General features: G+C 61.5%; 54 protein-coding genes, 1 tRNA gene and 2 pseudogenes (2 of these 57 cut by a window edge). 28 read left to right on the top strand and 29 right to left on the bottom strand.

The annotated features are described in order from the left end of the window. The 4 genes from thrC to ACVWZP_RS16605 form a co-directional block, all read left to right on the top strand. On the top strand, positions 1-959 hold the 3' portion of the coding sequence (gene thrC / locus ACVWZP_RS16620; protein WP_046384764.1) for a threonine synthase. 421 nt of this gene lie to the left of the window's left edge; only the last 959 of its 1,380 coding nucleotides appear in the window; its start codon lies beyond the left edge, outside the window; it ends in the stop codon at positions 957-959. Between the two features lie 22 nt (positions 960-981). Next, positions 982-1,419, top strand: coding sequence for an Lrp/AsnC family transcriptional regulator (locus ACVWZP_RS16615; protein ID WP_046384763.1), 438 nt, complete (start codon positions 982-984; stop codon positions 1,417-1,419). Positions 1,420-1,594: 175 nt separating this feature from the next. Next, on the top strand, positions 1,595-2,638 hold the full coding sequence (locus tag ACVWZP_RS16610) for a homoserine dehydrogenase (RefSeq protein ID WP_046384762.1): 1,044 nt from the start codon (positions 1,595-1,597) through the stop codon (positions 2,636-2,638). A 10-nt stretch (positions 2,639-2,648) separates the two neighbouring features. Continuing rightward, entirely contained in the window at positions 2,649-4,061 is a 1,413-nt protein-coding gene (locus ACVWZP_RS16605; protein ID WP_177031542.1) for an aldehyde dehydrogenase family protein, read from the top strand. 183 nt (positions 4,062-4,244) lie between these two features. Here the strand turns inward: ACVWZP_RS16605 and ychF are convergent, their stop codons facing one another. The 8 genes and pseudogenes from ychF to ACVWZP_RS16565 all read right to left on the bottom strand — a co-directional run bounded on the left by ychF (position 4,245) and on the right by ACVWZP_RS16565 (position 11,157). Continuing rightward, positions 4,245-5,345 carry a redox-regulated ATPase YchF gene (gene ychF, locus ACVWZP_RS16600; RefSeq protein ID WP_046384760.1) on the bottom strand — a complete coding sequence of 367 codons (1,101 nt, stop codon included), beginning with the start codon at positions 5,343-5,345 and terminating at the stop codon, positions 4,245-4,247. A gap of 22 nt (positions 5,346-5,367) precedes the next feature. After that, the gene (gene pth / locus ACVWZP_RS16595; protein ID WP_017844407.1) at positions 5,368-5,952 is read right to left on the bottom strand and encodes an aminoacyl-tRNA hydrolase; all 585 of its coding nucleotides are present in this window, start codon (positions 5,950-5,952) and stop codon (positions 5,368-5,370) included. A 166-nt stretch (positions 5,953-6,118) separates the two neighbouring features. Then, the gene (locus ACVWZP_RS16590; protein WP_017844406.1) at positions 6,119-6,718 is read right to left on the bottom strand and encodes a 50S ribosomal protein L25/general stress protein Ctc; all 600 of its coding nucleotides are present in this window, start codon (positions 6,716-6,718) and stop codon (positions 6,119-6,121) included. Between the two features lie 138 nt (positions 6,719-6,856). After that, positions 6,857-7,798, bottom strand: coding sequence for a ribose-phosphate pyrophosphokinase (locus ACVWZP_RS16585; RefSeq protein ID WP_017844405.1), 942 nt, complete (start codon positions 7,796-7,798; stop codon positions 6,857-6,859). A 46-nt stretch (positions 7,799-7,844) separates the two neighbouring features. Beyond that, positions 7,845-7,919 (bottom strand) — tRNA-Gln (locus tag ACVWZP_RS16580). A gap of 37 nt (positions 7,920-7,956) precedes the next feature. Then, a complete protein-coding gene (ispE, locus tag ACVWZP_RS16575; protein ID WP_186354582.1) occupies positions 7,957-8,760 on the bottom strand; it encodes a 4-(cytidine 5'-diphospho)-2-C-methyl-D-erythritol kinase in 804 nt (267 codons plus the stop codon). A 49-nt stretch (positions 8,761-8,809) separates the two neighbouring features. Next, positions 8,810-9,428, bottom strand: a pseudogene (gene lolB / locus ACVWZP_RS16570) (lipoprotein insertase outer membrane protein LolB). Positions 9,429-9,432: 4 nt separating this feature from the next. Next, a complete protein-coding gene (locus tag ACVWZP_RS16565) occupies positions 9,433-11,157 on the bottom strand; it encodes a tetratricopeptide repeat protein (RefSeq protein ID WP_046384758.1) in 1,725 nt (574 codons plus the stop codon). A gap of 182 nt (positions 11,158-11,339) precedes the next feature. Between ACVWZP_RS16565 and hemA the strand changes: the two genes are divergently transcribed. The 6 genes from hemA (at position 11,340) to ACVWZP_RS16535 (ending at position 16,707) form a co-directional block, all read left to right on the top strand. After that, positions 11,340-12,626 (top strand): glutamyl-tRNA reductase, encoded by a 1,287-nt coding sequence (hemA, locus tag ACVWZP_RS16560; protein WP_017844401.1) that lies wholly within the window; start codon positions 11,340-11,342, stop codon positions 12,624-12,626. Then, on the top strand, positions 12,626-13,708 hold the full coding sequence (gene prfA, locus ACVWZP_RS16555) for a peptide chain release factor 1 (protein ID WP_017844400.1): 1,083 nt from the start codon (positions 12,626-12,628) through the stop codon (positions 13,706-13,708). Before hemA ends, prfA begins: the two co-directional genes overlap by 1 nt. Continuing rightward, complete coding sequence (gene prmC, locus ACVWZP_RS16550) at positions 13,709-14,539, top strand: peptide chain release factor N(5)-glutamine methyltransferase (RefSeq protein WP_017844399.1); 831 nt, start codon at positions 13,709-13,711, stop codon at positions 14,537-14,539. After that, positions 14,533-15,288 carry a molybdopterin-synthase adenylyltransferase MoeB gene (locus tag ACVWZP_RS16545; RefSeq protein ID WP_017844398.1) on the top strand — a complete coding sequence of 252 codons (756 nt, stop codon included), beginning with the start codon at positions 14,533-14,535 and terminating at the stop codon, positions 15,286-15,288. Before prmC ends, ACVWZP_RS16545 begins: the two co-directional genes overlap by 7 nt. Further along, positions 15,281-16,075: a glutamate racemase gene (murI, locus tag ACVWZP_RS16540; RefSeq protein ID WP_046384756.1), complete on the top strand. Its 795-nt coding sequence runs from the start codon at positions 15,281-15,283 to the stop codon at positions 16,073-16,075. The genes ACVWZP_RS16545 and murI overlap by 8 nt, the downstream gene beginning before the upstream one ends. A gap of 113 nt (positions 16,076-16,188) precedes the next feature. Further along, complete coding sequence (locus ACVWZP_RS16535) at positions 16,189-16,707, top strand: acyloxyacyl hydrolase (RefSeq protein ID WP_046384755.1); 519 nt, start codon at positions 16,189-16,191, stop codon at positions 16,705-16,707. A gap of 936 nt (positions 16,708-17,643) precedes the next feature. Here the strand turns inward: ACVWZP_RS16535 and ACVWZP_RS16530 are convergent. The 11 genes from ACVWZP_RS16530 to ACVWZP_RS16480 form a co-directional block, all read right to left on the bottom strand. Then, positions 17,644-17,949, bottom strand: a complete 306-nt coding sequence (locus ACVWZP_RS16530; protein WP_026139835.1) for a YkgJ family cysteine cluster protein — start codon at positions 17,947-17,949, stop codon at positions 17,644-17,646. Between the two features lie 75 nt (positions 17,950-18,024). Then, positions 18,025-19,296: an SAM-dependent methyltransferase gene (locus ACVWZP_RS16525; RefSeq protein ID WP_017845512.1), complete on the bottom strand. Its 1,272-nt coding sequence runs from the start codon at positions 19,294-19,296 to the stop codon at positions 18,025-18,027. Next, positions 19,283-20,092 carry a DUF1365 domain-containing protein gene (locus tag ACVWZP_RS16520; protein ID WP_457369942.1) on the bottom strand — a complete coding sequence of 270 codons (810 nt, stop codon included), beginning with the start codon at positions 20,090-20,092 and terminating at the stop codon, positions 19,283-19,285. Before ACVWZP_RS16520 ends, ACVWZP_RS16525 begins: the two co-directional genes overlap by 14 nt. Further along, complete coding sequence (locus tag ACVWZP_RS16515; protein ID WP_046384753.1) at positions 20,089-21,336, bottom strand: NAD(P)/FAD-dependent oxidoreductase; 1,248 nt, start codon at positions 21,334-21,336, stop codon at positions 20,089-20,091. The genes ACVWZP_RS16520 and ACVWZP_RS16515 overlap by 4 nt, the downstream gene beginning before the upstream one ends. Next, a complete protein-coding gene (locus ACVWZP_RS16510; RefSeq protein ID WP_046384752.1) occupies positions 21,333-22,115 on the bottom strand; it encodes an SDR family NAD(P)-dependent oxidoreductase in 783 nt (260 codons plus the stop codon). Before ACVWZP_RS16510 ends, ACVWZP_RS16515 begins: the two co-directional genes overlap by 4 nt. Beyond that, complete coding sequence (locus ACVWZP_RS16505) at positions 22,112-22,534, bottom strand: nuclear transport factor 2 family protein (protein WP_017845508.1); 423 nt, start codon at positions 22,532-22,534, stop codon at positions 22,112-22,114. The genes ACVWZP_RS16510 and ACVWZP_RS16505 overlap by 4 nt, the downstream gene beginning before the upstream one ends. Further along, complete coding sequence (gene phrB, locus ACVWZP_RS16500) at positions 22,527-23,972, bottom strand: deoxyribodipyrimidine photo-lyase (protein WP_057005762.1); 1,446 nt, start codon at positions 23,970-23,972, stop codon at positions 22,527-22,529. The genes ACVWZP_RS16505 and phrB overlap by 8 nt, the downstream gene beginning before the upstream one ends. Further along, a complete protein-coding gene (locus ACVWZP_RS16495; RefSeq protein ID WP_301555775.1) occupies positions 23,973-24,902 on the bottom strand; it encodes a MerR family transcriptional regulator in 930 nt (309 codons plus the stop codon). It lies immediately after the preceding gene. Positions 24,903-24,917: 15 nt separating this feature from the next. Beyond that, entirely contained in the window at positions 24,918-25,883 is a 966-nt protein-coding gene (locus ACVWZP_RS16490; protein ID WP_017845505.1) for a YbgA family protein, read from the bottom strand. Positions 25,884-25,995: 112 nt separating this feature from the next. Further along, positions 25,996-26,211, bottom strand: a complete 216-nt coding sequence (locus ACVWZP_RS16485; RefSeq protein WP_017845504.1) for a TIGR02450 family Trp-rich protein — start codon at positions 26,209-26,211, stop codon at positions 25,996-25,998. Next, the gene (locus ACVWZP_RS16480) at positions 26,211-27,194 is read right to left on the bottom strand and encodes an NAD(P)/FAD-dependent oxidoreductase (RefSeq protein WP_057005761.1); all 984 of its coding nucleotides are present in this window, start codon (positions 27,192-27,194) and stop codon (positions 26,211-26,213) included. Before ACVWZP_RS16480 ends, ACVWZP_RS16485 begins: the two co-directional genes overlap by 1 nt. A gap of 211 nt (positions 27,195-27,405) precedes the next feature. On the opposite strand from ACVWZP_RS16480, the gene ACVWZP_RS16475 reads away from it, so the two are divergent. Both ACVWZP_RS16475 and hemH read left to right on the top strand, forming a co-directional pair. Next, positions 27,406-28,305, top strand: coding sequence for a TIGR01777 family oxidoreductase (locus tag ACVWZP_RS16475; protein ID WP_046384748.1), 900 nt, complete (start codon positions 27,406-27,408; stop codon positions 28,303-28,305). A gap of 14 nt (positions 28,306-28,319) precedes the next feature. After that, entirely contained in the window at positions 28,320-29,345 is a 1,026-nt protein-coding gene (hemH, locus tag ACVWZP_RS16470; RefSeq protein WP_457369941.1) for a ferrochelatase, read from the top strand. Positions 29,346-29,447: 102 nt separating this feature from the next. Here the strand turns inward: hemH and ACVWZP_RS16465 are convergent, their stop codons facing one another. Together ACVWZP_RS16465 and algW are read right to left on the bottom strand one after the other, a co-directional pair. Then, positions 29,448-31,544: a TonB-dependent siderophore receptor gene (locus ACVWZP_RS16465; RefSeq protein ID WP_108525307.1), complete on the bottom strand. Its 2,097-nt coding sequence runs from the start codon at positions 31,542-31,544 to the stop codon at positions 29,448-29,450. A 114-nt stretch (positions 31,545-31,658) separates the two neighbouring features. Beyond that, positions 31,659-32,813: a Do family serine endopeptidase AlgW gene (algW, locus tag ACVWZP_RS16460; RefSeq protein ID WP_017845499.1), complete on the bottom strand. Its 1,155-nt coding sequence runs from the start codon at positions 32,811-32,813 to the stop codon at positions 31,659-31,661. A 102-nt stretch (positions 32,814-32,915) separates the two neighbouring features. On the opposite strand from algW, the gene ACVWZP_RS16455 reads away from it, so the two are divergent. From ACVWZP_RS16455 to cysN, 3 genes are all read left to right on the top strand, one after another. After that, positions 32,916-33,674, top strand: coding sequence for a Nif3-like dinuclear metal center hexameric protein (locus tag ACVWZP_RS16455; protein WP_017845498.1), 759 nt, complete (start codon positions 32,916-32,918; stop codon positions 33,672-33,674). Between the two features lie 180 nt (positions 33,675-33,854). After that, complete coding sequence (cysD, locus tag ACVWZP_RS16450; RefSeq protein ID WP_010565604.1) at positions 33,855-34,772, top strand: sulfate adenylyltransferase subunit CysD; 918 nt, start codon at positions 33,855-33,857, stop codon at positions 34,770-34,772. Positions 34,773-34,781: 9 nt separating this feature from the next. Continuing rightward, positions 34,782-36,680, top strand: coding sequence for a sulfate adenylyltransferase subunit CysN (cysN, locus tag ACVWZP_RS16445; RefSeq protein ID WP_046488067.1), 1,899 nt, complete (start codon positions 34,782-34,784; stop codon positions 36,678-36,680). An 84-nt stretch (positions 36,681-36,764) separates the two neighbouring features. On the opposite strand, the gene ACVWZP_RS16440 is transcribed toward cysN, so the two are convergent. The 4 genes from ACVWZP_RS16440 to ACVWZP_RS16425 all read right to left on the bottom strand — a co-directional run bounded on the left by ACVWZP_RS16440 (position 36,765) and on the right by ACVWZP_RS16425 (position 41,320). Continuing rightward, the gene (locus ACVWZP_RS16440) at positions 36,765-37,607 is read right to left on the bottom strand and encodes a hypothetical protein (RefSeq protein WP_079442828.1); all 843 of its coding nucleotides are present in this window, start codon (positions 37,605-37,607) and stop codon (positions 36,765-36,767) included. Between the two features lie 343 nt (positions 37,608-37,950). Then, complete coding sequence (locus ACVWZP_RS16435; RefSeq protein ID WP_046384745.1) at positions 37,951-38,850, bottom strand: acyltransferase; 900 nt, start codon at positions 38,848-38,850, stop codon at positions 37,951-37,953. Further along, a complete protein-coding gene (gene pta / locus ACVWZP_RS16430; protein WP_046384744.1) occupies positions 38,851-40,950 on the bottom strand; it encodes a phosphate acetyltransferase in 2,100 nt (699 codons plus the stop codon). A gap of 79 nt (positions 40,951-41,029) precedes the next feature. Next, complete coding sequence (locus ACVWZP_RS16425) at positions 41,030-41,320, bottom strand: DUF3565 domain-containing protein (protein ID WP_046384743.1); 291 nt, start codon at positions 41,318-41,320, stop codon at positions 41,030-41,032. Here ACVWZP_RS16425 and ACVWZP_RS16420 point away from each other — a divergent pair. After that, entirely contained in the window at positions 41,319-41,804 is a 486-nt protein-coding gene (locus ACVWZP_RS16420; RefSeq protein ID WP_046384742.1) for an FKBP-type peptidyl-prolyl cis-trans isomerase, read from the top strand. The genes ACVWZP_RS16425 and ACVWZP_RS16420 overlap by 2 nt on opposite strands. A 164-nt stretch (positions 41,805-41,968) precedes the next feature. On the opposite strand, the gene rpsT is transcribed toward ACVWZP_RS16420, so the two are convergent. Next, complete coding sequence (gene rpsT / locus ACVWZP_RS16415; protein ID WP_003215870.1) at positions 41,969-42,247, bottom strand: 30S ribosomal protein S20; 279 nt, start codon at positions 42,245-42,247, stop codon at positions 41,969-41,971. A gap of 253 nt (positions 42,248-42,500) precedes the next feature. On the opposite strand from rpsT, the gene murJ reads away from it, so the two are divergent. The 6 genes and pseudogenes from murJ to ispH all read left to right on the top strand — a co-directional run bounded on the left by murJ (position 42,501) and on the right by ispH (position 49,977). Next, entirely contained in the window at positions 42,501-44,039 is a 1,539-nt protein-coding gene (gene murJ / locus ACVWZP_RS16410; protein WP_457369940.1) for a murein biosynthesis integral membrane protein MurJ, read from the top strand. Positions 44,040-44,159: 120 nt separating this feature from the next. Further along, on the top strand, positions 44,160-45,098 hold the full coding sequence (gene ribF / locus ACVWZP_RS16405; protein ID WP_017845491.1) for a bifunctional riboflavin kinase/FAD synthetase: 939 nt from the start codon (positions 44,160-44,162) through the stop codon (positions 45,096-45,098). Between the two features lie 14 nt (positions 45,099-45,112). Further along, a pseudogene (ileS, locus tag ACVWZP_RS16400) lies at positions 45,113-47,945 on the top strand (isoleucine--tRNA ligase). Beyond that, positions 47,938-48,447: a signal peptidase II gene (gene lspA, locus ACVWZP_RS16395; protein WP_017845489.1), complete on the top strand. Its 510-nt coding sequence runs from the start codon at positions 47,938-47,940 to the stop codon at positions 48,445-48,447. The pseudogene ileS and the gene lspA overlap by 8 nt, the downstream one beginning before the upstream one ends. 7 nt (positions 48,448-48,454) lie before the next feature. Then, the gene (gene fkpB, locus ACVWZP_RS16390; protein ID WP_169850802.1) at positions 48,455-48,892 is read left to right on the top strand and encodes an FKBP-type peptidyl-prolyl cis-trans isomerase; all 438 of its coding nucleotides are present in this window, start codon (positions 48,455-48,457) and stop codon (positions 48,890-48,892) included. 137 nt (positions 48,893-49,029) lie between these two features. Further along, a complete protein-coding gene (ispH, locus tag ACVWZP_RS16385; RefSeq protein ID WP_017845487.1) occupies positions 49,030-49,977 on the top strand; it encodes a 4-hydroxy-3-methylbut-2-enyl diphosphate reductase in 948 nt (315 codons plus the stop codon). On the opposite strand, the gene ACVWZP_RS16380 is transcribed toward ispH, so the two are convergent. Continuing rightward, a complete protein-coding gene (locus ACVWZP_RS16380; protein ID WP_046384738.1) occupies positions 49,931-50,512 on the bottom strand; it encodes a GspH/FimT family pseudopilin in 582 nt (193 codons plus the stop codon). The two genes, ispH and ACVWZP_RS16380, sit on opposite strands and share 47 nt — an antisense overlap. A 204-nt stretch (positions 50,513-50,716) precedes the next feature. Between ACVWZP_RS16380 and pilV the strand changes: the two genes are divergently transcribed. From pilV to thiO, 5 genes are all read left to right on the top strand, one after another. Next, on the top strand, positions 50,717-51,202 hold the full coding sequence (gene pilV, locus ACVWZP_RS16375) for a type IV pilus modification protein PilV (RefSeq protein WP_032804232.1): 486 nt from the start codon (positions 50,717-50,719) through the stop codon (positions 51,200-51,202). Beyond that, positions 51,199-51,906, top strand: a complete 708-nt coding sequence (locus ACVWZP_RS16370; protein ID WP_057005754.1) for a PilW family protein — start codon at positions 51,199-51,201, stop codon at positions 51,904-51,906. Before pilV ends, ACVWZP_RS16370 begins: the two co-directional genes overlap by 4 nt. A gap of 46 nt (positions 51,907-51,952) precedes the next feature. Beyond that, positions 51,953-52,444 carry a pilus assembly PilX family protein gene (locus tag ACVWZP_RS16365; protein WP_233098929.1) on the top strand — a complete coding sequence of 164 codons (492 nt, stop codon included), beginning with the start codon at positions 51,953-51,955 and terminating at the stop codon, positions 52,442-52,444. A gap of 11 nt (positions 52,445-52,455) precedes the next feature. Further along, positions 52,456-52,857, top strand: a complete 402-nt coding sequence (locus ACVWZP_RS16360) for a type IV pilin protein (RefSeq protein ID WP_017845482.1) — start codon at positions 52,456-52,458, stop codon at positions 52,855-52,857. A gap of 62 nt (positions 52,858-52,919) precedes the next feature. Next, positions 52,920-54,029, top strand: a complete 1,110-nt coding sequence (gene thiO / locus ACVWZP_RS16355; RefSeq protein WP_457369939.1) for a glycine oxidase ThiO — start codon at positions 52,920-52,922, stop codon at positions 54,027-54,029. Here the strand turns inward: thiO and ACVWZP_RS16350 are convergent. Beyond that, positions 54,016-54,249, bottom strand: coding sequence for a PP0621 family protein (locus tag ACVWZP_RS16350; protein WP_026139830.1), 234 nt, complete (start codon positions 54,247-54,249; stop codon positions 54,016-54,018). The genes thiO and ACVWZP_RS16350 overlap by 14 nt on opposite strands. Before the next feature lie 125 nt (positions 54,250-54,374). Continuing rightward, positions 54,375-55,400 (bottom strand): outer membrane protein assembly factor BamD, encoded by a 1,026-nt coding sequence (locus ACVWZP_RS16345; protein WP_017845480.1) that lies wholly within the window; start codon positions 55,398-55,400, stop codon positions 54,375-54,377. Between the two features lie 149 nt (positions 55,401-55,549). Here ACVWZP_RS16345 and rluD point away from each other — a divergent pair, with 149 nt between their 5' ends. Continuing rightward, positions 55,550-56,017: the 5' portion of a 23S rRNA pseudouridine(1911/1915/1917) synthase RluD gene (gene rluD, locus ACVWZP_RS16340; protein ID WP_017845479.1), read on the top strand. The gene runs 495 nt beyond the window's last position; only the first 468 of its 963 coding nucleotides appear in the window; the start codon lies at positions 55,550-55,552; the stop codon falls past the right edge of the window.

Below are 56,017 nucleotides of genomic sequence, written 5' to 3'. Positions count from 1 at the left end.
ACGGTGATACCGGGCTGGCGGCCATCGAGGCGTTCAAGCACTGTAACGACACCGTCGTGGTGGTGCTCTATCCGGCATCCGGCGTACCACAGAATCAGTTGCAGCATCTGCAGGCGGTGGCTCACCCGAATGTCCACACGTTCGCGGTCAACGGTAGCTTCGATGAGTGCCAGACCATCGTGAACCGGCTGTTCCGGCAGTGGCCATGCACGCAGCACGAGGCAGTCAGTTTCAACTCCAGCAATTGGGTCAGTGTGTTGGCGCAACTGGTGTTTTATTTCCACGCCGTGCTGCAACTGGGAGGCGCTCAGCGTCTGATTGGTTTCAGCGTGCCCGCCGCGAGTTTTGCCGAGGTATATGCCGGTTACATTGCGCAGAAAATGGGCCTGCCGATCACCCAGATGATCGTTGCGACCAATCAGAACGACGCATTGCATCAGTTGTTTCTGAAGAACCACTACTCCAGGTTGCGAACCAACAAGACGTTGTCGCCGGCCATGGACCTGTCGATTTTTTCCAACCTTGAACGTTTCCTCTGGGAGCTCTACGGGCATGACGATCAGGCGGTGAGCGCGCTGATGGCAGCGTTCGAATCCAGCGGCGAGATGACCATCGCCAACGAGTTCTGGTTGCAGGCGCGGATGATCATCGACTCCTACGCGGTCAGCGATGACGAAACCCTGCAGGAAATGACCTCGCTGTACCGTGACACCGGTTACGTCATTGATCCTCACACCGCCACCGGCGTCCTGGCAGCTCGACTGTACCGCCGCAGCCTGGTCGCGCCGATGGTCACCCTGGGGGAAATCTCACCGGCCAAATCTACCGTGCTGCTCGGCGAGCTGGGGATCGGTGCGCCGGCGCAACACAGCCCGCTCGCGGAGCAGGGATCGGCACAGCATTACCGGATTCAACCGGACGACCTCGACACCATCCATCAGTTGCTCGGCGCGCTGTGACGGCGTTGCCGCAGGAGGTCAAGTGAAGCGCATTCTGGACCCGCTCGATGAACGTATCATCGCTGAGCTGCGGCTCAATGCCCGGGCGGCCCACGCCGAGCTGGCGACCAAGGTCAATCTGTCGCGCAATGCCGTGCGCCAACGGATCGAACGGCTCGAGCGCGACGGTGCGATACAGGGGTATACGGTGCGAACGGGGGAGGGGCGACAAGCCTCTTCGAGCATCAATGCGGTGATTTTTGTCTATCGCTACGACCGCATGCGCGGCGCGGATGTGCTGCAGGCTTTGCGGGCAATACCGGAAGTCATCGAGTGCGATGTCATGAGCGGCGAGTTCGACCTGATGCTGCGCGTCGGCGCTGCGAGCCCGGAGCGGGTGCATAAGGTCTGGAATGAAATCTCCGCGCTGCCGGGCGTGGAAAACACGGTGACTTCATTCGTTTTATCGTCTGTTGTCTAGCCGGTTTTTTGTTGTGAAAAAGTCAACTTCGGTTGGCTTTTTTTATGCCCGGACGCTTTGCCCAGGCACTGGTCAAAACGCCCATGAAATAGAGCAAATTGGCATATTTCACTGCCCAGGACGTGTCCCTAATCTAGTGCCCAACAACCCATCACCCAGATCTAGGACAATAAAAATGACTGAATACAAACTGGCGCTGGTCGGCTTCGGTGGTGTCAACCGGGCGCTGGCTCAGCTGATTGCCGAGCGTAACGACAGTTGGAAAAACGAACTGGGTTTTACCCTAAAAATCGTCGGCGTCACTGATCTGTTCCTCGGTTCGGTGATCGGTCGCGACGGGTTGGATGCCGCGTTGCTGGCCAATCTTCCAGCGGTCAAGGGCGCTTTCGCGCAACTGCCGGGGGGCGAAGCCGTAGCTCTCAACGAAGCGGTGATCAAGGCGTCCGGTGCGGACATCATTGCCGAAGCGACCTTTACCAACCCGGTGGATGGTGAGCCGGCTACTTCGTTCTGCCGCTGGGCGCTGGAGAACGGCAAACATGTGGTCACCACCAACAAGGGACCGATTGCCCTGCACGGTGGCGAGCTGAAAGACCTGGCCCAGCGCAATAACGTCGTCTTTGAATACGAAGGTTCGGTGATGAGCGGTACACCGGTGATCCGCCTGGCCAGGCAGTTGCTGGCGGGCAGTTCGGTTGTCGGTTTCGAGGGGATTCTCAACGGCACGTCCAACTTCGTCCTGACCCGCATGGAAGGCGGCCTGGGTTTCGCCGAGGCGGTCAGTGAGGCACAGGCATTGGGGTATGCCGAAGCCGACCCAACGGCGGACGTCGAGGGGCATGATGTACGTCTGAAGGTGGTGATTCTGGCCAACGAGTTGCTGGACGCCAAGCTGAACGTCAACGATGTCAGTTGCAGCGGTATTTCCTCACTTGGCCTTGGCGACATCGAAAAAGCCCGGCAGGACGGAGCACGCTGGAGGCTTATCGGCGCGGCCACGCGTCATGCCGATGGTTCGGTCAGTGCCAGTGTCGAGCCGCGCCTGTTGAACCATGATCATCCGCTGGCCGGTATTTGCGGCGCCACCAATGCCGTGTCGTTCGCCACCGATCTGCTCGGCGCTGTGACGGTTTCGGGGCCGGGAGCTGGGCGCACGGAAACAGCGTTTGCGTTGCTGTCGGACATCATCAGCATCCATCAGTCTGTTGCGCACAACTAGGAGAACGCCTGTGAAACTATCGAGTCTTGCGCTGGCTGCCGTGGCGCCGCACATCGAAGTCTTCAACCCCTTTGACGGGACTGTTATCGGGACCGTAGCGGATGTTTGTGCATCGCAGGTGCCGCAGTTGCTGGTGCAGGGTCGCAGCGGTGCGCAAGCCTGCGCCGAACTGCCGCGTCATCGTCGGGCACGCATTCTCGAACAGGCCGCCTTGCACATCGAACGCGATGCCCCGGCATTTGCCCGGCTGATTGTCGACGAGGCCGGCAAGACCCTCAAACAGGCGGAAAAAGAGGTCAAACGCTGCGTCAACACCCTCAAGCTTTCTGCCGAAGAGGCCAGGCGCAATGCCGGGGAAGTGGTGCCTTTCGATGCCTATGAGGGCTCCGAGTCGCGCCAGGGCTGGTTCTCCCGCGAGCCGCTGGGCCTGATCGTCGCGATCACCCCGTACAACGATCCATTGAATCTGGTGGCGCACAAGCTCGGTCCGGCCATTGCCGGCGGCAACGCGGTGATTCTCAAACCGTCTGAGCTGGCGCCGTTGTCGGCCATCAAATTGGTCTCGTGTCTGGTTAAGGCCGGGTTGCCCGAGTCGGTGGTCACCGTCGCCACCGGCGGCGCGGAACTGGGCAAGGCCTTGGTCGCCTCCCGTGAGGTGCGGATGATTTCCTTTACTGGCGGCTTCGTCACCGGCGAGCAGATTGCCCGCACGGCCGGCCTGAAGAAGCTCGCGATGGACTTGGGCGGCAATGCGCCGGTGATCGTCATGGCGGACTGCAACCTTGCGGCCGCCGTCGACAGTTGCCTGTCCGGGGCCTTCTGGGCGGCGGGACAGAACTGCATCGGCACTCAGCGCCTGCTGATCCAGGCGTCGATCTACGCGCGTTTTCGCGAGCACTTCGTCAGCCTGGCGCAGAAACTGGTGACCGGAGACCCATTGCTTGCCAGCACCGACATCGGCCCGATGATTACCCCCCAAGCGGCGCAGAAGGCCGAGCAGGTGGTCAACGAAGCGTTGGAGGAGGGCGCCAGGTTACTTTGCGGCCACCGGCGCGACGGCTCGTGCTACGCCGCGACCGTGCTGGAAAACGTCGATCATGCCAGTCGCCTGTGGCGCAACGAAGTGTTTGCCCCAGTGGTCGTGTTGCAGCCTTTCGAAACCTTCGATGAGGCCATCTCGTTGGCCAATGAACCCGATTACAGCCTGCACGCGGGGATCTTCACCAATGATCTGGCGACGGCGATGAGTGCGGCGCGGCGGATCGAGGCGGGTGGCGTGATGATCAACGATTCGTCCGACTATCGTTTCGATGCCATGCCGTTTGGCGGCTCCAAGTACGGCAGCCTCGGCCGGGAAGGGGTGCGCTTTGCCTATGAGGAAATGACCCAGCCCAAGGTGGTGTGTCTGAACACCCTGGGTTAAGCGATTCAAGGCAAATTAAATCAGGTCGTTTGGCATTGGGAAGGTCTGGTCACCCGCCCAATGCCTTTTTCTAGCGTTAGCTATGCATTTATTGCCGAGAGTTCAGATCGAATGGCTCGCATGCCTTCAAAGCGCCCACAAAAAAGCCGCGAATAAACGCGGCTTCTTTGATTCCGACAACGCTTACACGTTGAAACGGAAGTGCATCACATCGCCGTCCTTGACGATATATTCCTTACCTTCCAGGCGCCATTTACCGGCTTCCTTGGCACCGGCTTCACCCTTGTACTGGATGAAGTCGTTGTAGGCGATCACTTCGGCGCGGATAAAGCCTTTTTCGAAGTCGGTGTGGATCACGCCGGCGGCCTGTGGCGCGGTGGCGCCGACCTTGACGGTCCAGGCGCGGACTTCTTCGACACCGGCGGTGAAGTAGGTCTGCAGGTTGAGCATTTCGTAACCGGCGCGGATCACGCGATTCAGGCCGGGCTCTTCCAGGCCCAGAGCCTCGAGGAACATGTCTTTTTCTTCGCCGTCATCGAGCTCGGCGATTTCCGCTTCGATCTTGTTGCACACCGGAACCACGATCGCGCCTTCTTCGTCGGCGATGGCCTTGACCACGTCGAGCAGCGGGTTGTTCTCGAAGCCGTCTTCGGCGACGTTGGCGATGTACATCACCGGCTTGGTGGTCAGCAGGTGGAAGCCCTTGACCGCGGCCTTCTCGTCAGCACCCATGGTCTTCATCAGGCTGCGTGCCGGCTTGCCCAGGGTGAAGTGGGCGATCAGCTGCTCCAGCAGGCCTTTCTGGACCACGGCGTCCTTGTCGCCACCCTTGGCGTTACGCGCGACTTTCTGCAGTTGCTTCTCGCAGCTGTCGAGGTCGGCGAAGATCAGTTCCAGGTCGATGATCTCGATGTCGCGTTTCGGGTCGACGCTGTTGGAAACGTGAATCACGTTCTCGTCTTCAAAGCAGCGGACCACGTGGGCGATGGCATCGGTTTCGCGGATGTTGGCCAGGAACTTGTTGCCCAGGCCTTCACCTTTCGACGCACCGGCCACCAGGCCGGCGATGTCGACGAATTCCATGGTGGTCGGCAGGATGCGCTTGGGGTTGACGATCACGGCCAGGGCGTCCAGGCGTGGGTCCGGCATCGGCACGATACCGCTGTTGGGTTCGATGGTGCAGAAGGGGAAGTTCTCCGCCGCAATACCGGACTTGGTCAGCGCGTTGAACAGGGTGGATTTGCCGACGTTGGGCAGGCCGACGATGCCGCAATTGAATCCCATGGTGTTTCCCCTCGGAAAAGAGTCAGGCCTTCTGGCTGTGCAGGTTTTTCATCGCGCGGTTCCATTCCCCGGCGAGGATATCCGGCAGCACGCCGAGGGCAAAGTCGATGCAGGCATCGAGTTTTTCCTGTTCGGCGCGTGGCGCACGACCCAGGACGAAATTTGAAACCATACTGGCAACGCCTGGGTGGCCAATGCCGAGCCGCAGACGGTAAAAGGTATTCTGATTGCCCAACTGCGCGATGATGTCGCGCAGGCCATTGTGCCCGCCATGCCCGCCGCCTTGCTTGAGCTTGGCAACGCCGGGAGGCAGGTCCAGTTCGTCATGGGCCACCAGGATTTCTTCGGGTTTGATCCGGAAGAACCCCGCAAGCGCCGCGACAGCCTGGCCGCTGCGGTTCATGTAGGTGGTGGGAATCAACAGACGAACATCCTGACCCTGATGCGAAAAGCGTCCGGTCAGGCCGAAATACTTGCGATCGGCCACCAGGTTTACACCTTGGGCGTGGGCGATGCGCTCAACAAAAAGGGCCCCCGCGTTATGCCGGGTCTGTTCGTATTCTGCGCCTGGATTTCCCAGGCCAACGATCAGTTTAATGGCAGTCACGACAGGGGCCCTTCCTTTGGAGTTGTGGATAACAATGCCGACCTGAGTGCGGCGAAAGTGGACGACAAGGGATCATTTACTCAAGAGTAAACGTCGCGTTATCGCCCGCTTTCTCGCTACGTTTCGGTCCGCGATGTTTCCTCAAGCTCCGGCAATACAGAGTGAATTACTCTGCAGCGCCTTCTTCAGCTTCTGGAGCAACGCGTGGAGCGTGAACGTTGGCAACCGCTTTGTCATCACCGTGAACCAGTGCGACAAACTCAACGCCTTTAGGGGCTTTGAGGTCGGACAGGTGCAGGATTTCGCCGATTTCCAGAGCCGACAGGTCGACTTCGATGAACTCAGGCAGGTCTTTCGGCAGGCAGGTCACTTCGATCTCGGCAACAACGTGCGAAACTTCGCCGCCTTTTTTGATCGGAGCTTCTTCACCAACAAAGTGCACAGGCACGACGGCGGTCAGTTTCTGGCCGGCAACGACGCGAACGAAGTCAGCGTGCAGCACGTGGCCTTTAGCTGGGTGACGTTGCAGGGCCTTGATGATGACGTTCTGCTTGGTGCCGCCGACGTTCAGCGAAATGATGTGGCTGTAGGCCGCATCGTTTTCCAGCAGTTTGGCAACTTCTTTGGCCAGCATGCTGATGGATTCAGGGGCTTTGTCGCCACCGTAAACTACAGCTGGAACCAGGCTTGCGAGACGACGCAGGCGGCGGCTCGCACCTTTCCCCAGGTCGGAACGCACTTCAGCATTCAGAATAAATTCGTTCATGTTGTATCTCCAAAATAACCACATTCGCCCCAGCGTTTGCGACCAGCGCTAAAGGCGATATGGGCAAAAAAGCCCCGCCCCGACAATATGCCGGGGCGGGGCGCTTTTCGTCAGTGAGGTGATCCGAAGGTTTGACCCTTAACGGAACATCGCGCTGATCGATTCTTCGTTGCTGATGCGGCGAACCGCTTCGGCAACTACCGGTGCGATATCCAGTTGGCGGATACGCGGACAGGCTTGAGCTGCAGCGGACAACGGGATGGTGTTGGTCACCACCAGTTCGTCCAGCATTGAGTTCTCGATGTTCTCGATCGCTCGGCCCGACAGCACAGGGTGTGTGCAGTAGGCGAAGACTTTTGCCGCACCGTGCTCTTTCAAGGCTTTCGCCGCGTGGCACAGGGTGCCGGCGGTGTCGACCATGTCATCAACCAGAATACAGGTACGCCCTTCGACATCACCGATGATATGCATCACTTCAGAGTGATTGGCTTTCTCGCGGCGTTTGTCGATGATCCCGAGATCAACGCCCAGGGATTTGGCGACAGCCCGTGCACGCACGACGCCACCAATGTCCGGGGACACGATCATCAGGTTTTCAAAGCGCTGGTCTTCGATGTCATCCACCAATACGGGGGAGCCGTAGATGTTATCTACCGGAATATCGAAGAACCCCTGGATTTGGTCAGCGTGCAGGTCAACCGTGAGAACACGGTCGATGCCTACCACGGTGAGCATGTCAGCCACGACTTTCGCGCTGATAGCTACACGTGCGGAACGCGGACGGCGATCCTGACGGGCATAACCAAAGTAAGGGATTACAGCTGTGATTCGAGTCGCTGAGGAGCGGCGGAAGGCATCAGCCATCACGACGAGTTCCATCAGGTTATCGTTGGTCGGAGCGCAGGTCGGCTGGATAATGAAGACGTCTTTACCGCGGACGTTTTCATTGATCTCGGCGGTAATTTCGCCGTCGGAGAATTTACCGACAGAGATGTCACCGAGAGGGATATGCAGCTGACGAACAACACGTCGAGCCAGATCGGGGTTGGCGTTCCCCGTAAAGACCATCATCTTGGACACGCGCAGTACCTAGAGGCTGAGGGTAACCTGGATGAGTAAAGGAAAATGGCAGGGGCGGCTGGATTCGAACCAACGCATGGCAGGATCAAAACCTGCTGCCTTACCGCTTGGCGACGCCCCTGTATCTGTTGCAACGAGTACCCAGTACTCGGTTCCTTTTAGAGCAGACTTTGCAGCTTGCGATGCAACATCGAAACGTTGCTTCCTTTCGCTACAAACCCTGTAAGGGTCTCTGTAAGAAGGGCCGAGACTTTATCAGCTTCAGCTTTGTTTGGGAAGCCCCCAAACACACAACTTCCAGTGCCGGTTAATTTTGCTTCGGTAAATTTACCTAACAAATTCAAAGCGTTACGTACTTCTGGATAACGCCTTGCTACAACCGGTAAGCAGTCATTTCGACTGTTTCCCTTGGGAACGGGGCGCACTTTAATGGGAGGAGAGTTACGTGTCAACAGTGGATCTGAAAAAATTTCTGCTGTACTTACAGATACTTGCGGGACAAGCACGACATACCAAGGCTCTTCGGGGTTTTCCGGGGTGAGTTTTTCTCCCACGCCCTCGGCAAAAGCCGCGTGCCCACGCACGAAAACCGGGACGTCGGCGCCCAGTGTCAGGCCCAGTGCGGCCAGGCGATCGAGGTCCCAGCCGAGCTTCCACAAGTGGTTCAGGCCCAGCAGTGTGGTCGCGGCATTCGAGCTGCCGCCACCGATGCCGCCGCCCATGGGCAGGATTTTATCGATCCAGATGTCGATGCCCAGGGCGCAACCGGATTGTGCCTGAAGTTTTTTCGCGGCCTTCACGATCAGGTTGCTGTCGTGGGGCACCCCTTCGAATTCGGTGTGCAGTCGGATCACGCCATCGTCGCGCACGGCGAATGTCAGTTCATCGCCGTAGTCGAGAAATTGAAACAGCGTCTGCAACTCGTGGTAGCCGTCTTCGCGGCGTCCCAGGATGTGCAGCATCAGATTGAGTTTGGCCGGGGAGGGCAGGGTCAGTTTCTCTACGGTCACGTTATTGCCCCAGCTTGCGTGGTTGCCAGTCCTTGATCACCAGCGTGATATCAAGGTCGGTGCCGTGCAGTTTGATCCGCTCGGGCAGCCAATAACCGCTCTGTTGCACGTAGCTCAGGTATTCGACCTGCCAGCCGTCCTGCTCCAGGGAGGCCAGGCGGCTGTCGCCATTGAGGCTCAGGCGGCTTTTGCTGTCGGGGGCGGGCAAGCCGCGTACCCACCAGACCAGGTGCGACACCGGTAGTTTCCAGCCGATCTGCTCTTCCAGCAGCGCCTCCGGGGAGGACGGCTTCGTAGCGACCCTGGTTGGCCACTTCGAGGCTGACTTGCCCCGGTCGGCCGGTCAGGCGGGCGGCGCCGCGCCCCAATGGGCCGGACAGGCGGATATCGAAGTAGTCCTGGCGTTGCAGCCAGAACAAGGTGCCGCTGCCGGAATCTTTCGGCGCGCGTACCCCGACTTTTCCTTCGATCTGCCAGCCATCGATGCTGCTGAGCTGGGCCTTGTGCTGTTTCCATTGCGCCGGGTTGCCCTGGCCCTCAACGGACTCGCGGGCACCGAAGCCCGCGCAACCGGCGAGCAAGGCGATGAAGCTGAAAACGATAAAGTGGCGCAAGAACATAAACTTAAAGGGTCTCGGAACCGGTCAGGCGCTTGATGGTGCCGCGCAGGATGGGGCTTTCGGGTTGTTCCTTGAGGAACTTCTCCCAGATTTGTCGGGCTTCGCGCTGTTTGCCATTGGCCCAGAGCACTTCGCCCAGGTGGGCGGCGACTTCCTGGTCGGGGAAGCGCTCCAGCGCCTGGCGCAGCAGGCGCTCAGCCTCGTCCAGGTTGCCCAGGCGGTAGTTCACCCAGCCCAGGCTGTCGAGTACGGCCGGGTCTTCCGGGTTGAGCTTGTGGGCCTGTTCGATCAGCACCTTGGCTTCGGCGTAACGCGTGGTGCGGTCGGACAGGGTGTAGCCCAGGGCATTGAGCGCCATGGCGTTGTCCGGGTCGCGCTTGATGATCAGGCGCAGGTCTTTTTCCATCTGCGCCAGGTCATTGCGTTTTTCCGCCTGCATCGCACGGGTGTAGAGCAGGTTCAGGTCGTCGGGGTATTGCAGCAAGGCTTGTTGCAAGACTTTCCAGGCGCGCTCGGCCTGATTGTTGGCCGACAAGGTTTCGGCCTGGATCAGGTACAGCTGGATCGCGTAGTCCGGTTCCGCCTCGCGCGCCGCGACCAGGCGTTTTTCCGCCTCGTCGGTGCGCCCGTTGCTCATCAGGATGTCGGCCTGGCGCAACTGGGCGGGCAGGTAGTCGTTGCCGGGGCCGACCTTGGCGTATTCGAGCAGGGCGGCCTGGGGGTCGTTGTTTTCTTCGGCGATGCGGCCGAGGTTCAGGTGAGCCGAGTCCACATGGCTTTCGCGCTCGATCAACTCTTCCAGATAGCCCTTGGCCTCGTCCCAGGCCTTGGCTTCCAGGCACACCAGCGCCAGGGAGTAGCGCAATTCGTCATCGTCCGGGTATTGCTGGACCAGGTTGGCGAACTGCACTTTGGCGTCCTCCATGCGGTCCTGCTCCACCAGTGTGCGCGCGTAAGTCAGGCGCAGGCGCTTGTCGTCCGGGTACTTCTTGATGCTTTTTTCCAGCAGCGGAATCGCTTCCTTGCCGCGATTGAGGTTCTGCAACAGGCGTGCGCGCAGCAGGATCGGCGCGATCTCGCCTTCTTCCGGCGGGTTCTGTTCCAGCAGCTTCAGCGCGGCTTCGGCTTCGTCGTCCTGCTGCAGCAGCAAGGCCTTGCCGAACACGAGCTGGCTGTTCTTCGGGTGTTTTTGCAGCAGGCGGTCGAAACTCTTCATCAGCCCGTTGCGCGTGTCCTGGTCGGTATCGGCCGCCGACAGCGCAAGAAAGTCGAAATGCGTGTCGCCCTTGCCCTGCAGGACTTTCTCCATATAGGTCATGGAGTCGTCGTAGCGCCCCGAGCGCGCCAATTGAATGGCTGCCGCCCGTTGTGCTTCCAGGTCGTCCGGCGCGTTTTTCGCCCAGATCAGCGAGGTGTCCAGCGCAGCCTGGTCGGCCCCCAGGTACTCGGCGATGCGAAACGCCCGCTCCGAGATGCCCGGATCTTGCGTATTGATGGCCTGGGTCACGTAATTATCCAGCGCAATATCGAAACGATTGCGCTGGCCGGCCAGTTCTGCGGTCAGCAGGCTGTACACCGTATCTTCAGTGAACGAGGAGTAAACCTTGGGCTTTTCAGGGGCTGGGGTGCTCTCTTCCACCGGCGGTGTACCGTCGGTCGACACGGGGGCCATGGCCTGGCAGCCGTTGAGGAAGACAAAAGCGAGGAGCAACGCGGAGGATCTATTCATATAGGAAGAGGACGACTAACCTGCGGTCGGATCATCATGACACAAGCCTTCGGCCAAACATAACCGAGTCTCAGTGGATGCCTTTATAGGCACAACGTATAGGGACAATAGACGACGGTGGTTGTTCTGAATCTATCGAAGTAGGACAATTGTCGGCTTCCCGACATCATCAGCGATATTGAATGGCCTTCCTCGCACTCGGTATTAACCACAAGACTGCCTCCGTAGACGTGCGCGAGCGCGTGGCGTTTACGCCTGAGCAGTTGGTTGAGGCCTTGCAGCAGCTCTGCCGACTCACCGACAGCCGCGAAGCTGCGATCCTTTCCACCTGCAATCGCAGCGAGCTTTATATAGAGCAGGAGCATCTTTCAGCGGATGTCGTGCTGCGCTGGCTGGCCGATTACCACCATTTGGACTTCAATGACCTGCGCGCGAGCGCTTATGTGCATGAGGACGATGCGGCAGTTCGTCACATGATGCGTGTGGCGTCCGGTCTCGATTCGCTGGTCCTGGGCGAGCCGCAGATCCTCGGCCAGATGAAATCCGCCTACGCCGTGGCGCGTGAGGCTGGCACCGTGGGGCCGCTGCTGGGGCGCCTGTTCCAGGCCACGTTCAATTCCGCCAAGCAGGTACGCACCGACACCGCCATCGGGGAGAACCCGGTGTCCGTGGCGTTTGCCGCCGTCAGCCTGGCCAAACAGATTTTCAGCGACTTGCAGCGCAGCCAGGCCTTGCTGATCGGTGCCGGCGAGACCATCACCCTGGTCGCCCGTCACCTGCACGACCTCGGCGTGAAGCGTATCGTGGTGGCCAACCGCACCCTGGAGCGTGCCAGCATCCTCGCCGAACAGTTCGGCGCCCACGCCGTGCTGCTGGCCGATATCCCGGCCGAGTTGGTGCGCAGCGACATCGTCATCAGTTCCACCGCCAGCCAGTTGCCGATCCTGGGTAAAGGCGCGGTAGAAAGCGCGCTGAAGCTGCGCAAGCACAAGCCGATCTTCATGGTGGATATTGCCGTTCCCCGGGATATCGAGCCTGAAGTCGGCGAGTTGGACGACGTTTACCTGTATAGCGTCGACGATCTGCACGAAGTGGTCGCCGAAAACCTCAAGAGCCGTCAGGGCGCAGCCCAGGCCGCCGAGGAAATGGTCAGCGTCGGCGCCGAAGACTTCATGGTGCGCCTGCGCGAACTGGCGGCGGTGGACGTGCTCAAGGCGTATCGTCAGCAGGGCGAACGCCTGCGCGACGAGGAGTTGAGCAAGGCCCAGCGCTTATTGGCCAATGGCGGCAACGCCGAAGACGTGCTGATGCAACTGGCCCGCGGCTTGACCAACAAGTTGCTGCACGCTCCCAGCGTACAACTGAAAAAACTCACTGCCGAAGGCCGCCTCGATGCGCTGGCCATGGCGCAGGAACTCTTTGCCCTCGGTGAGGGCGCGTCAGATAGCTCTTCGGATAAAAAACCGTAATGAAAGCGTCACTGCTCAACAAACTGGACGTGCTCCAGGACCGTTTCGAAGAACTGACCGCGTTGCTCGGCGACGGCGAGGTCATCTCCGATCAGGCCAAGTTCCGCGCTTATTCCAAGGAATACGCCGAAGTTGAGCCTATTGTGCTCACCTATCAGAACCTGTTGAAAGTACAGGCCGACCTGGAGGGCGCCCAGGCCCTGCTCAAGGACAGCGACCCGGACATGCGTGAAATGGCCGTGGAAGAAGTCCGTGAAGCCAAAGACAAACTGGCCGAGCTCGAAGGCGACCTGCAACGCATGCTGCTGCCCAAGGACCCCAACGACGGGCGCAACGTGTTCCTCGAAATCCGCGCCGGCACCGGCGGCGACGAGGCGGCGATTTTCTCCGGCGACCTGTTCCGCATGTACTCGCGTTATGCCGAGCGGCGTGGCTGGCGCGTCGAGATCCTGTCCGAGAACGAAGGCGAACACGGCGGCTATAAAGAAGTCATCGCCCGCGTCGAAGGCGACAACGTGTACGGCAAGCTGAAATTCGAGTCCGGCGCGCACCGCGTGCAACGGGTGCCGGCCACCGAATCCCAAGGCCGTATCCACACCTCGGCGTGTACCGTGGCGGTGTTGCCCGAGCCAGACGAGCAGGAAGCCATCGAGATCAACCCGGCGGACCTGCGCGTCGACACCTACCGTTCATCCGGTGCCGGTGGTCAGCACATCAACAAGACCGACTCGGCGATCCGCATCACGCACTTGCCGTCGGGCATCGTGGTTGAATGCCAGGAAGAGCGTTCGCAGCACAAGAACCGGGCGCGGGCCATGTCCTGGCTGTCGGCCAAATTGAATGACCAGCAGACCAGCGCCGCCGCCAACGCGATTGCCAGTGAACGCAAACTGCTGGTGGGCTCGGGCGACCGTTCCGAGCGCATCCGCACCTACAACTTTGCCCAGGGCCGGGTCACCGACCACCGGGTCAACCTCACGCTCTACTCCCTGGACGAGATTCTCGCCGGTGGCATCGACGCGGTGATCGAGCCGTTGCTCGTCGAATACCAGGCCGACCAATTGGCGGCGATAGGTGAATAAATGACCATCATCGCCAGCCTGCTGCGCGCCGCCGACCTGCCCGACTCGCCCACCGCACGCCTGGACGTGGAGCTGTTGCTCGCGGCTGCCCTGGGCAAGTCCCGCAGCTACCTGCACACCTGGCCGGAAAAAATCGTCAGCAGCGAAGCCGCGCTGACCTTCGCCGATTACCTGCAACGCCGCCGCGCCGGTGAGCCGGTGGCCTACATCCTCGGCCAGCAAGGTTTCTGGAAGCTGGACCTGGAAGTCGCGCCCCACACGCTGATCCCGCGCCCGGACACCGAACTGCTGGTCGAGGCGGCCCTGGAATTGTTGCCCGCAACGCCGGCCAAGGTGCTCGACCTCGGCACCGGCAGCGGCGCCATCGCCCTGGCCCTGGCCAGCGAGCGCCCGGCCTGGCACGTCACCGCCGTCGACCGCGTACTCGAAGCCGTGGCCCTGGCCGAACGCAATCGCCAGCGCCTGAACCTGCACAATGCCACTGTGCTCAACAGTCATTGGTTCAGCGCGTTGCAAGGCCACACCTACGACCTGATCATCAGCAACCCGCCCTACATCGCCGCCAACGATCCGCACCTGGCGGCTGGCGACGTGCGTTTTGAGCCGGCCAGCGCGCTGGTGGCGGGCCATGATGGGTTGGACGACCTGCGGCTGATCATCGCCGAGGCGCCGGCCCACCTCAACGCGGGCGGTTGGTTGTTGCTGGAACACGGTTACGACCAGGCCGCGGCGGTGCGTGACCTGCTGCTGAGTCAGGGCTTTGAAGGCGTCCACAGCCGCATCGACCTCGGCGGCCACGAACGCATCAGCCTGGGGCGCCGGCCATGCTGAGCGACCAGGAGCTGTTGCGCTATAGCCGACAGATTCTGTTGAAACAGGTCGACATCGACGGCCAATTGCGCCTGAAAAACGGTCGCGCCTTGATCGTCGGCCTCGGCGGCCTGGGCGCGCCGGTGGCGCTGTACCTGGCGGCGGCCGGGGTCGGCGAGTTGCATCTGGCGGATTTCGACACCGTCGACCTGACCAATCTGCAACGCCAGATCATCCATGACACGGACAGTGTCGGCCTGAGCAAGGTCGATTCGGCCATCCGCCGTCTGACCGCGCTCAACCCCGAGGTCAAACTGCTCACCCATCGCACTGCGCTGGATGCCGACTCCCTGGCCGCGGCAGTGGCGGCGGTGGATGTGGTGCTCGACTGCAGCGACAATTTTTCCACCCGCGAAGCGGTCAACGCCGCCTGCGTGGCCGCCGGCAAGCCGTTGGTCAGCGGCGCGGCGATCCGCCTGGATGGGCAATTGTCGGTGTTTGACCCGCGTCGCGCCGACAGCCCGTGCTACCACTGTTTATACGGGCACGGCAGCGACACCGAACTGACCTGCAGCGAAGCCGGCGTGGTCGGCCCGCTGGTCGGTCTGGTCGGCAGCCTGCAGGCCCTGGAAGCATTGAAGTTGCTCGCCGGTTTCGGTGAGCCCCTGGTCGGACGCTTGTTGCTGATCGATGCCTTGACCACGCGTTTCCGTGAGTTGCGCGTCAAGCGCGATCCCGGTTGCAGTGTGTGTGGGACGCAGCATGGTTAAGGATGCACCGATCGGTGTGTTCGACTCCGGTATCGGCGGGTTGACGGTGCTCGAGGAAATCCAGCAACTGTTGCCCCATGAGTCGCTGCTGTACGTCGCCGATTGCGGGTACATCCCCTACGGCGAGAAAACGCCGGCCTTTATTTGTGAGCGTTTACACCGGGTTGCGGCGTTTTTCCGCGAGCGCGGCGCCAAAGCCTTGGTGATTGCCTGCAACACAGCGACCGTTGCTGCCGTGGCCGACTTGCGCAAGAGCTACCCCGACTGGCCGCTGGTGGGGATGGAACCCGCCGTCAAACCCGCTACCGCTGCGACCCGCAGTGGCGTGGTCGGCGTACTCGCCACCACCGGCACCCTGCAGAGCGCCAAGTTCGCCGCGTTGCTCGACCGTTTCGCCACCGATGTGCGGGTGATCACCCGGCCGTGCCCAGGCCTGGTGGAACTGATTGAAACCGGCGACCTGGGCAGCCCGGCCCTGCGCCAGTTGTTGCAAAGCTATGTCGAACCGTTGCTCAGCGCCGGCTGCGACACCATCATCCTCGGTTGCACCCACTACCCCTTCCTCAAGCCGCTCCTGGCGCAGATGCTGCCCCCCGGCATCAGCCTGATCGACACCGGCGCCGCCGTGGCCCGCCAACTCAAGCGCCTGCTCGGCGAACGCGATCTGCTGGCCGCCGGCACTCCGGGCCCTGCCCAGTTCTGGACCAGCGGCGATGTGTGTCATCTAAGAAATATCCTACCGACACTATGGAAACATCCCGGAGTTGTGAGAAGCTTCGGCTCGTGAAAATTTCGTCAAAATTCGCCGTTAGACGCTGAATTTCTGGCAGTAAGTCGGCTTCTATAAGCGAGATTTCCCTGTGTAAAAACCTATAACTTCGTTCGGAAAGGATGTTTCTTATGAAGCGCTTGTTCTGTTTGGCCGCGATTGCGGCCGTTGTGGTGGGACACTCTTTTTCGGCGCAGGCCGCCGGCCTTGAGTTTGGCCTGGGGGCCACCGGTGATTCGACGCTCACCTATCGATTGGGGCTGACGTCGGATTGGGATAAGAGCTGGATGCAGAGCGACGTCGGTCGCCTGACCGGCTATTGGAGTGGTGCATACACCTATTGGGAAGGTGATCACCGTGCAGGCGCGAGCAGCCTGTCGTTCTCCCCGGTATTTGTGTATGAGTTCGCCGGGGAATCGGTAAAGCCTTACATCGAGGCCGGGATCGGGGTGGCGGCATTCTCCCGCACGCGGTTGGAAGACAACAACCTCGGCCAGGCCTTCCAGTTCGAAGACCGCCTGGGCTTCGGTTTGCGCTTTAACGGCGGGCATGAAGTGGGCATTCGTGCCATGCACTACTCCAACGCCGGGCTCAGCGACCATAACGACGGCATCGAAAACTACTCGTTGCACTACACGATGCCGCTGTAACTTCAGAACCCTGCAAAACCCTGCAAAACCTGTGGGAGGGGGCTTGCCCCCGATAGCGGAGTGTCAGTCGCAGAATTTGCCAACTGACCCACTGCTATCGGGGGCAAGCCCCCTCCCACATTGAGATATTCGTCGGTCTGAGATCAGCGGTAAGCGGTCGCGAATCCGTTCGCGTTCGGTGGTATCGAAAACTACTCGTTGCCCTGCAAAACCCTGTGGGAGGGGGCTCGCCCCCGATAGCGGAGTGTCAGTCGCAGAATTTGCCAACTGACCCACCGCTATCGGGGGCAAGCCCCTCCCACATTGAGATATTCATCGGCCTGAGATCAGCGGTAAGCGGTCGCAATCCCTTCGCGTTCGGTGGCATCGAAAACTACTCGTTACCCTGCAAAACCCTGTGGGAGGGGGCTCGCCCCCGATAGCGGAGTGTCAGTCGCAGAATTTGCCAACTGACCCACTGCTATCGGGGGCAAGCCCCCTCCCACATTGAGATATTCGTCGGCCTGAGATCAGCGGTAAGCGGTCGCGAATCCGTTCGCGTTCGGTGGCATCGAAAACTACTCGTTACCCTGCAAAACCCTGTGGGAGGGGGCAAGCCCCCTCCCACATTGAGATATTTGTCGGCCTGAGATCAGCGGTAAGCGGTCGCAATCCGTTCGCGTTCGGTGGCATCGAAAACTACTCGTTACCCTGCAAAACCCTGTGGGAGGGGGCTTGCCCCCGATAGCGCAGTGTCAGTCGCAGAATTTGCCAACTGACCCACTGCTATCGGGGGCAAGCCCCCTCCCACATTGAGATATTTGTCGGCCTGAGATCAGCGGTAAGCGGTCGCGAATCCGTTCGCGTTCGGTGGTATCGAAAACTACTCGTTGCCCTGCAAAACCCTGTGGGAGGGGGCAAGCCCCCTCCCACATTGAGATATTCGTCGGCCTGAGATCAGCGGTAAGCGGTCGCAATCCCTTCGCGTTCGGTCAGGCATTCCGGCGCGCCCATCTCGAATTCCCGGCAGATCAGCGGCCGACGCGTATAAATCGTACACATCATCGTGTCCCGGTCCAGCGCCGCGCACCAGCCGTCGTCCAGGCGCAGCATGACTTCGCCGCCCCAATCGTCGGTGTCGATATAGCGCTCGGGCACGCCCGTGTCGGTAATCAGCATGACTTCCAGCTGGCAGCAGCAGGCCGCGCACGTCGAGCAGGTGACGGCGGGGGTGGTGATTTGGGTGTGGGGGATGTTGGTCATAGGCACGCAGTGTAAGGCAAGCGGGTGACACAGGTGTGAAAGGGCTGACAGACGTTAGCGTACCCGGCGCATTGGTTAAGCACTGAAACGCCCAAGCAACGGCGGGTTGATGGCTGCCGGCTTGGCCAGCAGCAACTGCGCGGTGCCGATGGTGCGCTCCATAAAGCCGCCTTCGCAGTAGCACAGGTAAAACTCCCACAACCGCAGGAAGTATTCGTCGTAGCCCAATTCCATGAGACGGCCGTGAGCGCGGCGAAAGTTCTCATGCCACAAGCGCAGGGTTCGCGCGTAATGCAGGCCGAAATCTTCCATGTGCAGCAGGTTCATGTCGGTGTCGCGGCTGATGATCTGCAGCATGTTCTGCACACAGGGCAAGGCGCCGCCGGGGAAGATATAGCGCTGGATGAAGTCGACGCTGTTCTTGGCCTGTTCAAAGCGTTGCTCACGGATGGTGATGGCTTGCAGCAGCATCAGCCCATCGCTCTTGAGCAGGCGCGCGCACTGTTTGAAGTAGGTCGGCAGGAAGCGATGGCCCACCGCTTCGATCATTTCGATGGACACCAGCTTGTCGTATTGGCCGCTCAGGTCGCGGTAGTCCTGCAACAGCAGCGTCACCTGGTCTTGCAGCCCCATGGCGGCGATGCGTTGCTGGGTGTAGACAAACTGTTCCCTGGACAAGGTCGTGGTGGTGACTTTGCAGCCATAGTGCCGCGCCGCGTACAACGCCATGCTGCCCCAGCCGGTGCCGATCTCCAGCAGATGGTCGGTAGGTTTAAGCGCGAGTTTCTGGCAGATGCGTTCCAGCTTGTTCAGTTGCGCCTGTTCCAGGGTGTCTTCGGCGCTCAGGAACTGCGCCGCCGAATACATCATGGTCGGGTCGAGAAATTCTTCGAACAGGTCGTTGCCCAGGTCATAGTGGGCGGCGATGTTCTTCTGCGAACCCTTGCGCGTATTGCGGTTGAGCCAATGCAAGCCTTGGGTGAACGGCCGCGCCAGCTTGGCCAGGCCGCCCTCCAGCGCATCGAGCACCTCCAGGTTGCTGACCATCACACGCACCACGGCGGTCAGGTCCGGGCTGCTCCAATAACCGTGGATAAACGCTTCGCCCGCACCGATCGAGCCGTTGGCCGCCACCAGGCCCCACACCGCCGAATCGAGGATCTGGATCTCGCCCAGCAGATGCGCTTCGCGGGCGCCGAACACTTGGCGTTCGCCGTCTTCGATCAGCACCAGTTGGCCGTGGCGCAATTGGCTGAGTTGCCGCAGCACGGCTTTGCGCAGCAGTGCGGTGGTCACGCCGTTGACGTTCAGGCGGTTGGCCTTGACCGATAAGCTAGGGGATTTCATGGCGGCGATCCTTGGTGTACCCGACGGCGGTGCGAGAGGCGCCATCGGCGGCCTGATGGGGAAAAATCGGTGTGCGTTTGAGCAACAGGCGCAGGGCTTGCCAATAAATCGCCAGGCAGGTCTTGGCGGTCATCCACGGAAAGCGCCACAGATAGCGGTGCAGGCTGGCGCGGCTGAGGGCTTCGCGCTGCAGGCTCAAGGTGGCGTCGAAGACTTTCCTATCGCCCTGCCAGTCGGCCATGTGGACCCCAAGCCTGGCGGCGGGCGGGCTGAAGCTCATGCGGTATTCCAGGTCGGGCGGCAGGAACGGCGATACATGAAACGCCTTGGCCACGGCGAAGTGCTGATGCTCGTCGACGCCCAGCGCCAGGGCCGGCAGCACGTAGTGATAGCGCTCGCGCCATGGGGTGTTGGTCACTTCACACAGGATCGCGGCCAATTGTCCGTCGGCCTCGAAGCAGTAGAAGAAACTCACCGGGTTAAACGCCAGGCCCCAACTGCGGGCCTGAGTCAGTAGGCAGATAGCGCCCTGGGGTGTACGCCCCAGCGTCTTGCCGACTTGCTGGCGCACGGCATCGCTCAGGCTCATGCCGTGACGGGTGAATTCACGCAGGTAATCCTGCTGGCGAAAGCCGAAGGCGGCCAGACGACCTGCGCCGGCCAGGGGCGACAGCCCGAGCACTGCGTCCTGTTCGCTCAAGTCCAGGTACAGCAAGCCGATGCGGTAGCGAAAGGCGTGGGCCTTGGGCGCAAACCGGCGATGGGCGATCCAGCCGCTGTACAAGGCGCTGTTCACAGGGCTTCTCCAAACGCCTGGGCCACGCGCAAGGCGCTGATCACGCCGTCTTCGTGGAAGCCGTTGGCCCAATAAGCGCCGCAATAATAGGTATGCTGCGCACCGTTCAACTCTTCCCAACGCGCTTGCGCGGCCACGGCCGCCAGGCTGTATTGCGGGTGGGCATAGGTGTAGCGGGCGAGGATCTTCAGCGGGTTGATCGTCGATGTCTGGTTGAGGCTGACGCAAAAGGTCGTGGCGCTGTCGATGCCTTGCAGGATGTTCATGTCATAGGTCACCGCCGCCTGGCTCTGCGCATTGCCGCTGAGCCGGTAGTTCCAGCTGGCCCAGGCCAGTTTGCGGTCTGGTAGCAGGCGCGTGTCGGTGTGCAGCACCACGTCATTGTCGGCGTAGGGCAGGGCGCCGAGGATCTGCTGCTCGGCACTGCTCGGCTCGCCCAGCAGGGCCAGCGCCTGGTCGCTGTGGCAGGCGAACACCACTTTGTCGAAGGTTTCGGTGCCCGCGGCGCTGTGGATCGTCACGCCCTGTGGATCGCGCTCGACCCGATGCACGGGGCAATCGAGGCGAATCCGTTCACGAAAGCCGCGGGTCAGCGGTTCGATGTAGCGGCTTGAGCCGCCCTCGATCACGCACCATTGCGGGCGGTTGCTCACCGACAGCAAGCCGTGGTTCTTGAAGAAGCGCACAAAGAACTGCAAGGGGAAACCGAGCATGTCCGCCAGGGACATCGACCAGATCGCAGCGCCCATCGGCACGATGTAATGCCGGATGAATCGCGGGCCGTAGCCGCCGGCGTCGAGGTAGTCACCCAGGGTCATGTCGGCACTGATGCGTTGCGCTTGCAGGTCCGCCGGCGCCTCGCGGTTGAAGCGCAGAATATCGCGCAACATGCCCCAGAACCCCGGCGACAACAGATTGCGCCGCTGCGCAAACAGGCTGTTGAGGTTATTGCCGTTGTACTCGAACCCGCTGCGGCGGTCGCACACCGAAAAGCTCATCTCGGTGGGTTTGAACTTCACGCCGACCTGACCCAGCAGGCGGATGAAGTTGGGGTAGGTCCAGTCGTTGAATACGATAAAACCGGTGTCCACCGCATAGCTTTTACCCTCGACGGTGACGTTGACCGTGTGGGTATGCCCGCCGATGCGATCGCCCGCTTCGAACAGGGTGATGTCGTGGCGACGGCTGAGCAGGTAGGCGCTGGTCAGCCCGGCAATGCCGCTGCCGATAATCGCGATCTTCACAGGTCGTCCTTTTTTGGCGGCGGGCTGCGCAGCATGCGTTTGCCGATGATCAGTTGCGCGCGATTCGGCAGTTTCGACAACGGCCACAGGGTGGCGATGAACATCGCCGGGAAGGCGATTTCCAGTGGGCGTTTGTCCAGCTTGGCGAAGATATGCCGGGCCGCCTTGTCGGCAGACCAGGCCAGGGGCATCGGGAAGTCATTGCGCTCGGTCAGCGGGGTGTCGACAAAGCCCGGGCTGATCACGGTGACGTCAATGTTTTCCGGCGACAGGCTGATGCGCAGGGATTCGAACAGGTAGCGCAAACCGGCCTTGGACGCGCCATAGGCTTCGGCGCGCGGCATCGGCAGGTAGGTCACGGCGCTGGCCACGCCCACCAGATGCGGTGCGCGCCCGGCGCGCAACAGTGGCAGTGCGGCTTCGATGCAATAACTGCTGGCGAGCAGGTTGGTGCGTACCACGTGTTCGACGATCGACGCGTCGAATTGCTTGGCATCGACATATTCACAGGTGCCGGCATTGAGGATCACGGTGTCCAGCGACCCCCAGACCTGGGCGATGTGTTCGCCGATTTCGCGCACGGTCTGGCTGTTGGTCAAGTCGCCCGCCACGACCAGCACTTGGCCGGGAAAGCGTTGGGCGAGCGCTTGCAGCGGGCCTTTGGAGCGCGAACTGAGGGCCACGTGGGCGCCGCTGTTGAGCAGCTCCACGGCGAGGGAGGCGCCGATGCCACTGCTGGCGCCGGTCAGCCAATAACGACGGGGCGGTGTGAGGTTCATCCGACTCTCCTTTTCAGCCAACTGATCACACGGCCGAACACCGGCAAGTGTTCGTAAAGCATTGCGCCGGCATCGAAATAATCCCGATGGCGGTACACCTTGTCGCGCCACATCAGGTGCGAGCAACCTTCCACTCGGATCACCTTGCCCTTGGCCAGGCGCGGGTGGCAAAAGCTCATTTTCCAGCGCAGGTAACCTTCGCCTTCGGCCACCTGGTCGAAGCCGTGGAAGTCGAAGCGCAACTGGCTGACATTACCGTACAACTGCGCGAAATAGTGGTGCAGCGGCGTGAGCCCGTGGACCTCGTGCAGCGGGTCGGTGAAGACGATGTCCTTGCTGTACAGGCTGTCGAGCAGGTGCAGGTTGTGCTTGTCCAGAGTGGCGAAGGCCTGGGCGAAGCGGCGCAGGAAGTCACTCATGTTCGGCTCCGACGGCCTGGCGCGACGGCAGGCTGCGGAATGCCGCCAATGCACGTTCGCGGGAGTGTTTCAGGTCGACGATCGAGCGCGGGTAGTCGGCCACGCCGAACAGGCCGCCAGCGGCCTGCGGGTCGTGTACGTCGTTTTTATTCAGCGTCGCCAGTTGCGGCAGCCAGTGCTTGATGAACACGCCGTCGCGGTCAAATTTCTGCGACTGGCTCAGCGGGCTGAAAATCCGGAAATACGGCGCCGAATCGGTGCCGGTGGAGGCGCTCCACTGCCAGCCGCCATTGTTGGCTGCCAGGTCGCCGTCGATCAGGTGGCGCATGAAAAAGCGCTCGCCTTCGCGCCAGTCGATCAGCAGGTTCTTGGTCAGGAACATCGCCACCACCATGCGCAGGCGGTTGTGCATCCAGCCGGTTTCCAGCAGTTGGCGCATGGCCGCGTCGATGATCGGCAAACCGGTGCGCGCCTGCTGCCAGGCTGCGAGGTCGTTGGGCGCGTCGCGCCAGGCCACCGCCTCGGTTTCGGGGCGGAAGGCGCGGTGACGGGACACCCGCGGGTAGCCCACCAGGATGTGCTTGTAGAACTCACGCCAGAGCAGTTCGTTGACCCAGGTGATCGTGCCGATATCGCCGCTTTCGAACTCGCCCTGGTTGCGCTGCAGCGCGGCATGCAGGCACTGGCGCGGCGAAACCACGCCCGCCGCGAGGTACGCCGACAGCTGGCTGGTGCCGGGCTTGGCCGGGAAGTCGCGCTCATCCTTGTAGTAGCTGATCTGCTGCGCGGCGAACGCGTCGAGGCGGCGGCGCGCTTCGTCTTCACCGGCGGGCCAGAGGGCGCGCAGCGTTTCGCTCGGCGTTTCGAAACCGTCGACCTGTTGCGGTACCGGGTCGCTGGTCAGCGCGAGGGCCGCTTGAGCCTTGGGCGTGGCCACCCGGCGCGGCAGGGCGCTGTGCAGGCGGGCGTAGCAGACTTTGCGGAACTGGCTGAACACCTGGAAGTAGGTGCCGGTCTTGGTCAGTACGCTGCCGGGCTGGAAAAACAATTGGTCGAGGTAACGGTGGAAGCTCACGCCGTCGGCTTCCAAAGCCTTGGCCACCGCCGCATCGCGACGGCTTTCGTGGATGCCGTATTCCTCGTTGACGTGGACCGACTCGACCGATAGCTCGCGGCACAGTTGGCCGAGTACGGCGGGCGCCTGGTCCCAGGTCGCGGCGCGGCGGATCAGCAAGGGAATATTCAGCGCGCCGAGGGCCTGGCTCAAGTGCTGCAGGTTGCGCAGCCAGAAGTCGACTTTGCACGGTGCATCATCGTGGGCCAGCCATTGCTGCGGGGTGATCAGGTACACGGCCGCCACCGGGCCGCGCTGGCTCGCGGCGGTCAGGGCGGTGTTGTCATGCAGGCGCAGGTCGGTGCGCAGCCAGATCAAGTGCATTTAAACAAGTCCCTGCTGGATCAGTATCTGGTGAGCCGACAACGGGTTTTCGGCGACGAACAATTCAGGGGTGTCGCCAGCTAATGCCGTCAGCTCGGCCTGGTGGATGCATACCGTTGGTCCGACGATCAACTTTGGGCAAGCGATGCCGCCCAGAAGTTTTGCGAGTGCCGACAAATGGAGCGCCTGGCTGGAATACAGCAGCACCGCGCGCGGTTGCAGGTGTTCCACGGCCAGCGCCAGTTCACCGGTCGGCAGCGGCCAGTCGAAGACTTCCACCGGGCAGTCGGCGCTGCTGGCCAGCCAGGCGCTGAGCCACAGGTGCGGTGCCAGGGGCAGGTCGGAATGATTCACCAGCAGCAGCGGTGCGCCGTGCAACTGGCGATTGTTGTGATAGATCCGCGCGCCGAACTTGCTGCGCAACCAGGACAGGAAGAACACCCGTTCCATCTGCGCGCCGAATTGGCCCTGCCAGCGTTGCTCCAGTTCGCGGAGCAGCGGCAGCAGCAGTTGTTCGCACAGGGTGCGCGGCGGGTAGAGCGCCATGGCCTGGTTGAAGGCATCGTCGACCCGGCGTTCGGCCAGCTCGCTGATGGCCTGCACCAGGGTCTGGCGCAGGGTGTGCCATTCGTTTTCGACGGCGTCGGGAGCGACGTGCGCGGAGTCGATCAGGTTTTTCACCTGGCTGACCGGCACGCCGCGATTGAGCCAGGTGAGGATGGTGTGGATGCGTTGCACATGGTCGTGGCTGAACAGCCGGTGACCCTTGGGCGTGCGCTGCGGCACGATCAGGCCATAGCGGCGTTCCCAGGCGCGCAGGGTCACGGCGTTGACGCCGGTCTGGCGCGCCACTTCACGGATCGGCAGCCAGCCGTCTTCGAGGGCTTGGGCGATATCTTCGCCGGGTTCGTCTTGCAAGGCTGCGGTCATGAGGTTTTTCATGGTTCAGATCGCATTGCGCAGGCTGAGATTTTCCGGGTGTGGCTGCAAGTAAGCCTGCTGCGCGATGTAGCGGTCCGGGTGGAGGCGAAAGTGGTGCTTGAGCAAGGTCAGCGGCACTACCAGCGGCACGATGCCTTGGCGGTATTGGCCGATCACGGTTTGCATTTCCTGTTTGTCGTCGGCGCTGATGGCCTGCTTGAGGTAACCGCTGATGTGTTGCAGCACATTGGTGTGGGTGCCGCGGGTGGCGCACTTTTTCAGGCCGCTCATCAGCGCGCTGAAATAGCCGCTGCCCAATGCGTCGAGGTCTTCGCCCTTGGCCATGCCGCCAAGCAGGTTGCCGAGGCTTTTGTAATGCGCCGGGCTGTGGGCCATCAGCAGGTATTTGTAGCGCGCGTGAAAGGCCAGCAGGCGATGGCGGCTCAGGCCTTCGCCGAGCAGTTGTTGCCAGCTGGCGTAGACGAAGACGCGGGTCAGGAAGTTTTCCCGCAGCACCGGGTCATTCAGGCGGCCGTCTTCTTCCACGGGCAGGTTGGGGTGGCGCGCGCAAAAGGCTTGGGCATAGATGCCACGCCCGCCGCCGTCCACCGGTGCGCCGTTTTCACGGTAGACCTTGACCCGTTCCAGGCCGCAGGACGGCGATTTCTGCATGAAGATATAGCCGCACAGGTCGCTGTGCTCGGCGGCCATTTTTTCGCCGTATTCACCCAGCGGCGCGGTGACGTTCAGCTCGCGATGCACGCTGCCGACGGCTTGAGGGGACGCGGCATCGCCCACCAGGCGAATGGTCTCCCGGGGAATGCCCAGGCCGATCGCCACTTCCGGGCACAACGGCACAAAGTCGAAGTACGCGGCGAGCACCTCGCTGCAGAGTTGCGATTGCTTGTGGCCGCCGTTGAAACGGACGTTCTCGCCCAGCAGGCAGGCGCTGATACCAATCTTCGGCTTGAAGGACGGGGTGCTGGACATGGGCAAACCTCTGCAAGATTCCTGTACAAGCGTAAAAGCATGTACAGCTAAATCTCATCATAGGTTTGATGCTGTACAAGTCAAATTGTTTGTACAAGTATTTGTGCGAGGGCTATTTCCAGCCGATTCGCCAGTCCTCGGCGCTTTGCAGGGTTTGCCAGGGCAGGCGCTCACCGCGCCGGGTCATGACGGCTTGCAGCTCGATGTCGAGCACGTTGCCTTCTTCATCACAAAACAGTTCGGTGACCAGGAAGTGTTTTTCCTTGTTGCGCGGGTGTGCTGCTGTCCACTTCGACAGCAGCAATTTAGCGGGGTTTATGCGGTTCATTACAGGTGCTCGATCAAGCGTCGCGCGGCTTCCTGGCCACTGAGCCAGGCGCCTTCCACGCGGCCCGACAGGCACCAGTCGCCACAGACGTACAAGCCCAGATCGGCGTCGGCCAGCACGCCGAATTCATGGGCGCTGGACGGTCGTGCGTAGAGCCAGCGGTGCGCCAGGCTGAACGAAGGCGCGGGCATGGCGCTGTGCAGCAGTTCGGCGAAGGCGCCGTGCAGGTGTTCGATCACTGCTTCTTTGGGCAGGTCCAGATGTTCTTTGCTCCAGGCGCTGGTGGCGTGCAGCACCCAGGTGTCGAGGACGGTGTCGCGCCCCGGTTTGCTGCGGTTGCGGGCCAGCCAGTCGAGGGCGCTGTCTTGCACGAAGCAGCCTTCCATCGGGGTTTCCAGCGGCTTGTCGAAGGCCAGGGCAATGGCCCAGGTCGGGTCCATCTTCACGCCGGCGGCGGCACTTGCCAGCTTCGGTGCGGCGGCCAGCAGGGCGGTCGCTTGCGGGGCGGGCGTGGCGATGATGACGTGGCTGAACGGACCATGGTTGCCGCCGTCGGCGTCCAGCAGGTTCCAGTGCCGTTTGCCTTGGAACACTTCGGTGATACGGCAGCTGAACTGCACCGGCAGGTCGTCGAGCAGGGCGCGGGTGATGGCGCTCATGCGCGGCGTGCCGACCCAGCGGATCTGTTCATCGGGGGAGGGCGTGAGTTCGCCGGACTTGAAGTTATACAGCTGCGGCTTCCATTGCTCGGCCCAGCCATTGCTTTGCCAGCGCTGCACTTCGTTGACGAAGCGGCGGTCGCGGGCGGTGAAGTACTGCGCGCCCATGTCCAGTGCGCCGGCGTCGCTGCGCTTGCTGGACATGCGGCCACCACTGCCGCGGCTTTTATCGAAGAGTTGTACAACATGCCCGGCGTCTCGTAACGCTCGGGCGGCGGAGAGACCGGCGATGCCGGTGCCGATGATCGCGATGGGGACAGTCATGGGAGGCCTCGTTTTACCGTTGGGTACAGACTACGCCGACACCAATAGCTGTACAATATTGTTTTTTGGTATAAGTTTTGGCGTACCTGATCGTTTGGCGTGACCTATGGTTAAAGCTGAGGCTTAAATCAATGTCACGCCCGATTGCAAATGATCCCTGCTTATAAAATAGACCAGTGATCGGTGGCGAACGTTACATGAGGAAGATCCCATGCATATTTTGCTGACCGGCGGTACCGGCCTGATCGGCCGTCAACTCTGCCAACATTGGCTGGCGCAAGGGCATCGCCTGACGGTGTGGAGCCGTCGCCCTGAACAGGTCGCCCGGTTATGTGGCGATGCGGTGCGCGGTGTCGCCAGCCTGCAAGAGGTTATCGGCCCGGTGGACGCGGTCATTAATCTGGCCGGCGCGCCGATCGCCGATCGCCCCTGGACGCATAAACGCAAGGCGCTGCTGTGGAGCAGCCGCATCAGTCTGACCGAAACCCTGCTGGTGTGGCTGGAAGGCCTGGCGGAGAAACCGGCGGTGTTGATTTCCGGTTCTGCCGTGGGCTGGTACGGCGACGGCGGCGAGCGCGAACTGACCGAAGCCAGCGGCCCGGTGCAGGACGATTTCCCCAGCCAGTTGTGCGTCGCCTGGGAGGAAACCGCCCAGCGCGCCGAAGCCCTGGGCATTCGCGTGGTGCTGGTGCGTACCGGGCTGGTGCTGGCGGCCGAGGGCGGCTTTTTGTCGCGGCTGTTGCTGCCGTTCAAGCTGGCACTGGGCGGGCCGATTGGGAATGGTCGGCAGTGGATGCCGTGGGTGCATATCCACGATCAAATCGCGCTGATAGATTTTCTTCTGCACCAGCACGACGCTCGCGGTCCCTATAATGCCTGCGCGCCGCACCCGGTGCGTAACCGCGAGTTTGCCAAGACGTTGGGCCAGGTGCTGCACCGCCCGGCGTTCATGCCCATGCCGGCCTTCGTGTTGAAGGTGGGGTTGGGCGAGTTGTCCGGTTTGTTGCTAGGCGGCCAGAAAGCTTTGCCCGAACGCCTGTTGGCGGCCGGTTTCACTTTCCAGTTCACTGAGTTGAAGGCGGCCTTGGACGACTTGTCCAGCCGCCTCTAGAGATAGGATGTTGCATGACGGATCACGCGTTGTTACTGGTCAACTTGGGGTCACCGGCGTCTACTTCGGTGGCCGATGTGCGCAGCTACCTCAATCAGTTCCTGATGGACCCTTACGTGATCGACCTGCCGTGGCCGGTGCGGCGCTTGCTGGTGTCGCTGATCCTGATCAAGCGTCCCGAGCAGTCGGCCCATGCCTATGCCTCGATCTGGTGGGAGGAAGGCTCGCCGCTGGTGGTGCTCAGTCAGCGCCTGCAGCAGAAAATGACTGCGCAGTGGACCCAGGGTCCGGTGGAGCTGGCGATGCGTTATGGCGAGCCGTCCCTTGAAACGACCCTGACGCGGCTGGCCGCCCAGGGGGTTCAGAAAATCACCCTGGCGCCGTTGTACCCGCAGTTCGCCGACAGCACCGTGACCACGGTGATTGAAGAAGCCCAGCGGGTGGTGCGCGACAAGAAGCTCAAGGTGCAGTTCTCGATCCTGCAACCGTTCTACGATCAGCCGGAGTACCTCGATGCGTTGGCGGCGAGCGTGCGGCCTTACGTGGCGCAGGAGTACGACCACCTGCTCCTGAGTTTCCACGGCCTGCCCGAGCGCCATCTGACCAAGCTCGACCCTACCGGCGCGCATTGCTTCAAGGATGCCGATTGCTGCCGCAACGCTTCGCCGCAGGTGCTTGCCACGTGTTACCGCGCACAGTGCTTCAGCGTCGCCCGCAATTTTGCCGAACGCATGGGGCTGCCGGACGGCAAATGGTCGGTGGCATTCCAGTCGCGCCTGGGCCGGGCGAAGTGGATCGAACCCTACACCGAGGCACGCCTGGAAGCGTTTGCCCAGCAAGGCGTGAAAAAGCTGCTGGTGATGTGCCCGGCGTTCGTGGCCGACTGCATCGAGACGCTGGAAGAGATCGGCGACCGTGGCCGGGAGCAATTCCGCGCAGCGGGCGGCGAGGAGTTGGTGCTGGTGCCGTGCTTGAATGACAGCGAGCAGTGGGCGGTGGCGCTTAACACCCTGTGCGAGCGGGCCCCCGTGGCACTGTAATGTGGGAAGGGGCTTGCTCCTGATAGCGGTTTGTCAGTCACTGGATGAGGTGACTGTTGTAGCGCTATCGGGGGCAAGCCCCCTCCCACAGGTTTGACCGTGTTACAGGTTGAGGGTCAGGCTGACCGTGAAGTTGCGCGGTTCACCGGGGCTGACCCAATAGTTGCTGTAGGCGCGTTCGTAGTACTTTTCATCAAACAGGTTGTTAAGGTTCAGGCCCACGGTGACGTTGTCGGTGGCTTTGTAATGCGCCAGCAGGTCCACGGTGTGATAGGCGGGCAGTTCGAAACTGCCGCCGGCTTCACCGGAGCGATCACCGACATAGGTGAACGCCGCGCCCACGTCTGAACCGCGCAACGTGCCGTCCTGGAATTCATACACGCCCAACAGGCTGCCGCTGCGCTTGGCCACGCCGAGAATGCGGCTGCCGGTGGGGATGGCTTTATCGCCCTTGGTCACTTCGGCATCGATGTAGGCGAACGCGCCGATCACGCGCACTGCCTCGCTCAGTTGCCCGCTCAGTTGCAGGTCAAACCCTTGGCTGCGTGCCTTGCCCATGGCGCGTTGGGTGTCGGTGGCGGGGTCCACGGTCAGCACGTTTTCCTTCTCGATGTGGAACGCGGCGAGGGTGGCGCTGAGGCGCTCGTCGAACAGCTCGCTCTTGATCCCCACTTCATACCCCACGCCCTCTTCAGGCTTGAAGGATTTGCCGCCAGCGTCCAGGCCGTTGTTCGGCTTGAATGAGGTCGAGGCGTTGGCGAACACCCCGACTTCAGGCGTGAGCTGGTAGAGCAGGCCGGCGCGCTGGGTCAGGGCGTCGTGGGTCTGGCGGCTCTTGGCGTGATGACGGGTGAAGTCGTCGGTGTGTTGCTCGAAGTGCTCGAAGCGCGCGCCGAGCATGCCGCGCAGGCGTTCGGTGAAGACGATCTGGTCTTGCAGGTTCAGTGCCTGGCTTTTTACCTGTTCGGAGAAGTCAGTGCCGGAGCGCTCGCCATCGGGTTTGGGCTGGCCGTAGACCGGGTTGTAGATGTCGATCGCGTAGGGGCTGCCGGCGATGGCGGTCACGCGTTCCTTCTTGCGGTAGTCCTCGTACTCGGTGCCGATCAGCAGCTCATGTTGCCAACGACCGATGTCGAACAGACCGCGCAGTTCCAGCTGGGTGATGCTGTCGTGCCAACCCATGGAGCGTTCGCGGTAGCGGCGGTTGACGGTGTGGCCGTCGCTGTTCAGCGCGCGGTTTTCCGAAGCGTCGCCCCACAGGCTGCCTTGTTTGTAATGGCTGGCCAGGCGCAGGGCCCACGTGTCGTTGAGGTGATGTTCGAGGGTGGCCTGGAGGCGGTTGTTGTGGTTGTTGATGTCGCCGTCGTTGGGCTCGCCGAGGAAGGTGGAGCGCGACATGCCGCGCGGCGCGACGATGCCGCGGTCGAAGGTGGAGCGGTGGCGCACGAATTCGCTTTCCACCAGCAGGTGCGTGTCGGGGGCCAGTTGCCAACTGAAGGACGGCGCGACGAACACCCGCTTGGCGTCTACGTGATCGCGGAAACTATGGTTGTCTTCCACCGCCAGGTTGACCCGTGTCAGCAGTTGCCCTTCGCTGTCGAGCGGGGTGTTCACGTCCAGCGCGGTGCGATAGCGGTCCCAACTGCCGGCGCTGGTTTGCAGGGTGGTGAACGCGTCGGGCTGGGGTTTCTTGGTGACGATATTCACCGTGCCGCCGGGATCGCCGCGCCCGTACAGGCTGGCGGCGGGGCCTTTGAGCACTTCGATGCGTTCGAGATTGGCGGCGTCCGGCGTGCTCGGGTAACCGCGGTTGGCGCTGAAGCCGTCCTGGTAGAACTCCGACGTGGTGAAGCCGCGCACGCTGTATTCGTAGAGGGTGAGGCCGCCGAAGTTGTTCTGCTTGGAGACGCCGCCGGCAAATTCCAGGGCGCGTTCCACGTCGGTGCTGCCCAGGTCGTTGAGCACATTGGCGGGAATCACGCTTATGGATTGCGGGATGTCACGCAGCGCGGTGTCGGTCTTGGTTGCGCTGGCGGAGCGGGTGGCGCGATAGCCGTTGACCGGGCCGGTGGCGGATTCGTAGGCGTCGGTGGTGACGCTGATGGCGTCCAGTTCAATGCGGGTGTCTTCGGCGCAGGCGGGGTCCAGCAGCAAACCCAAGGCCAGGCCGGCCAAAGGGGGAAACGTGCGAGGCGACATGATAGAGCGTTCCAATGGCGATATTGAAACAATATAACATGTCATTATGTCAGCGGTTCGGTTCTGAAATATGTGCTTACAGGTGCCCGCGAACGGGCACCTGGAGGGCGCGGGTTATTCCTCTTCCGTCACCGGCGCGGGCGGTGGGCGCAGGCCGATTTCCGCCGTCAGGTTGAGCTCTTTACCGTTGCGCATCACCTGGATCGTGACCTTGTCGGTCGGCTTGATCCGCGCCACTTGGTTCATCGACTTGCGGCCATCACCGGCCGGTTCGCCGTCGATGCTGAGGATCACATCGCCCAGTTGCAGGCCGGCCTTTTGCGCCGGGCCGTCGCGGAAGATCCCGGCGACCACGATGCCCGGGCGCCCGGTCAGGCCAAACGACTCGGCCAGTTCCTTGCTCAGCGGCTGCACTTCGATCCCCAGCCAGCCACGGATCACCTGGCCGTGCTCGATGATCGACTTCATCACTTCCATCGCCAGCTTGACCGGGATCGCGAAACCGATGCCCTGGGAGCCGCCGGACTTGGAGAAAATCGCCGTGTTGATGCCGGTCAGGTTGCCGTTGGCATCCACCAGCGCGCCGCCGGAGTTGCCCGGGTTGATCGCGGCGTCGGTCTGGATGAAGTCTTCGTAGCTGTTGAGGCCCAACTGGTTACGCCCGGTGGCGCTGATGATGCCCATGGTGACCGTCTGGCCGACGCCGAACGGGTTGCCGATGGCCAGCGCGACATCGCCGACCCGCAGCCCTTCGGAGCGGCCGATGGTGATCGCGGGCAGGTTTTTCAGGTCGATCTTCAATACCGCGAGGTCGGTTTCCGGGTCGCTGCCGACCACGCGGGCCAGGGTTTCGCGGCCGTCGCGCAGGGCTACCACAATCTGGTCGGCGCCGGTGGTCACGTGGTTGTTGGTGAGGATGTAGCCTTCCGGGCTCATGATCACCCCGGACCCCAGGCTGGATTCCATGCGTCGCTGCTTGGGGCTGTTGTCGCCGAAATAGCGGCGGAACTGCGGGTCTTCGAACAGGGGGTGCGCCGGCTTGTTGACGACCTTGGTGGTGTACAGGTTGACCACCGCAGGGGCGGCGATGACCACGGCGTCGGCGTAGGTCACCGGGCCTTGCACCATCGTATTGGTTTGCGGGGCCTGTTGCAGGTTCACATCAAGGCTCGGTAAGCCCACCCACTGGGGGTAACGCTGAATAATCATCATCGCGATCAGCACGCCAGCCAACAATGGCCATCCAAAAAAACGCAGTGCCTTGAGCATCAAGTAAGTCCTGACAGGTTGCAGGGGGCGGGGGAGCGCCCATAATGTCGCGCATTATACGAGGCTGCGAGCGCCTCGGAACGGGATATTTAGGAGTCTTTTATGGCCGTTGCTTTGAGCACCCTCGTCGAGGAAGCGGACCGCTACCTTGGCAGCGCAAAAATTGCCGATTACTGCCCCAACGGCCTGCAGGTCGAGGGGCGCCCGCAGGTGATGCGTATCGTCAGCGGCGTCACCGCCAGCCAGGCATTGCTGGACGCCGCCGTCGAAGCCCAGGCCGACCTGGTGCTGGTCCACCACGGTTATTTCTGGAAGGGCGAGAACCCGTGCATCACCGGCATGAAGCAGCGCCGCCTGAAGACCCTGCTCAAGCACGACATCAGCCTGCTGGCCTACCACCTGCCGCTGGACCTGCACGCCGAGGTCGGCAACAACGTACAGCTTGCTCGGCAGTTGGACATCACCGTCGAAGGCCCGCTGGACCCGGCCGACCTCAAGATCGTCGGGCTGGTCGGCTCTCTCGCCGAGCCGCTGTCGCCGCGTGACTTCGCCCACCGCGTGCAGAGCGTGTTGGGGCGCGAGCCGCTGCTGATCGAAGGCAGCGAGATGATCCGCCGCGTCGGCTGGTGTACCGGCGGTGGCCAGGGTTACATCGACCAGGCGATTGCGGCCGGCGTCGACCTGTACCTGAGCGGCGAAGCCTCCGAACAGACCTTCCACAGCGCCCGCGAAAACGACATCAGCTTTATCGCCGCCGGCCATCACGCCACCGAGCGTTACGGTGTGCAGGCGTTGGGCGATTACCTGGCGCGGCGTTTCGCCCTGGAGCATTTGTTCATCGATTGTCCCAACCCGATCTAACGCACACCACCCTCCCACGTTTGGGAGGGTTCGGCCGGCCATCACCGCCAAACCTCGGGGCATATCCATATACCGTTTCGATCTAGTCGGCGCCCTGAATAGAAGCAGGTGCTGTGCTAGCATGCCTCGCTCGAACACGGCCCGCTGGCCGTCCATAAGATCGTTTTTCCGTGAGTAGCCATGGTCGACAAACTGACGCATCTGAAACAGCTGGAGGCGGAAAGCATCCACATCATCCGCGAGGTCGCCGCCGAGTTCGACAACCCGGTGATGCTCTACTCGATCGGTAAAGACTCCGCCGTGATGCTGCACCTGGCACGCAAGGCGTTCTTCCCGGGCAAGCTGCCGTTCCCGGTGATGCACGTCGACACCCAGTGGAAATTCCAGGAGATGTACACGTTCCGCGACCGCATGGTTGAAGAACTGGGCCTGGACCTGATCACCCACGTCAACCCGGACGGTGTGGCGCAGGGCATCAACCCGTTCACCCACGGCAGCGCCAAGCACACCGACATCATGAAGACCGAAGGCCTCAAGCAGGCCCTGGACAAGTATGGTTTCGACGCAGCCTTCGGCGGTGCCCGTCGCGATGAAGAGAAATCCCGTGCCAAAGAGCGCGTGTACTCGTTCCGCGACAGCAAGCACCGCTGGGACCCGAAAAACCAGCGCCCGGAGCTGTGGAACGTCTACAACGGCAACGTCAACAAGGGCGAGTCGATCCGTGTGTTCCCGCTGTCCAACTGGACCGAACTGGACATCTGGCAGTACATCTACCTGGAAGGCATCCCGATCGTGCCGCTGTACTTCGCCGCCGAGCGCGATGTGATCGAGAAGAACGGCACGTTGATCATGATCGACGACGACCGCATCCTCGAGCACCTGTCCGACGAAGACAAAGCCCGCATCGTCAAAAAGAAAGTCCGTTTCCGTACCCTTGGCTGCTACCCGTTGACGGGCGCGGTGGAGTCCGAAGCGGAGACGCTGACGGACATCATTCAGGAAATGCTCCTGACGCGAACTTCCGAGCGCCAGGGCCGGGTCATCGACCACGATGGTGCCGGCTCGATGGAAGATAAAAAACGTCAAGGCTATTTCTAAGGGGTTGTCATGTCGCATCAATCTGATTTGATCAGCGAGGACATCCTCGCCTACCTGGGCCAGCACGAGCGCAAGGAAATGTTGCGCTTCCTGACCTGCGGCAACGTCGACGACGGCAAGAGCACCCTGATCGGGCGCCTGCTGCACGACTCCAAGATGATCTACGAAGATCACCTGGAAGCCATCACCCGCGATTCGAAGAAGGTCGGCACCACCGGTGACGACATCGACCTGGCTCTGCTGGTCGACGGCCTGCAGGCCGAGCGCGAGCAAGGCATCACCATCGATGTCGCCTACCGCTACTTCTCCACCGCCAAGCGTAAATTTATCATCGCCGACACCCCCGGCCATGAGCAGTACACCCGCAACATGGCCACCGGTGCGTCCACCTGTGACCTGGCGATCATCCTGGTCGACGCGCGCTACGGCGTGCAGACCCAGACCCGTCGCCACAGCTTCATAGCCTCGTTGCTGGGCATCAAGCACATCGTGGTCGCCATCAACAAGATGGACCTCAACGGTTTCGACGAAGGCGTATTCGAGCAGATCAAGGCCGACTACCTGAAGTTCGCCGACGGTATCGCCTTCAAGCCGAGCACCATGGCGTTCGTGCCGATGTCGGCGCTCAAGGGCGACAACGTGGTGAACAAGAGCGAGCGTTCGCCGTGGTACACCGGCCAGTCGCTGATGGAGATCCTCGAGACCGTCGAGATCGCCAACGACCGCAACTACACCGACCTGCGTTTCCCGGTGCAGTACGTCAACCGTCCGAACCTGAACTTCCGCGGTTTCGCCGGCACCCTGGCCAGCGGCATCGTCCACAAGGGCGACGAAGTCGTGGTGCTGCCGTCGGGCAAGAGCAGCCGCGTCAAATCCATCGTCACCTTCGACGGTGAACTGGAACACGCCGGTCCCGGCCAGGCCGTGACCCTGACCATGGAAGACGAGATCGACATCTCCCGTGGCGACCTGCTGGTGCATGCCGACAACGTGCCGCAAGTGACCGACGCCTTCGACGCCATGCTGGTGTGGATGGCCGAAGAGCCGATGCTGCCGGGCAAGAAATACGACATCAAGCGCGCCACCAGCTACGTGCCGGGTTCCATCACCAGCATCGTGCATCGCGTGGACGTGAACACCCTGGCCGAAGGCCCGGCGAGTTCGCTGCAGTTGAACGAAATCGGCCGGGTCAAGGTCAGCCTCGACGCCGCCATCGCCCTGGACGGTTACGCGAGCAACCGCACCACCGGCGCGTTCATCGTCATCGACCGCTTGACCAATGGCACCGTGGCCGCGGGCATGATCATCGCGCCGCCGGTCAGCCACGGCAGCGCCGCGCAGCACGGCAAGTTGGCCCATGTGGCCACCGAAGAGCGCGCCCAGCGCTTCGGCCAGCAGCCGGCCACCGTGTTGTTCAGCGGCTTGTCGGGCGCCGGCAAAAGCACCCTGGCCTATGCGGTTGAACGCAAGTTGTTCGACATGGGCCGCGCGGTGTTTGTACTGGATGGCCAGAACCTGCGCCACGACCTGAACAAAGGCTTGCCGCAGGATCGCGTCGGGCGTACCGAGAACTGGCGTCGTGCGGCTCACGTCGCACGCCAGTTCAACGAAGCCGGCCTGCTGACCCTGGCCGCGTTCGTTGCGCCGGATGCCGAAGGGCGTGAACAGGCCAAGGCACTGATCGGTGCCGACCGCTTGCTGACGGTCTACGTGCAGGCTTCGCCGCTGGTGTGTGCCGAGCGCGATCCACAAGGCTTGTACGCGGCCGGTGGGGATAACATCCCTGGTGAGTCCTTCCCCTACGACGTGCCGTTGAATGCCGATCTGGTGATCGACACCCAGGCCCTGTCGCTGGAAGACAGCGTCAAGCAAGTGCTGGAGCTGTTGCGTCAGCGCGGCGCGATATAGGCGCGCTGATAAGCGTTAAGCGTCAAGCTGCAAAAAAGCCCGTCAGCGTGTGAATCGCGACGGGCTTTTTAGTGTGTCTGAGGGTTAAATTTCTTCGCGAGCAGGGACATCAGTTTGGGTGATTACGTCACTGTCTCTTTTTTCTGAGAGGGTTGCTTCCGAGGTGGTATTGATGGTGTTTTTGCCTCCGCCTATACGAATGTCGCCCTTGCCTTCGGTGGTGATGAAGGAGGCTCCGCCACTACTGGTGATAGAGAACCTTCCGGAAAGTGAGGTCATTGTGTCGCGGTCCCCGCGGCCAGCGATATGAGTCGCCTGATCGGGGCCACCACCTGTTCCGCTCCTCATGATGTTGTTGCCGGCACCGCCGTCAAGTGAGTTATACCGACTTAGTCCCCCGGTCAGAAAGTCGTTGCCGCCTTGTCCTTCAAGCATGCCCCCGCCACTCCCCAAGGACGCTTCATCATCACCGTTACCCAAGTATGCGAATGTTAGGCCGCCTCCGCTCTTGACGTGATCGTCACCGTCTCCGGTGTAGATCGCAACGGTGTTTTTTACGTCTTCATCTACAGTGACCCGGTCGTTGCCGCCGTTGGTTTTGATAAGGAGTGTTTTTAAGGCCTTTTCGTTCTCCAGATTTAACGGGTAACTTTCCCCGTTGATATCTGCCGTAACCTTATTGTCACTGCCCAGGCGAATGTGAATGCGGTCGTTTTCGTTACCCGTATTAATGGTGACGCGTTTAGGTATGCCTGGAGTATTGGCTTCCTGGAGATCGTAATCTGCGCTGATCGTTAGATTGCCGTCTTCGTATGTCTTGCTGTAGACATCCGGTGTCGACTGGTCACGTCCTGGGTGAAGTCGACTAACTAGAAGTGAGGGCAGCGAATATGGAACATAGGGTGCGGATGTCGGCGAGATGTTCATGAAGTTGGTTCCGTAAGTTTTCTGATGGTATTGCATTCTGCGTAGACACTTGATTCATGCGTCTGGCGCCCACCTGAGGGCGCATTGCCTGAGTGGTGTTTAATGGATAGCGGTTTCTGTTGAACTTGTTTCTGCGAGTAACAAGTCGGCCGGTGTTTGGTGCGATATAAACCTTGCCACCACAAAAAGCCCGCCACCGATCACTCGGTGGCGGGCTTTTTACATGCTCAAGAACGTCTCGGTTGAATGTGGGAGGGGGCTTGCCCCCGATTGCAGAGTGTCAGTCAGAGCATCGGGTGACTGAACCACCGCTATCGGGGGCAAGCCCCCTCCCACCTTTTGATCAGTGGCGGCCTGGGTAGTCGGTGTGCAACTGTTTCAGCAGCGCGTCCTTGTCTTCCCACAACCGGTTGATCCAGGCCTGGAACGCCAGCCGATACTCGCTATCCTGCTCATAATTCTTGCCAATGAACTCGGCCGGAATCTGCACCTCTTCGAACTGCACCACCACGTCCTGCACATTCCCACACAACAAGTCCCAGTAGCCTGGGCGCCCGGCGGGGTAGTGGATGGTCACATTGACCAATGACTTGAGCTGCTCACCCATGGCATCCAGCACAAACGCGATACCGCCAGCCTTGGGCTTGAGCAGGTAGCGAAACGGCGACTTCTGCTGCGCATGCTTGCCGACGGTAAACCGCGTGCCTTCGGCAAAGTTGAAAATGCCCACAGGGTTGGCGCGAAACTTCGCGCAGGTCTTGCGGGTGGTTTCCAGGTCCTTGCCTTTCTTCTCCGGGTGTTTTTCCAGGTAGGCCTTGGAGTAGCGCTTCATGAACGGAAAGCCCAACGCCCACCAGGCCAGGCCAATCACCGGCACCCAGATCAGTTCCTGCTTGAGAAAGAACTTCAGCGGGCGAATGCGTCGGTTGAGCACGTATTGCAGGACCATGATGTCGACCCAGCTCTGGTGGTTGCTGGTCACCAGATAAGAGTGCTGGTAGTCCAGCCCTTCCAGGCCTTTGAGGTGCCAGCGGGTGCGCCGTACCAGGTTCATCCACGCCTTGTTGTTGCTGATCCAGGCTTCATGGGTGTGGTTCATCAGCCATTCGCTGAAACGTTTGGCGAACGGCAGGGCCTTGAACAGCGCGACGATGAACAGGAACGAACACAGCAGGATCGTGTTCAGCGCCAGCAGCAACGACGCGATTACCCCGCGCACGGCGGCAGGTAGAAAATCCAGCATTTAGATATCCATAGGTCGGTTGGCGGCTTGAATCGCGGTCAGGGCGATGGTGTACACAATGTCGTCGACCTGGGCGCCGCGCGGCAGGTCGTTCACCGGTTTGCGCAGGCCCTGGAGCATCGGCCCGAGGCTGACGCAATCGGCGCTGCGTTGTACCGCCTTGTGGGTGGTGTTGCCGGTGTTCAGGTCGGGGAACACGAAGACCGTGGCCTTGCCCGCCACCAGGCTGTTGGGCGCCAGTTGCCGGGCGACGGTTTCGTTGGCGGCGGCATCGTATTGCAATGGGCCGTCGATCAGCAGCGAACTTTGCTGTTCATGGGCGAGCAGGGTGGCTTCGCGGACCTTTTCCACCTCTTCGCCGCTGGCCGACTCACCGCTGGAATAGCTGATCATCGCCACCCGTGGGGTGATACCGAACGCGGCCGCCGAGTCGGCGCTCTGCAGGGCGATTTCCGCCAGTTCGGCGGCGCTCGGGTGCGGGTTCATCACGCAGTCGCCGTACACCAGCACCTGTTCGGGGAACAGCATGAAGAACACCGACGACACCAGGGTGCAGCCCGGCGCGGTCTTGATCAGTTGCAGGGCCGGGCGGATGGTGTTCGCGGTGGAGTGGATAACGCCGGAGACCAGGCCGTCGACTTCATCCAGGGCGAGCATCATGGTCGCGATCACCACGGTGTCTTCGAGCTGCTGTTCGGCCATCGGCGCGTTGAGGCTTTTGCTTTTGCGCAACGCGACCATCGGTTCGACATAACGCTCGCGGATCAGGTCCGGGTCGAGAATTTCCAGGCCTTCGGGCAATTCGATGCCCTGGGCGCGGGCGACCGCTTCCACATCCGCCGGCTTGGCCAGCAACACGCAGCGGGCAATGCCGCGGGCCTGGCAGATCGCGGCGGCTTGCACGGTCAACGGCTCGCTGCCTTCGGGCAGGACGATGCGCTTGTTGGCGGCCTGGGCGCGTTGGATCAACTGGTAGCGGAACACTGCCGGCGACAGGCGCATCTCCCGTGGCGTGCCGCAGCGTTGGTGCAGCCAGCGCGCATCGAGGTGGCTGGCGACGAAATCGGTGATGATCTCGGCCCGCTCACGGTCATCGATGGGAATTTCCTTGTTCAGGTTGTTGAGCAGGTTCGCGGTCTCGTAGGAACCGGTACTCACCGACAGCACCGGCAGCCCGGCCTGGAACGCGCCTCGGCAGAGGTCCATGATGCGCGGGTCGGGCAGGGTGTCGCTGGTCAGCAGCAGGCCGGCCAGGGGCACGCCGTTGATCGCCGCCAGGCTGACGGCGAGGATGATGTCGTCGCGGTCACCCGGTGTCACCACCAGCACGCCCGGCTTGAGCAGTTCCACGGTGTTGCGCATGGTGCGGGCGCAGATGATGATCTTGGTCATGCGCCGGGTTTCGTAATCCCCGGCGTTGAGGATCTGCGCGCTCATCAGGTCGGCGACGTCACGGGTGCGCGGCGCGTTGAGTTCGGGCTGGAAAGGAATGCAGCCGAGCAGGCGGAAATCCCCGCTGCGCAGCAACGGCGAATGCTCCTTGAGGCGCGCCGAGAAGGCCTCCATGCTTTCATCGGTGCGTACCTTGTTGAGGATCACGCCGAGCACTTTCGGGTCCTTCGGGCCGCCGAACAGTTGGGCCTGCAGCTCCACGCGGCCGGAGAGCTCGGTGAGCACTTCGTTTTCCGGCGCCGAGACCAGGATCACTTCCGCATCCAGGCTCTTGGCCAGGTGCAGGTTGACCCGCGCCGCATAGCTGGCGCTGCGGGTCGGCACCATGCCTTCGACGATCAGCACGTCCTTGCCCACGGCGGCCTGCTGATACAGGGTGATGATTTCTTCGAGCAACTCGTCGAGCTGGCCGTCGCCGAGCATCCGCTCGACATGGGCCAGGCCCAGGGGCTGCGGCGGTTTGAGGCCGTGGGTGCGCGCCACCAGTTCGGTGGAGCGTTCGGGGCCGGTGTCGCCGGGGTGCGGCTGGGCAATCGGTTTGAAGAAGCCGACTTTCAACCCGGCACGTTCAAGGGTGCGGACCAGCCCAAGGCTGATAGAGGTCAGACCCACACCAAAATCGGTGGGCGCGATAAAAAAAGTCTGCATGCGAATTCTCTGGAGGTGCATGGCTTCGGTGGCGCTCTATGGTTGAGTGCCTACCGGGAATCAGGCGCCAAGGTTATCGTTATTCGCGCTCCTGCGCACACCAGCCGCAGGCAAAGGGCTGGCCTATTTTTTCCAGGCGGCGTGCGGGGTCGAGCACCCAGGCGCGCGATTGCCAGGGCGGCTGGTGGCGCAGGTGCTGGGTGTGGCCGCAGGACAGCTCGGCAACCCAGTGCCGGTCGTCGTCCTGGTGGAATCCGATGATGACGACGGCCGTTGATTGGTCCCGTCCGTCCGGGTTCTGTTCGCTTTCGGGCAAATCCTTGTTTAGACTTGTCCGTTCTTCATTCTTATGCAAAAGGTCTCGCCCCATGACGATCGCCGCTAACAAGGCTGTCTCCATCGACTATACCCTGACCAACGACGCTGGTGAGGTCATCGACAGCTCAGCCGGCGGCGCGCCGCTGGTCTACCTGCAAGGCGCAGGCAACATCATCCCGGGCCTGGAAAAAGCCCTGGAAGGCAAGCAAGTTGGTGATGAACTGAAGGTTGCCATAGAACCTGAGGAAGCTTACGGCGAATACTCCGCCGAACTGGTCAGCACCCTGAGCCGCAGCATGTTCGAAGGTGTCGACGAACTGGAAGTGGGCATGCAGTTCCACGCTTCCGCGCCGGACGGCCAAATGCAGATCGTCACCATCCGTGATCTGGACGGCGACGACGTCACTGTCGACGGTAACCACCCTCTGGCAGGCCAGCGCCTGAACTTCCAAGTGAAGATCGTTGCCATCCGCGACGCTTCCCAGGAAGAAGTCGCTCACGGCCACGTCCACGGTGAAGGCGGTCATCACCATTGATCGATGTTTTGATCAGGTGGTAGCAAAAACGCCCCGACTGGTTCGGGGCGTTTTTTTGTGCGTGCAATAAAGATGTATGGCGCCCAAACAAAAATGCCCCGGACCTTTCGGTACGGGGCATTTCTTAACTGTTACGCAGGTAAACCTGCGTGGCAGTTTATCGCTTAGGCTGCAGCAGCAAGGTTCAGAGCCTTGATGTGGCCGTTCAGGCGACCTTTATGGCGAGCAGCTTTGTTCTTGTGGATGATGCCTTTATCGGCCATACGGTCGATAACTGGCACAGCCAGAACGTAAGCAGCTTGAGCTTTTTCAGCGTCTTTTGCGTCAATGGCCTTAACTACATTCTTGATGTAGGTACGAACCATGGAACGCAGGCTGGCGTTGTGGCTGCGACGCTTCTCAGCCTGTTTTGCACGTTTTTTGGCGGAAGGTGTGTTGGCCACCGTCGAGCTCCTCGAAAGACTTTTTAGGAAATAGCAAACAAAATAGGCCGCGAATCATGCCGATGAGTTGATGGGTTGTCAAGGGCGGTTGATGCGAACTGCTGAGTGGTCGATCTGAAGAGGCGGGTGATTTATTTCCGGCGCTTGACCTGTAAACTCGCGAGCTTTGGCGCTGTGCTGTTGCAGGCGCGCAGTATCGCATAAGTAGGCGCGTAGTTCGCCTGCTCTTTATCTATAGGCGCAAACTCTTTCAATGAATCTGCTCAAATCGTTGGCTGCCGTCAGCTCAATCACGATGATTTCCCGGGTATTGGGGTTTGTGCGTGACACCTTGTTGGCACGCATTTTCGGCGCCAGCATGGCCACGGATGCGTTCTTCATTGCCTTTAAACTGCCCAACCTGTTGCGGCGGATCTTCGCCGAGGGCGCGTTTTCCCAGGCGTTCGTGCCGATTCTGGCGGAATACAAGACGCAGCAGGGCGAGGAGGCGACCCGCACATTCATTGCCTATGTCTCGGGCTTGCTGACCCTGGTGCTGATGCTGGTGACTGTGATCGGCATGCTCGCCGCGCCGTGGGTGATCTGGGCCACGGCGCCCGGTTTTGCCAATACGCCGGAAAAATTCGCGCTGACCACTGATCTGCTGCGGGTGACTTTCCCCTACATATTGCTGATTTCCCTGTCATCCCTGGCTGGCGCCATCCTCAATACCTGGAACCGTTTCTCGGTGCCGGCGTTCGTGCCGACCCTGCTTAACGTCAGCATGATTATTTTCGCGCTGTTCCTCACGCCTTACTTCGATCCACCGGTCATGGCCCTGGGCTGGGCCGTCCTGGCCGGCGGCCTGGCGCAATTGCTCTACCAACTGCCGCACCTGAAAAAGATCGGCATGCTCGTGTTGCCGCGCCTGAACCTCAAGGACACCGGCGTCTGGCGCGTGATGCGCAATATGCTGCCAGCGATCCTCGGGGTGTCGGTCAGCCAGATTTCGCTGATCATCAACACCGCGTTCGCCTCATTGCTGGTGTCCGGTTCGGTGTCGTGGATGTACTACGCCGATCGCTTGATGGAGCTGCCGTCCGGCGTCCTCGGCGTGGCCCTGGGCACGATTCTGCTGCCGACGCTGGCGCGTACTTACGCGAGCAAGGACCGCCATGAATACTCGCGCATTCTCGATTGGGGCCTGCGCCTGTGCTTCGTGCTGGTGTTGCCGTGCTCGCTGGCCCTGGGAATCCTCGCCGAGCCACTGACGGTGTCGTTGTTCCAGTACGGGCAATTCGGCGCGCACGATGCCTTGATGACTCAGCACGCGCTGATCGCTTACTCGGTCGGTCTGCTTGGGATTATCGTGATCAAAGTGCTGGCGCCGGGGTTCTACGCCCAGCAAAACATCCGCACGCCGGTGAAGATCGCGATCTTCACGCTGATCGTCACGCAACTGCTCAACCTGGTGTTCATCGGTCCGCTGGCGCATGCCGGCCTGGCCCTGGCCATCAGCGCCGGTGCCTGTATCAATGCCGGCCTGCTGTTTTACCAACTGCGCAAACAGCAGACGTTCCAGCCGCAGCCTGGCTGGGGCATGTTTGCCCTCAAGCTGCTGGTGGCGGTGGCGATGATGTCGGCGGTATTGCTGGGCCTGATGCACTTCATGCCGGCCTGGGATCAAGGCCATATGCTCGAGCGTTTCTTGCGCCTGGGCGTGCTGGTGGTGGCGGGCGTGGTGGTGTACTTCGGGATGTTGCTGCTGCAAGGTTTCCGCCTGCGGGATTTCAATCGCAAGGCGCTGGGTTAGCGAGTTTGCCGCGATAAAACCGGTGTTTTATCGATTCCATCCATTTTGCCCTGCGCTGTTGCCTGTGATCCGGGGCCGGGTGTGGTTATAATCGACCACTTTATGAGCAAGAAGCGCGTTATGCAGCTGGTTCGAGGTCTCCACAACCTGCGCCCCCAGCATCGGGGCTGCGTCGCCACTATTGGCAACTTTGACGGTGTACACCGTGGCCACCAGGCTATCCTGGCCCGGCTGCGCGAGCGCGCGGTCGAGTTGGGCGTGCCCAGCTGCGTGGTGATTTTTGAGCCACAGCCGCGGGAATTCTTTACCCCGGAAACGGCGCCAGCGCGCCTGGCCCGCTTGCGCGACAAGCTGCAACTGTTGGCCGAGGAGGGCGTGGACCGTGTGCTGTGCCTGGCCTTCAACCAGCGTTTGCGCAGCCTCAGCGCCGCCGAGTTCGTCGACCGTATCCTGGTGGATGGCTTGGGCGTACAGCACTTGGAGGTCGGCGACGACTTCCGTTTCGGCTGTGATCGGGTCGGCGATTTCGATTTTCTGCAGCACGCCGGCGTAACCCAGGGTTTTACCGTCGAAGCCGCGCAAACCGTCGAACTGGACGGCCTGCGCGTGAGCAGTACCCAGGTGCGTAATGCCCTGGCCGCTGCCGACTTCGCCTTGGCCGAGCGTTTGCTCGGTCGCCCGTTCCGCATTGCCGGGCGGGTATTGCACGGCCAGAAGCTGGCGCGCCAACTGGGCACGCCAACCGCCAACGTGCAGCTCAAGCGCCGTCGTGTGCCGCTGACCGGGGTTTACCTGGTGAGCGTCGACATCGACGGCCAATCGTGGCCGGGAGTCGCCAATATAGGCGTCAGGCCCACGGTTGCAGGTGATGGCAAGGCCCACCTGGAGGTTCACCTTTTGGATTTTGCCGGTGATCTGTATGACCGGCGTTTGACGGTGGTTTTCCACCAAAAGCTGCGTGAAGAGCAGCGTTTCGCCTCCCTCGAGGCGTTGAAAACGGCGATCAATGCGGATGTCGCCGCCGCCCGTGCCCTAGCCGCACCTAGCGCCCATCGCTAACCGAAGAGCCTTAAATGACCGACTATAAAGCCACGCTAAACCTTCCGGACACCGCCTTCCCAATGAAGGCCGGCCTGCCACAGCGCGAACCGCAGATCCTGCAGCGCTGGGACAGTATTGGCCTGTACGGAAAGTTGCGCGAAATTGGCAAGGATCGTCCGAAATTCGTCCTGCACGACGGCCCTCCTTATGCCAACGGCACGATTCACATCGGTCATGCGCTGAACAAGATTCTCAAGGACATGATCGTCCGCTCGAAGACCCTTTCGGGCTTCGACGCGCCGTATGTCCCGGGTTGGGATTGCCACGGCCTGCCGATCGAACACAAAGTCGAAGTGACCCACGGCAAGAACCTGGGCGCCGATAAAACCCGCGAACTGTGCCGTGCCTACGCCACCGAGCAGATCGAAGGGCAGAAGTCCGAGTTCATCCGCCTGGGTGTCCTGGGTGACTGGGCCAATCCCTACAAGACCATGGACTTCAAGAACGAGGCCCGGTGAAATCCGCGCCTTGGCCGAAATCGTCAAGGGCGGTTTCGTGTTCAAGGGCCTCAAGCCCGTGAACTGGTGCTTCGACTGCGGTTCGGCCCTGGCTGAAGCGGAAGTCGAGTACGAAGACAAGAAGTCCTCGACCATCGACGTGGCCTTCCCGATCGCCGACGACGCCAAGCTGGCCGCGGCCTTTGGCCTGGCAAGCCTGGCCAAGCCAGCCGCCATCGTGATCTGGACCACCACCCCGTGGACCATCCCCGCCAACCAGGCGCTGAACGTCCACCCGGAATTCACCTACGCCCTGGTGGATGTCGGTGATCGCCTGCTGGTGCTGGCCGAAGAGATGGTCGAAGCCTGCCTGGCGCGTTACGCGCTGGAAGGTTCGGTGATCGCCACCACCACCGGTTCCGCGCTGGAACTGATCAACTTCCGTCACCCGTTCTACGACCGCCTGTCGCCGGTGTACCTGGCTGACTACGTTGAACTGGGCGCCGGCACCGGCATCGTTCACTCCGCGCCTGCTTACGGCGTAGACGACTTCGTGACCTGCAAGGCCTACGGCATGGTCAACGACGACATCTTGAACCCGGTGCAGAGCAACGGTGTTTATGCGCCGTCCCTGGAATTCTTCGGTGGCCAGTTCATCTTCAAGGCCAACCAGCCGATCATCGACAAGCTGTCGGAAGTCGGCGCGCTGCTGCACACCGAGACCATCAAGCACAGCTACATGCACTGCTGGCGCCACAAGACCCCGCTGATCTACCGCGCCACTGCGCAGTGGTTCATCGGCATGGATAAAGAACCGGCCAGCGGCGACACCCTGCGCAACCGTGCGATCAAAGCCATCGAAGACACCAAGTTCGTCCCGGCCTGGGGCCAGGCGCGCCTGCACTCGATGATCGCCAACCGTCCGGACTGGTGCATCTCCCGCCAGCGCAACTGGGGCGTGCCGATCCCGTTCTTCCTCAACAAGGAAAGCGGCGAGCTGCACCCGCGTACCGTCGAGCTGATGGAAGTCGTGGCCCAGCGCGTTGAGCAGGAAGGCATCGAAGCCTGGTTCAAGCTGGACGCCGCCGAGCTGTTGGGCGACGAAGCGCCGCTGTACGACAAGATCAGCGACACCCTCGACGTGTGGTTCGACTCCGGCACCACCCATTGGCACGTGCTGCGCGGTTCGCACCCGATGGGTCATGCAGCCGGCCCGCGTGCCGACCTGTACCTGGAAGGTTCGGACCAGCACCGCGGCTGGTTCCACTCGTCGCTGCTGACCGGTTGCGCCATCGACGACCACGCACCGTACCGCGAACTGCTGACCCACGGTTTCACCGTCGACGAAAACGGCCGCAAGATGTCCAAGTCCCTGGGCAACGTGATCGCGCCGCAAAAGGTCAACGACACCCTGGGCGCCGATATCATGCGTCTGTGGGTGGCCTCGACCGATTATTCGGGCGAGATGGCCGTGTCGGAGCAGATCCTGCAGCGTAGCGCCGATGCCTACCGCCGTATCCGCAATACCGCACGCTTCATGCTGTCGAACCTGACCGGTTTCAACCCGGCCACCGACATCCTGCCGGCCGAGGACATGCTCGCCCTGGACCGTTGGGCCGTGGACCGTACCCTGTTGCTGCAGCGCGAGTTGCAAGAGCACTACGGCGAATACCGCTTCTGGAACGTCTACTCGAAGATCCACAACTTCTGCGTGCAGGAGCTGGGCGGTTTCTACCTCGACATCATCAAGGATCGCCAGTACACCACCGGCGTCAACAGCAAGGCGCGCCGCTCGGCGCAGACCGCGCTGTACCACATCTCCGAAGCGCTGGTGCGTTGGATCGCACCGATCCTGGCCTTCACCGCCGACGAACTGTGGGAATACCTGCCGGGCGAGCGCAACGAATCGGTGATGCTCAACACTTGGTACGAAGGCCTGACCGAACTGCCGGCCGACTTCGAACTGGGCCGCGAGTACTGGGACGGCGTGATGGCGGTGAAAGTGGCCGTGAACAAGGAGCTGGAAGTGCAGCGCGCGGCCAAGGCCGTCGGTGGCAACCTGCAAGCCGAAGTCACCCTGTTTGCCGAGGAAGGCCTGAGCGCCGACCTGGCCAAGCTGAGCAACGAACTGCGCTTCGTGCTGATCACCTCCACCGCGAGCCTGGCGCCATTCGCCCAGGCCCCGGCGGACGCCGTGGCCACCGAAGTGCCTGGCCTGAAGCTCAAAGTCGTCAAGTCGGCCTTCCCCAAGTGCGCCCGTTGCTGGCACTGCCGTGAAGATGTCGGCGTGAACCCTGAGCATCCGGAAATCTGCGGTCGTTGCGTCGACAACATCAGCGGTGCCGGCGAGGTTCGTCACTATGCCTAATGCCAGTCGTTTCGGACGTCTTGGCTGGCTCGTATTGAGCGTGCTGGTCCTGGTCATCGACCAGGTCAGCAAGGCTCACTTCGAGGGCTCCCTGGAGATGTTCCAGCAGATCGTGGTGATCCCGGATTACTTCAGCTGGACGCTGGCCTATAACACTGGCGCGGCGTTCAGCTTCCTGGCCGATGGCGGCGGCTGGCAGCGCTGGTTGTTCGCCCTGATCGCCGTGGTGGTCAGTGCGGTGCTGGTGGTCTGGCTCAAGCGCCTGGGGCGCGATGACACCTGGCTGGCCATCGCCCTGGCACTGGTGCTGGGTGGCGCGCTGGGCAACCTGTACGACCGCATCGCCCTGGGCCATGTGATCGACTTCATTCTGGTGCATTGGCAGAACCGCTGGTACTTCCCCGCGTTCAATTTTGCCGACAGCGCCATCACCGTCGGTGCAATCATGCTGGCACTCGATATGTTCAAAAGTAAGAAAACCGGAGAGACCGTTCATGACTGATCAGGTATTGGCTGAACAACGCATCGGCCAGAACACGGAAGTCACCTTGCATTTCGCATTGCGCCTGGAGAATGGCGACACGGTCGACAGCACGTTCGACAAATCCCCGGCGACCTTCAAGGTGGGCGATGGCAACCTGCTGCCGGGTTTTGAAGCGGCCTTGTTCGGCTTCAAGGCCGGCGACAAGCGCACGCTGCAGATCCTGCCGGAAAACGCCTTTGGCCAGCCCAACCCGCAAAACGTACAGATCATTCCGCGTTCGCAGTTCCAGGACATGGAACTGTCGGAAGGCCTGCTGGTGATCTTCAACGATGCGGCGAACACCGAGCTGCCGGGTGTGGTCAAAGCCTTCGATGACGCGCAAGTGACCATCGACTTCAACCATCCGTTGGCCGGTAAAACCTTGACGTTTGACGTAGAAATTTTCGACGTTAAAGCGCTCTAACTGACAGAACCGGCTCCTGCGGGCGCTGGCTTGTGTGGGAGCTGGCTTGCCTGCGATGGCATCACCTCGGTGTACCTGATACACCGAGTCGACCGCATCGCACGCAAGCCAGCTCCCACAAAGACACGAGGCACAGCATGCAAATCAAACTCGCCAACCCCCGTGGCTTCTGCGCCGGCGTGGACCGCGCGATCGAAATCGTCAACCGTGCCCTGGAAGTCTTCGGGCCGCCGATTTATGTGCGCCATGAAGTCGTCCACAACAAATTTGTGGTCGAAGACTTGCGCGCTCGCGGCGCCATCTTTGTCGAAGAGCTCGACCAGGTGCCGGACGACGTTATCGTTATCTTCAGCGCCCATGGCGTATCCCAGGCGGTGCGGACCGAAGCAGCAGGCCGCGGCCTGAAAGTGTTCGATGCCACCTGCCCATTGGTTACCAAGGTGCATATCGAAGTCGCGCGCTACAGCCGCGATGGCCGTGAATGCATCCTGATCGGCCACGCCGGCCACCCGGAAGTCGAAGGCACCATGGGCCAGTACGATGGCAGCAACGGTGGCGCGATCTACCTGGTGGAAGACGAAAAAGACGTCGCCAACCTGCAGGTACGCAACCCTGAGCGTTTGGCCTTCGTCACCCAGACCACGTTGTCGATGGACGACACCAGCCGAGTGATCGATGCCTTGCGCACACGCTTCCCGGCAATTGGCGGCCCACGCAAGGACGACATCTGCTACGCCACGCAAAACCGCCAGGACGCAGTCAAGCAACTGGCCGATGAATGTGATGTGGTGCTGGTTGTCGGCAGCCCTAACAGCTCCAACTCCAACCGCCTGCGTGAACTGGCTGAACGCATGGCCACGCCGGCGTACCTGATCGACGGCGCCGAGGACATGCAGCGCAGCTGGTTCGACGGCGTCGAGCGCATCGGCATCACTGCGGGCGCCTCGGCACCGGAAGTGCTGGTGCGCGGTGTGATCCAGCAGTTGCAGGCCTGGGGCGCCACCGGTGCCGATGAGTTGGCCGGTCGTGAGGAGAACATCACTTTCTCCATGCCCAAGGAGCTGCGGGTGCGTTCGCTGCTCTGAGTCCCAGGGTGTTGAGCGAGCCCCGGCATAATGCCTGCTCGGTTTTATCCCGGCGCAGGCTGATGCGTCCGCTGGGAGCCAGCACCACTTGAAACAGGCTTTGTGCCTGATCCGTGGCGCATACATGCACGGTGCCGGCACGAAAGCCCCCGCCGGCAAAGACCGGCTCGCCCAGCCCGCTGAAGCGTACCTGGCTCCTGACCGGGCCATTGCCCACGATCGGTACGCGCCCATTGTCCTGGTGCTCCAGCAGTACGGGATTATCGTCGTCCAGATGGCCGCGCCCGTTCAGGTCCACGATCACCCGCCAGCCCCGGCTCCAATCGTCGTCCAAGGCATGAATGACTACCGCCCGGTTGCGTGCGATGGCTTCGCTGCGCGCATAGCGCAGGCCGCCAACCAAAGACTGGGCCGCACTGTGTCGCTGCTGGGACTCCAGCAACCCCTTGAAACTGGGGACCGCCAGCTGCGCGAGGATGCCGCTCAGGATCAGCCCGAGCAGTAGTTCGATCAGGGTGAAGCCTCGTTGTGTCATGTGCGGTCCCTCCGTGGACGCGATGAATATTCAGGTGGCATGCCTAGGTATAGCGCTCCGGTCGTGGCGTTGAATGCTGGCCTTTATGTCCAAAGTATTTCCCTTTGTTCCGGGAGCGGCACAGGCCGAAAACCGCCGCTAGTCTTGGGCCGCACAGCAGGTTTTTCCTGCTTTTTCCGGCCTTTGACAGGGATGACGACGGTAATGCTTGCTTGCTCGACTGCTTTGTTTCGACCGGTGACTTCCCGCCACCAAACCGGCATGACCCTGATCGAGGTGGTGGTGGCGGTGCTGATTCTGGTGATCGGCCTGCTGGGCGCTGCGGTGGTCCAGCTCAATGCGCTCAAGTACACCGACAGTACGCGGATGACCAGCCAGGCCAGCTTCATCGCCTACGACATGCTGGACCGCATTCGCGCCAATGCTGGCGCCGACTATTCGTGGGTGCGAACCGAGCGCGCGCCACTGTTCACGTCGACGGGCAGCGTGCGCGACCTCGACCTGCACGATTTCGAGGCCAATATCATCGGTTTCGCCGGCGACAGCGGCAGTGGCTCGGTGCTCGTTCGTGCCGATGAGGTGACCGTGAGCATCAGTTGGGATGATGCCAGGGGGGCAAAAAAAGCCGGGGCGAGGGAAACGCTCACACTCACCAGCCGCATCGCCGATGAATCGCAGGTGTCGCAATGAATCGGCGGGTGCGGGGTTTCAGTGTGTTGGAGCTGCTGCTGGCGTTGACGCTCGGGTTGGTGCTGAGCCTTGGGTTCAGCCAAATCGCCATCAGCGCTCGAACCACCGATGCCAGCCAGCAGGCCGCCATGCTGCTGCAGGATGATGCGCGGTTTGCGCTCGGCAAGCTGGTTCAGGACATTCGCCTAGCGGGCATGTTCGGTTGCCTGGCTACGGCATCGATCGAAGGTGCGCCGTTGGCTTTCGATCGACCAATCAGCTGGAGTGCCACGGGTGACGCAAGGTCGCTGACGCTGGTCAGCGCTGAGGTCGGCGAGGACGGCGGCGCGCCGGATTGGACCGTATTGTCCGACTGCTCCGGCTCTGCCCACGCTTATGCCGGTACGCCACCACCCGCCGTGCCGGGGCAGATACGCTTTGCGATACGCCAGCTCACCTACACCTTCGAGGCTGGCCAGCTGAAAGTCAGTACCCCGTCAGCCCCGGCCAAGGCGGTGCTGGTGGACAACGTGCAGGCGTTCGAGATCAGTTTCGGCGTGGCAGCCAAGCCTGACTCGACGCCGGTGGTGGGGTATGACCCCGGCCCGGCCGACAATTCGCTGATACGCAGTGTACGCATCCGTTTGACGCTGCAAGACCCGGACGGGTTGGTGAAGGCGCAAACCTGGAGCGTGGTTGCAGCGCTGCGCAACCGGCTGGGGTAGGGCGACCATGGCAGGGTTTCGTGTTGTTGAACGACGGCAGGTGGGCATGGTGCTGCTGATCAGCCTGGTATTCCTGTTGTTGTTATCGCTGATCGCATTGTCTTCGATGCAGGGTGCGGTGTCCCAGCAGAAGGTCGTTGGCAGTGTCTGGCATCGCAACCAGTCGCTGCAAAGTGCCGAAAGTGGCCTGAGGCTGGGGGAGGCGGCCGTGCGGCGGGCAGGCGCCGCGTGGCCTGTGTGCGCGTCGATCATCACCTGTGCGCCGCCGCGCGAGTCGTCTTCGGTGATAGCTCCCGGAACCGATCCCGTTTCGAGGGTGAACTGGGCCGCCATGGACGGCGGTCTTTACGCGGTTCAAGCGCTCGGGCCTGTCGTGGGGCTGGCTCATTTGCCTGCGCAGATGCCGGCAATGCTCTATCGGGTTACGGCGGTGGGGCTCCGTGGCCAATCGCGCACGGTGCTGGAGGCCATGTATGCGCGGGTGGACGAGGGAGGGCGCTCGCGGTTTCAGCGAGTGATGTGGCGACAACTTTACTGAGGAGCGGCGCAATGGGCATGGATAGCCAGGGTTTTACATTGATTGAGTTACTGACTGCCGTGGCGATCGTCGCGGTGCTGGCCGGTGTCGTTTATCCGGCGTATGTCGGCCATGTGAACAAGGCCTATCGCGCGGAAATTGTCGTGCTGTTGACCGAGCAAGCTCAGTCTCTGGAGCGCTATTACACGAGCAATGGCAGTTTTATTGATGCAAGCGGCGTCAGCGTCGGCAATGATCGCTATAGAATCACGGCTGCGCTGAACCCTCAGGATTTCAGCCTGCTGGCCACACCAGGCGTCGACTCTGTCATGGCAGGCGACGCTTGCGGGGCATTCAGCCTGACCAGTAGCGGTGCGCGGACCAACCCCGGAGCGGCCCCAGGCATGTCACGCAAGACATGCTGGGGGCAGTGATGGGTGTACTCCATGAGTGGGCGCCGAGTGCGCTTTTCCCTTTTTATCGGCTGGATCAAATGATGGCTAAGCAACAGCGAGTGGTGGTGGTCGGTGGCGGAGTAATCGGCTTGTTGACGGCGTTCAACCTGGCGACCCAGGGCCTGGCAATCGTACTGCTGGAGCGCTCGGGGCTCGGGCAGGAGTCCTCGTGGGCAGGCGGCGGCATTGTCTCGCCACTGTACCCGTGGCGCTACAGCCCGGCAGTCACGGCTTTGGCTCATTGGTCCCAGGACTTTTATCCACAGCTGGCCGAGCGCTTGTTTGCCGATACCGGCGTTGATCCGGAGGTCCACACCACCGGGCTCTACTGGCTGGACCTGGAGGATGAAGCCGACGCATTGGCCTGGGCCGCGCGCGAAGGACGACCATTGAGCAAGGTGGATGTGTCGGTCGCCCATGATGCGGTTCCGGTGCTGGGCGGTGGTTACTCCCAGGCGATCTACATGGCGAATGTGGCGAATGTGCGCAACCCGCGCCTGATCAAATCCCTCAAGGCGGCGCTGCTGGCGCTGCCAGGCGTGACGATTCATGAACAGTGCGAAGTTGACGGGTTTGTGTTGGACGGCGACAACATCGTCGGCGTGAATACGCCTGCCGGGCCGGTGCTCGGTGATCAGGTCGTGCTTGCGGCGGGGGCCTGGAGTGGGCAGTTGCTGGACAAGCTGGGCCTGTCGCTGCCGGTTGAGCCGGTCAAAGGCCAGATGATTTTGTACAAATGCGCCTCGGACTTTCTGTCGAGCATGGTCCTGGCCAACGGACGTTATGCGATCCCGCGGCGTGACGGGCACATTCTGATTGGCAGTACCCTGGAACATGAAGGGTTCGACAAGACGCCGACCGGATCGGCGCTGGAGAGCCTGAAGGCTTCGGCCGTGGAGTTGATTCCCGCCCTGGCGGATGCCGAGGTGGTGGGCCATTGGGCGGGCCTGCGGCCAGGCTCGCCGGAAGGTATTCCCTACATCGGTCCGGTCCCCGGTTTCAACGGGCTGTGGCTCAATTGCGGGCATTACCGCAACGGCCTCGTGCTGGCGCCGGCGTCGTGCCAGTTATTCGCCGATTTGTTGCTGGGGCACACGCCGATCATCGACCCTGCGCCCTACACGCCCGCAGGTCGGATCAACGTTGGATAGCTTTCGGCCCTTGCTCCAGATGCGCCTGGGTGCAATACCATTCTTGCCGTGAGCTCAGTGCTCGGTCCTGCGGCAGATGCACGCCGCAGTGAGCGCAGCGCACCATTGGCGTTGCGTCGGGTTCGCCGGAACGTTGTTGTTTGACGGCCGGGTTTTTGAATTTGCGCCAGAACCATACCGCGGCAGCAATGACGGCAATCCAGAACAGTAGACGAACCATGATGGGCAGTTTCTCGACAAGGAATGCGCCAGTTTAGCCAAGGACATGGCAGGCGCACAGCGCAATAATGCTTGCGCATAAAAAAGGGAGCCCCGAGGGCTCCCTTTTTACGTTGCGTCGGATGATCAGTCGAACACACCGAAGGTCATGTAGCTGAACCACGAGCGGTCCTGGTTGTTGCCCAGGGCTTGCGGCGCTTGTTCTTCGATCACATCGCCATTTTCATCATGGGGCTTGAGGTCCGCAGGGATGGCTTCCTTGGCGTCCTGGAACTGTTTCATCACGTCCTGGTTGGCGCGGGTTTCACCCGGCGGCAGCGGTGGACGCGACTCGATCAGACCCAGGGTGTACTTGCTCAGCCACGAACGGTTGTCCGCTTCGGCAACCTGAGGCACGAACTGGCCGTCTTTCAGGCTTGGGTGATCCGGGTAGTTGAGCTTCAGGGTTTCCAGGCTGGTGGCCGCCAGGGCGTCCAGGTGCAGGCGCTGGTAGGCCTCGGTCATCACCGCCAGGCCGTCACCCACGGAAGGGGTTTCCTGGAAGTTTTCCACGACATAGCGACCACGGTTGGCGGCTGCCACGTAAGCCTGACGGGTCAGGTAGTAGTGGGCCACGTGGATTTCGTAGGAGGCCAGCAGGTTGCGCAGGTAGATCATGCGCTGCTTGGCGTCCGGCGCGTAGCGGCTGTTGGGATAGCGGCTGGTCAGCTGGGCGAACTCGTTGTAGGAGTCGCGGGCAGCGCCCGGGTCACGCTTGGTCATGTCCAGCGGCAGGAAGCGCGCCAGCAGGCCAACGTCCTGGTCGAACGAGGTCAGGCCCTTGAGGTAGTAGGCATAGTCGACGTTCGGGTGCTGCGGGTGCAGGCGGATAAAACGCTCGGCGGCGGACTTGGCGGCTTCCGGCTCGGCGTTCTTGTAGTTGGCGTAGATCAGCTCGAGCTGGGCCTGGTCGGCGTAGCGCCCGAACGGATAGCGCGACTCCAGGGCCTTCAGCTTGGCTGTGGCACTGGTGTAGCTATTATTGTCCAAGTCTTTTTGAGCTTGTTGATACAGCTCGACTTCGCTCAGGTTTTCGTCGACGACTTCCTTTGTTGACGAGCAAGCAGCAGTCATGGCGAGGATGGCGATCAGCAGCAGGTGTTTCACTTGCATGGCGGCTTGCGTCCCTATGACGGCCGCTGTCTTGGGCGGGGCCGTCCTGTTATGATGAGCGCCCCGTTGAAAGCATCGGGGCAAAAGACGCCGTATTTAACCACAAGCGCGCAGCCGAAACCAAAGGCTGTGCCACGCCTAGTCTGAGCATGTCCGATAAAATTGAACTTCGCGCAGAGGTGCCGTCCGAATTGGGCGGCCAACGCCTCGATCAAGTCGCCGCACAATTATTCGCTGAGCACTCGCGCTCGCGCCTTTCCGCCTGGATCAAAGACGGCCGCCTGACTGTGGATGGAGCGGTTATCCGCCCGCGAGACATAGTCCATGGCGGTGCGATTCTTGAGCTGACTGCCGAGCAGGAAGCCCAGGGAGAATGGATCGCCCAGGACATCGAGCTGGACATCGTCTATGAAGACGACGACATCCTGGTCATCAATAAACCCGCAGGCCTGGTGGTTCACCCGGCGGCCGGGCACGCTGATGGCACCTTGCTCAATGCTCTGTTGCACCATGTGCCGGACATCATCAATGTCCCGCGCTGCGGCATCGTACACCGCCTGGACAAGGACACGACCGGCTTGATGGTGGTGGCCAAGACCATTCAGGCCCAGACGCAG

The organism is Pseudomonas sp. TE36184 (genome assembly GCF_054060055.1).
The sequence above is the reverse complement of the archived record's forward strand: the minus strand, read 5'-3'. Positions and strand labels throughout refer to the sequence as shown.

Coding starts and splice junctions, on each gene's coding strand:
- lspA (WP_017845489.1), top strand. CDS start 47,938: ATGCCTAATGCCAGTCGTTTCGGACGTCTTGGCTGGCTCGTATTGAGC.
- ACVWZP_RS16360 (WP_017845482.1), top strand. CDS start 52,456: ATGGGCATGGATAGCCAGGGTTTTACATTGATTGAGTTACTGACTGCC.
- ACVWZP_RS16590 (WP_017844406.1), bottom strand. CDS start 6,718: ATGAACGAATTTATTCTGAATGCTGAAGTGCGTTCCGACCTGGGGAAA.
- algW (WP_017845499.1), bottom strand. CDS start 32,813: ATGCTCAAGGCACTGCGTTTTTTTGGATGGCCATTGTTGGCTGGCGTG.
- ACVWZP_RS16435 (WP_046384745.1), bottom strand. CDS start 38,850: ATGCTGGATTTTCTACCTGCCGCCGTGCGCGGGGTAATCGCGTCGTTG.
- ispH (WP_017845487.1), top strand. CDS start 49,030: ATGCAAATCAAACTCGCCAACCCCCGTGGCTTCTGCGCCGGCGTGGAC.
- ACVWZP_RS16525 (WP_017845512.1), bottom strand. CDS start 19,296: ATGAAATCCCCTAGCTTATCGGTCAAGGCCAACCGCCTGAACGTCAAC.
- prfA (WP_017844400.1), top strand. CDS start 12,626: ATGAAAGCGTCACTGCTCAACAAACTGGACGTGCTCCAGGACCGTTTC.
- ribF (WP_017845491.1), top strand. CDS start 44,160: ATGCAGCTGGTTCGAGGTCTCCACAACCTGCGCCCCCAGCATCGGGGC.
- ACVWZP_RS16420 (WP_046384742.1), top strand. CDS start 41,319: ATGACGATCGCCGCTAACAAGGCTGTCTCCATCGACTATACCCTGACC.
- ACVWZP_RS16370 (WP_057005754.1), top strand. CDS start 51,199: ATGAATCGGCGGGTGCGGGGTTTCAGTGTGTTGGAGCTGCTGCTGGCG.
- cysN (WP_046488067.1), top strand. CDS start 34,782: ATGTCGCATCAATCTGATTTGATCAGCGAGGACATCCTCGCCTACCTG.
- murI (WP_046384756.1), top strand. CDS start 15,281: ATGGTTAAGGATGCACCGATCGGTGTGTTCGACTCCGGTATCGGCGGG.
- murJ (WP_457369940.1), top strand. CDS start 42,501: ATGAATCTGCTCAAATCGTTGGCTGCCGTCAGCTCAATCACGATGATT.
- hemH (WP_457369941.1), top strand. CDS start 28,320: ATGACGGATCACGCGTTGTTACTGGTCAACTTGGGGTCACCGGCGTCT.
- ACVWZP_RS16465 (WP_108525307.1), bottom strand. CDS start 31,544: ATGTCGCCTCGCACGTTTCCCCCTTTGGCCGGCCTGGCCTTGGGTTTG.
- thiO (WP_457369939.1), top strand. CDS start 52,920: ATGGCTAAGCAACAGCGAGTGGTGGTGGTCGGTGGCGGAGTAATCGGC.
- ACVWZP_RS16345 (WP_017845480.1), bottom strand. CDS start 55,400: ATGCAAGTGAAACACCTGCTGCTGATCGCCATCCTCGCCATGACTGCT.
- pilV (WP_032804232.1), top strand. CDS start 50,717: ATGCTTGCTTGCTCGACTGCTTTGTTTCGACCGGTGACTTCCCGCCAC.
- ACVWZP_RS16440 (WP_079442828.1), bottom strand. CDS start 37,607: ATGAACATCTCGCCGACATCCGCACCCTATGTTCCATATTCGCTGCCC.
- pta (WP_046384744.1), bottom strand. CDS start 40,950: ATGCAGACTTTTTTTATCGCGCCCACCGATTTTGGTGTGGGTCTGACC.
- ACVWZP_RS16425 (WP_046384743.1), bottom strand. CDS start 41,320: ATGGGGCGAGACCTTTTGCATAAGAATGAAGAACGGACAAGTCTAAAC.
- phrB (WP_057005762.1), bottom strand. CDS start 23,972: ATGCACTTGATCTGGCTGCGCACCGACCTGCGCCTGCATGACAACACC.
- ACVWZP_RS16505 (WP_017845508.1), bottom strand. CDS start 22,534: ATGAGTGACTTCCTGCGCCGCTTCGCCCAGGCCTTCGCCACTCTGGAC.
- ACVWZP_RS16475 (WP_046384748.1), top strand. CDS start 27,406: ATGCATATTTTGCTGACCGGCGGTACCGGCCTGATCGGCCGTCAACTC.
- ACVWZP_RS16350 (WP_026139830.1), bottom strand. CDS start 54,249: ATGGTTCGTCTACTGTTCTGGATTGCCGTCATTGCTGCCGCGGTATGG.
- cysD (WP_010565604.1), top strand. CDS start 33,855: ATGGTCGACAAACTGACGCATCTGAAACAGCTGGAGGCGGAAAGCATC.
- ACVWZP_RS16480 (WP_057005761.1), bottom strand. CDS start 27,194: ATGACTGTCCCCATCGCGATCATCGGCACCGGCATCGCCGGTCTCTCC.
- hemA (WP_017844401.1), top strand. CDS start 11,340: ATGGCCTTCCTCGCACTCGGTATTAACCACAAGACTGCCTCCGTAGAC.
- ACVWZP_RS16545 (WP_017844398.1), top strand. CDS start 14,533: ATGCTGAGCGACCAGGAGCTGTTGCGCTATAGCCGACAGATTCTGTTG.
- ACVWZP_RS16530 (WP_026139835.1), bottom strand. CDS start 17,949: ATGACCAACATCCCCCACACCCAAATCACCACCCCCGCCGTCACCTGC.
- ACVWZP_RS16510 (WP_046384752.1), bottom strand. CDS start 22,115: ATGAACCTCACACCGCCCCGTCGTTATTGGCTGACCGGCGCCAGCAGT.
- ACVWZP_RS16380 (WP_046384738.1), bottom strand. CDS start 50,512: ATGACACAACGAGGCTTCACCCTGATCGAACTACTGCTCGGGCTGATC.
- ACVWZP_RS16455 (WP_017845498.1), top strand. CDS start 32,916: ATGGCCGTTGCTTTGAGCACCCTCGTCGAGGAAGCGGACCGCTACCTT.
- ychF (WP_046384760.1), bottom strand. CDS start 5,345: ATGGGATTCAATTGCGGCATCGTCGGCCTGCCCAACGTCGGCAAATCC.
- ACVWZP_RS16610 (WP_046384762.1), top strand. CDS start 1,595: ATGACTGAATACAAACTGGCGCTGGTCGGCTTCGGTGGTGTCAACCGG.
- ACVWZP_RS16485 (WP_017845504.1), bottom strand. CDS start 26,211: ATGAACCGCATAAACCCCGCTAAATTGCTGCTGTCGAAGTGGACAGCA.
- ACVWZP_RS16535 (WP_046384755.1), top strand. CDS start 16,189: ATGAAGCGCTTGTTCTGTTTGGCCGCGATTGCGGCCGTTGTGGTGGGA.
- ACVWZP_RS16365 (WP_233098929.1), top strand. CDS start 51,953: ATGGTGCTGCTGATCAGCCTGGTATTCCTGTTGTTGTTATCGCTGATC.
- ispE (WP_186354582.1), bottom strand. CDS start 8,760: ATGCTGCACATCCTGGGACGCCGCGAAGACGGCTACCACGAGTTGCAG.
- prmC (WP_017844399.1), top strand. CDS start 13,709: ATGACCATCATCGCCAGCCTGCTGCGCGCCGCCGACCTGCCCGACTCG.
- ACVWZP_RS16495 (WP_301555775.1), bottom strand. CDS start 24,902: ATGACCGCAGCCTTGCAAGACGAACCCGGCGAAGATATCGCCCAAGCC.
- ACVWZP_RS16490 (WP_017845505.1), bottom strand. CDS start 25,883: ATGTCCAGCACCCCGTCCTTCAAGCCGAAGATTGGTATCAGCGCCTGC.
- ACVWZP_RS16565 (WP_046384758.1), bottom strand. CDS start 11,157: ATGAATAGATCCTCCGCGTTGCTCCTCGCTTTTGTCTTCCTCAACGGC.